We start from the raw sequence: 57671 nt of genomic DNA, 5'->3' as shown, positions 1-57671 counted from the left end.
GCACTGGAAGAGCCCCCTTTGCGACAGCGCGGGGAAAGATGCGCGCCAACGAGAGTCCTCGTGGCGAATCAGGCAATCGACGCGGCGATGGCCGGGCGAAGAGCTTCGGCCGCCGCAACCAGCGCACCGATGTCCGCGTTGAGAAGCCGCCCGGCCTCCACAACCCGTCGGCCAGCGACGAAGACGTCGGTCACGTCGCCACGCCCGGCCGAATAGACCAGGTGGGTAACGGGATCGTACAGCGGCGCTGCGTGCAAGCGACCGATATCGACGAGGATGAGGTCAGCCTCCTTGCCGACCTCTATCGACCCCAGCCGATCACCGGCGCCAAGTGCGCGAGCACCGTTGCGTGTTGCCATGGCAAGCGCCTCCTCGGTGGTGACCGCGGCGGCGTTGCCCGTTATCGCCTTGTGCAGCGTGGCAGCAAGGCGGATGGCAAGCCACATGTCGAGGTCATTGCCGGAAATGGCGCCGTCGGTGCCGAGGGTCACATTGACACCGGCGGCCAACAGGTCCGGTACCGGCGCAAAGCCCGACGCCAGCTTCAGGTTGGACATCGGATTGTGCACGACATGCGTTCCGGAGCTTGCAAGCAGGCCGATCTCCGCCGCATCGAGGTGGACGCAATGGGCCAGAACCACGTCGGGGCCGAGTAGGTCGAGCTCGGCAAGGTGGGCGACAACCCGACGCCCGTAGCGTTCGATGATCGTCGCCTGCTCGGCCGCCGTTTCCGCCGCATGGGTGCACCAGAAGCCTGCGCGCGACCGGGACAGGCGGGCAGCGCTCTGAAGATGCTGGGGGGATACGGTGTAGGTCCCATGCGGCAAACAGCCGGGAAAGACGAGGGGCTCTTCCTCCGCCGCGTCAAAGAAGGCAGTGGCGTCGGAGAGTCGCCGATCGGCGAGATGGCCGTCCATGCCCGGCGGATCGAAGAAGATGCCACCGGTGGCGACACGCATTCCGAGAGCCTTCGCGGCCCGAACCGTCTCCTCGGGAAACCAGAACATGTCCATGACGGTGGTCACGCCAGACAACAGGAGCTCGGCGAGGCCGAGTTCGGCGCCGAGCCGACAGGTGGCCGGATCGAGAATGGCGCGCTCCGCCTTCCACACCGTTTGCAACCAAGGCTCCAACGGCAGGTTCTCGACGAGCCCCCGAAACAGACTGTCACCAGCGTGGCAGTGCATGTTGACAAGGCCCGGCATCAGGATGCGCCCCTTGGCATCCAGCAGTTCGGCGCCCTCCGCCCGAATGGTCGCCGCCGGTCCGACGGCGGCGACGCGACCATCCCGGATCGCAACGGCTCCGTTTTCGATGACGGTCATGGCCTCGTCGCAAGTGACGACGTGATCGGCGCGAATGACGAGGTCGATATCGGGCATGCTCTGTCTCCGGACGCATCCATTCTTCGCGCAAGGCGGATGGCGCGTAAAGGGACGGTTGCCGGAGCAAAGGCGATGCACCAAACTTGCCCCCAGGCAATCGAGGAGACGAACATGGCCGCTCCCATCCACATCCCGAACGCGGGTCTCGGCGAGTTCCCCACCTCGGAACGCTGTTTCATCACCGAGCTTCTCAACCATCCTTCACGGCCGGAGACCTCGCTGGCGAGAGCGCGCGTCCAACCCGGCGTAACAACGCAGTTGCACGCGCTCGATGTCGAGGAGACCTATGTGATCGAGCTGGGAAGCGGGCTTATGGAGGTCGGCGACGAACGCTTTCGCGTTGGACCCGGCGACAGTGTCCGCATTCCAGCCGGCATCGCGCAACGCATCGAAAACGACGGTGCAACCGACCTCGTCTTCCTCTGCCTTTGCCAGCCGCGTTTCCGTCCAGAGAGCTATGTCAACCTTGAGGCTTCCGTCGATCGGTGACCGTGAAGACGTCAAACGAAAGGTGCAGTCGCAGCGGCATATGTAATATTGATAGATATATTCATAAATCGAACTAACGTAAGTAGTATATCGAGGCCCTAAAACAGCCAAGCCCCTTAAATATCGACTGTTTTCCAAAATCATTTACGAACGGGTAAGACGTTTGGCGCGACATAACGGACGTCGGGCGCATTCGGTGCGCCGACCCGCACCATAAAGGAACCGGCATGTCCGCTCCCTCGAATTCTGCCCCTGACATGCGTCAGCGCCTCGGTTTCCACGCCATCGACGACAGCGTCGGCGCTACCCTTCGCGAACACCACGCCTACATTGCCAAAATACTTTCCGAAGGCATCGACGCCTTCTATCGACACGTGGCCGATTTTCCCGAAACCAAGCGCTTCTTCCGCTCGCCCGACCATATGGCCCATGCCAAGGCGGCGCAGCTCAAGCATTGGGAGCGCGTGCTGGAAGGCCGCTTCGACGAGGCCTACTTCCAGTCGGTGTCGAAGATCGGCGAAACGCATCACCGGATCGGCCTGTCTCCCACCTGGTACATCGGCGGCTACGATTTCCTTCTCAATGCGCTGATCGAGCGCATCAACAAGGACTATTCCGGCGGCTTGATGAAAGGCGGCCGGGAGGAGACGCGCCTCAAGCTGCTGCGGTCCCTCAGCAAGGCGGTCATGGTCGACATGGATTTCGCCATTTCGGTCTATATCGACGCCGAGCGCAGAGCGCGGCACAGCCTGATCGACCACGTCACCAAGGAGTTCGAGTCGTCCGTCGGCGCCATCGCCGACAAGGTTCTCTCCTCGGCCAAGGACATGGCCGCGCTGACACGCGACCTCGATCATGCCACCGAGAGCGCCGCCGAACGCGCCAAGAGCGTGACGCGTGGCGCCGAGACGGCATCGGCCAATGTGGCCACCGTCGCCGCCGCCACCGAGGAACTGACCGGCTCCGTTGCCGAGATAACCCGGCAGGTCGAGGAATCGAGTCGCGTCGCCGCCGAGGCCGCCGCCGATGCCGCCCACACCTCGACGCAGATCAAGGACCTCTCGGAAGCCGCCAAGAAGATCGGCGACGTCGTCGATCTGATCGACAACATCGCGTCCCAGACCAACCTTCTGGCCCTGAACGCCACGATCGAGGCCGCGCGAGCCGGTGAAGCCGGCAAGGGTTTTGCCGTCGTCGCCGCCGAGGTCAAGCAACTCGCCGACCAGACAGCCAAGGCGACATCGACCATTGCCGACCAGATCAACGGCATCCAGTCGTCGACGGAACAGTCTGTGGCGGCGATCAACACCATTTCCGGCGTCATCAGTCGCCTTAGCGAGATCTCAGGCGTCATCGCTGCTTCCGTTGAGGAACAGGGCACGGCCACCCTCGACATCTCGCGCAATCTCAACCAGGCATCGACCAGCACCGCCGAGGTAACCGAGCACATCGACGGCGTGTCCCAGGCCAACGCGGCCGCCGTCGCCGCTAGCGAACGAATGAAATTCGGGACGAATGAGCTCGACGAAGGCTGTGCCCGCCTTCGCTCGGAGATCAAGAGCTTCCTTGCCAAGGTAAGGGCGGCCTAAGGCCGTTTTCAGGCCCTTCAAGAGGCGGCAGCGAACGCTTTGCGCCGCTGCCGCCCTTGCTTTTTCGGCAAAACGGTCCCATCCGTCAGGCAATATGCCTTACAGTGAGATGGATCGAACCCATGCCCGCTTATCGTTCCCGCACCTCCACCCATGGCCGCAACATGGCCGGCGCCCGCGGTCTGTGGCGCGCCACCGGCGTCAAGGAAAGCGATTTCGGCAAGCCGATCGTCGCCGTGGTCAACTCCTTCACCCAGTTCGTGCCCGGTCACGTGCATCTCAAGGATATTGGCCAACTGGTGGCCCGCGAGATCGAGAAGGCCGGCGGGCTCGCCAAGGAGTTCAACACCATCGCCGTCGACGATGGCATCGCCATGGGCCATGACGGAATGCTCTATTCGCTGCCGTCACGCGACCTTATCGCCGACAGCGTGGAGTACATGGTCAACGCTCATTGCGCCGACGCCATGGTTTGCATCTCGAACTGCGACAAGATCACGCCAGGCATGCTGATGGCCGCGCTGCGCCTCAACATCCCCACTGTCTTCGTCTCCGGCGGGCCGATGGAGGCCGGCAAGGTCTTGCTGACGTCGGGCGTTACCAAGTCGGTCGACCTCATCGACGCCATGGTCGCCGCCGCCGACGACAAGGTCTCGGAGGCCGACGTCCGCTCCTACGAGCGATCGGCCTGCCCGACTTGCGGCTCCTGTTCCGGCATGTTCACGGCCAACTCGATGAACTGCCTCACCGAGGCGCTGGGTCTCAGCTTGCCGGGCAACGGCTCGATGCTGGCAACGCATGCCGACCGCAAGGCGCTTTTCCTGAGGGCCGGTCAGCTGATCGTCGAGCTCTGCAAGCGCTACTACGAAGGCAACGACGAGAGCGTGCTGCCACGCTCGGTCGCCTCGTTCGCCGCTTTCGAGAATGCCATGACGCTCGACATTTCCATGGGCGGGTCGACCAACACGGTGCTTCACCTGCTGGCCGCCGCACAGGAAGCTGGCGTCGACTTCACCATGGCCGACATTGACCGTCTCAGCCGTCGGGTGCCCTGCCTGTCCAAGGTGGCTCCGGCCGTGGCCGACATCCACATGGAAGACGTGCACCGGGCCGGCGGCATCTTCGGCCTGCTGGGCGAGCTCGATCGCGCTGGCCTCCTCAACACCGACGTTCCGACAGTCCACACCCCGACACTGAAGGAAGCGATCCGCGAGTGGGACGTCGTTCAGTCGAACTCGATCGCCGTCCGCACCTTCTTCGCGGCCGCGCCCGGCGGCGTACCCTCCATCGAGGCCTTCAGCCAGGATCGGCGCTGGGACGATCTCGATATCGATCGCCGAAAGGGCGTCATCCGCTCGGCGGAGCATGCCTACTCCAAGGATGGCGGCCTCGCCGTGCTGTTCGGCAACATCGCGCTGGACGGCTGCATCGTGAAGACGGCCGGCGTCGACGAGTCCATCCTCGTCTTCGAGGGCGAGGTGAGGATCTACGAGAGCCAGGAAGCGGCGGTGAAGGGCATCCTTGGCGGTGAGGTCACCGCCGGCAACGTCGTTGTGATCCGCTACGAGGGCCCCAAGGGCGGCCCCGGCATGCAGGAAATGCTCTATCCGACGAGCTACTTGAAGTCCAAGGGCCTCGGCAAGGCCTGCGCGCTTCTGACCGATGGCCGCTTCTCCGGTGGCACGTCGGGCCTCTCGATCGGCCACGCCTCGCCGGAAGCCGCCGAAGGTGGCGCCATCGGCCTTGTCGAAGCGGGCGACCGCATCCGCATCGATATCCCGAACCGCACCATCGAACTCCTCGTATCAGACGATACGCTGGCCGCCCGCCGTGCCGCCATGGAGGCCAAGGGCAAGGCAGCCTGGAAGCCCGCAGCTCCGCGTCCGCGCAAGGTGTCGGCGGCGTTGCGCGCCTATGCCGCCATGGCCACGTCGGCGGCCAAGGGCGCCGTGCGGGACGTCAGCCAGATCGAGAACTGAGCGGAGCGGACCAACGTGTTGCTTTCCTCCTGCCACGGCCGAATTCTTCGGCGGGCGGGAAAGCGGGACTGAAACGAGACGACCCGTCGCCCGATCAGGGCGGCGGGTCGCTGCCTTTTGCCCCTCCAGGACAATAGCCGAGGCTCCCGGACCAGATCGCGTCGCAATTCCTCGCTACCTTGTTGTGGGAAGGAGAAAATTGTTTCGATTCAGTCAAAGCGCTTTTATTAATTTGTCTTCCGAAATTTCTTTTTCAAAACAGCTGCTTGCAAATAGCACGCGACCAACATGTCGCCACTTGACAACCTGCATTAAAAGCGCTTTGAATCTATGTGGAGGCAAGATTCCGCCCTTTGCGTCACGCCTTGAGGAAGGTCTGGCGGATCGGATCTTGCCGCGGAATCGGCGGTGCGAGCGACTGCGGCGCCGGGCCGCTCATCGCGGGAGGAATTCCATGAACATTCGTGCCACCGTTTTCGGTGAAAACGTCCATGAGCAGACCAGCCAGGTCGTGCGCGACCTGTATCCAAACGGCATGCACAGCGCCATCGCCGATGCCCTCAACGTCGATCCGTCCATCGAGGCGAGCTGGGTCACGCTTCAGATGCCCGAGCACGGCTTGACCGACGAGAAGCTCGCCGCCACCGACGTGCTGGTGTGGTGGGGCCATGCCGCGCACGGAGAGGTGAAGGACGAAGTCGTCGAGCGCGTCGCCAAGCGCGTCTGGGAAGGCATGGGCCTCCTGGTGCTGCACTCGGGCCATTTCTCGAAAATCTTCAAACGACTGATGGGCACCCCTTGCGCGCTCAAATGGCGCGAGGCAGGCGAGCGCGAGCGCCTCTGGGTGATCAATCGCAACCATCCGATCGCAGCCGGCCTGCCGGAGAAGATCGAGCTCGACATGGAAGAGATGTACGGCGAGCCGTTCTCGGTTCCCGAGCCCGACGAAACCGTGTTCGTCTCCTGGTTCCAGGGTGGCGAAGTCTTCCGTTCCGGCCTCTGCTACAAGCGCGGCGCCGGCAAGGTCTTCTATTTCCGCCCCGGCCACGAGGCCTACCCCACCTACCACGACGAGAACGTGCTGACGGTGCTGCGCAACGCCGTGAAATGGGCCTACAACCCCGCCCCGGCCTGGACGGCGATCACCGATGCGCCGAACGTACCCGTCGACAAGGCGCTGGAGCCGATCACGGAGCGCGGACTCACCATCCATGCGAAGGGGGCTCCCGGCCTTCGCTGAGCAGCCTGAACGGCCGGCGGCTTTCCGCCGGCCATCGTCTTTCTTGGCCCTCTTCCCATCGGATTCTCAACATGCGTCTCATCATTGTCGGCACCGGCAGCATGGCCCGCCATCACGCCGAACACTTCGCCAAGATCCGCGGCGTCAAAATCGTCGGTTGCGTGGACATTTTCACCGAGCTCGCCACCGCCTTCGCCAAGGATTTCAACATTCCCCGGACGTTCGCCACGGTGGAAGACGCCATCGCCTGGGGCAAGTTCGACTCGGCGGCCAACGTAACCACCGACCTTGCGCATTACCCTACCACCATGGCGCTCTTGACCGCCGGCAAGCACGTGCTCTGCGAGAAGCCGCTGGCCACCAACTATGCCCACGCGCTGGAGATGACCGAGGCGGCTGAAAAGGCCGGTCTGGTCGGCATGGTGAACCTCAGCTATCGAAACGTACCCGAGATCCACAAGATGCACGAGATGGTCACCTCGGGCGTCATCGGCGACGTCAAGCACGTAGAGGCCAGCTATCTTCAAAGCTGGCTCACCGGCACGCACTGGGGCGACTGGCGGACCGAGAGCCGCTGGCTTTGGAGATTGTCGGAAAATCACGGCTCCAAGGGCGTCATCGGCGATGTCGGCATCCACATTCTCGATTTCGCGTCCTATGGCGCGGGTACCGACGTGAGCCGACTGTTCGGCCGCCTCAAGACATTCCACAAGGCGCCCGACGACAAGATCGGCGAGTATACGCTCGACGCCAACGACAGCTTTGCCGGCACGCTGGAGTTCGAGAACGGCGCCATCGGCGTCATTCACGCCTCGCGCTTTGCGACCGGCTACGCCAACACCCTGCGCGTCCGCGTCTTCGGCGACAAGGGAGCCATCGAGATCCAGAACGGATCGGACGGCACCTGGCTGCGCGCCTGCAAGGGCGCAAAGGACATCAACAGCCAGACATGGCGCCCGGTGACCGCAAAACCGGTGCCGATGAACTACAAGCGCTTTGTCGACGCCGTTAGGGCCGGTCACACCATGGAACCAAGCTTCCGGCGAGCCGCCGACCTTCAGCGCATTCTCGACGCCTCCTTCGAAACGGAGAAGCTGAGAAGCGAGATGGCTGTGGCCGACTGAAGCCGCCCACAAGCTCGGATAAAGGCCGTCGGGTCACTCCCGGCGGCTTTTTGTTTGTACGCTCGGCGATCGAAGCCGATTTATATTTATCCGGCTTAATATTAGCCAATGACCGGGTTCCGGCGCATTCAAAAGGCGGGCGGGCAACGAAAAAGCCGGCGCCCCGAAGATCGCCGGCTCAACTGCTTCGCTTGTGCTATGCCCCGTTACTCGGCGGCGGCGGCCTGCGCAGGCTGTTCGCTCTGACTGACCTGAATGGCCGTCAGCGCGATGGTGTAGACGATGTCGTCGACCAGGGCGCCGCGCGACAGGTCATTCACCGGCTTGCGGAGACCCTGCAACATCGGGCCGACCGACACGACGTTGGCCGAGCGCTGCACCGCCTTGTAGGTGGTGTTGCCGGTGTTGAGGTCGGGGAACACGAAGACGTTGGCATGGCCGGCCACCGGCGAGCCCGGCGCCTTCTGCTTGCCGACGCTCTCGACCGAGGCGGCGTCGTACTGGATCGGACCATCGATCAGGAGATCGGGGCGGTTCTCCATCACTTTCAGGGTGGCTGCACGCACCTTGTCGACATCGCTGCCCGTACCGGAGGTGCCGGTCGAGTAGGAAATCATGGCGACGCGCGGATCGATGCCGAAGGAACGCGCGCTTTCGGCCGACTGGCAGGCGATTTCCGCCAGTTCGTCCGCCGACGGGTCGGGGTTGATGGCGCAGTCGCCGTAAACCAGGACCTGATCCGGCATGAGCATGAAGAACACGCTGGAGACGATGGAGTTGCCGGGGGCGGTCTTGATGAGCTGCAACGCCGGACGCACCGTCGACGCAGTGGTGTGAACCGCACCGGAGACGAGACCATCCACGTCGCCCATGGCGAGCATCATGGTGGCGAGCACCACGTTGTCCTCAAGCTGAGCCTCGGCTTGGGGTGGGGTCAGCCCCTTCGACTTGCGAAGCTCGACCATGGGGGCGACGTAGCTGCCGCGCACCTTGGCCGGATCAAGAATTTCCAGCTCCGGCGGCAGTTCGATGCCGTGGCTGACCGCGACATCGTTGATCGCCTTGGGGTCGCCGACCAGCACGCAACGAGCAATGCGCTTCTGCGTGCAGATGACGGCGGCCTTGATGGTCCGCGGCTCATCGCCTTCCGGCAGCACGATGCGGCGGTTGGCCGCGCGCGCTTCCTGGATCATCCGATGGCGGAACATCGGCGGCGTCATCAGGCCACCATTGGAGCGCGCGGTTGCAGGAGCAAGCGGGGTGAGGTCGATGTGATCGGCCACATGCTCGAGCAGCTTCTCCATGCGCTCGGCATCCTCGTGACGGACGCGACGGTCCATCGAGTTGAGGCGGACGGCGACGTCATAGGTCTGAAGCTCGGTGGTCAGCACCGGCAGGTCGCCGAAGCGAGGCGACAGGAACTCGGAAATCGACGGCGCCATCGGCTCGTCGCAGGTCAGCAGCAAGCCGGCGATCGGCATACCCGACGAACGCGCCAGCGTGGTGGTGATAATGATGTCGGAGCGATCACCGGGCGTGACCACAAGCGTGCCGGGCTTCAGGGCCTTCACGACCTTGTCCGGACTGCGGGCGCCAATGACGATTTCGCCAACGCGCGCCTTCTTGATGTCGCCGGGGCGAAGAATGCCAAAGCCGAGATCGCCGGCAACGTCGACGAGACGCGGAGCGTTGAGAGCCGGCTCATCGGAGGTAACGGCAAGCACCGGCACACCGATCTTGGCGGCCTCGAGCGCCTTGGCGAACTCTTCCGCCTTGACGTCGCCACCGCGAGCGCGACCGACGATCAGACCGGCGAACGGACGTCCCTCGGCCAGGAAGCGATGCTGGGCATCGGCGAGATCGCCGACAATGGACTTCACGGTGGCATCGAGGCCGGGCACCACCGGAATGATCTCGGCCGATAGCGACCGCCCCATGGCGATGTCGAGATCGATGGTCAGCGGGTGGGTGGTCGAGGGCAAAAGTCCCTCGACGACGACCATCGACCGATTGCCACGCGCTTCCTCGACCAGTTCCACGATCTCTTCGAGCAGCGTGAACAGGTTGCCGGTGCGGATCATTTCCTCGGCGCGCTCGGCCGGAATCGGATCGGGCGTGTTGAGGCCCAGAAGGGAACGGGCAAAGTGCACCGAGCGGTCAAGGCCGTCGGGATAGGACTCTGGGTCGGCAACCGGCTTGGCGAAGCCGACATCAAAGCCTTCGCGCTGGAAGGCACGGACGAGGCCGAGCGCCACGGAGGAGATGCCTTGCTGACTGGAGGTCGGCGCCAGGAAGAACGTGCGGTAAGAGGGTTTCGGAGTCATGATCTTCGTCCCTTTCGCATCAGGCGTTGGCAGGCAGGAGACCGGCGAGGCGGGCCGTATCCTCGGCGATCACGCGCTCTTCATCGGTCGGCACGACAATGGCCACCGGCTTCTTCGACAACGAAACGACGCCACTCTTGCCACCGTAGATCTTGGCATTGGCTTCTTCGTCGAGGTCGAGACCGAGGGCGGACAGGCGCTTCAGCGTCTTGGCCCGGATATAGGCGGAGTTTTCACCGATGCCGCCGGTGAAGGCGACAGCATCGAGACGCGGCAGAGCGGCGGTCAGGGCGCCGATGTAGCGGCACAGGCGGAAGACGAAGACGTCGAGTGTCTCTTCGGCCTGATGATTGCCGGCCTGCGCCGCCTCGGTCAGGGTGCGGCAGTCATTGGACAGTTCCGACAGGCCGAGGAGGCCGCTCTCGCGATTGACCATCTTCTCGAGCCCATCGACATCGAGGCCGGTCTTCTTGGCGATATAGGCAAGCGCACCGTAGTCGACGTCGCCGGTGCGGGTACCCATGACGAGGCCTTCCAGCGGGGTGAGGCCCATCGACGTGTCGACGCACTTGCCGTTGAGGACGGCGGTGGCTGACGAACCGTTGCCGAGATGGCAGACGATGACGCCGCTGTCGTTCGGATCGAGGCCCAGAAGGCGGATCGCCTCGCCGGAGACGTAGCGGTGCGAGGTGCCGTGGGCGCCATAACGACGCACGCCGAGATCGCGGTAATACTTGCGCGGCAGGGCGTAAAGGAAGGCCTCCGGCTTCATCGTCTGATGGAAGGCGGTGTCGAAAACGGCCACCTGCGTCAGCGACGGGAAGGCGTGGACGGCGGCGCGCATGCCGATGGCATGGGCCGGATTATGCAGCGGCGCGAAGGGGCAGGTGCCGATCTCCTCGATCATGGCGTCGTCGGTGATGATCCGGCTCTCGGTGAAGCGCTCACCGCCGTTGACGACGCGATGGCCGACCGCGGCCACGCGCTGGAACCAGCCGCGCTCCTTCAGGAAGGCCATCAGAGCGTCGACCGCGCCCTGATGATCGGTGGACGCCAGCGGCGCCTTGTTCTTCGTGCCGTCGACATCGAAGCGGATCGAGGCATCATTCTGACCGAGACGCTCGGCAAGACCGGAAGCCAGCGGCTGGCGTTCGCCGACCGGGTAGATGGCGAACTTCAACGACGAGGAGCCGCTGTTGATAACCAGGATCATGGGGGAGGATGTCGACATTGGCGATACTCTATCGATTCTCGTTGGATTGACCGAGGATACGGCGAGCGGCGACGCCCCCGTCATACCAATTCTCGTGGATTTGCGGCGAATATCCGAGATCGGGGGGATTTGGTATGCGGCCCACCCCGTACCGGAAATTCGGCCTGCAATGCCGACGAAGCATCGTCGAACCTAACGCAAGCCAATTTATATTTTCTTTTCATGGCTTTAACAAAAACTATCCCCCGCGTTCACGGAATGGCTCGGACAAGAGCAATGCGCAAGACGCAGACGAGCCGCCCGGCAGCGGCATAAGTATGCGCCGCCGAACAGCTTTTTTTAACGCGATGGATTACAAGACCGCTCTCAGCCGCGGCCGAAACGGTCCTTGAGATAGCCGTACAGGGCCCGGATGGCCTGCGCCTCTCCACCTTCCGGCTGCCCAGGCCGCGCCGCCGGCACCCAGGCGAAGATGTCCGCGTGCATCCAGGTCCTCGCCTTCTCGACGAAGCGACCGAGGAACAGCGCCGCAGTGATCGAACCGGCGAAGCCTCCGGGAGAGACGTTGTTGAGGTCGGCGATCTTCGACTTCAGGCCGTCTTCATAGGGCGCCCACAGCGGCAGGCGCCAGAGCGGGTCGCCAGCAACGAGACTTGCCGCCGAGAGGTCGGCGGCGAAAGCGTCGTCGCGGGTATAGAAAGGCGGGATATCCGGCCCCAACGCGACGCGGGCGGCCCCGGTCAGCGTAGCGAGATCGACAAGGAGATCCGGAGCCTCGTCGTCGGCGAAAGCCAGCGCGTCGGCCAGAACCAGACGCCCCTCGGCATCGGTGTCGCCGATCTGGACAGTAAGACCCTTGCGGGACGGGAAAACGTCGCCCGGCCGGTAGCTGGCGCCAGACACGGCGTTTTCCACGATCGGCAACACGACCCGCAGGCGCAGGTCGAAGCCGGCCTCCATGATCAGACGGGCCAGACCGAGCACATTGGCCGCGCCGCCCATGTCCTTCTTCATCAGCAGCATGTAGCTGCCACCCTTGATGTCGAGACCGCCGGTATCGAAGACGACGCCCTTGCCGACCAGCGACACCTTCGGAGCGTCGGGCCTCCCCCAGGTGAAGGTGATCAGGCGAGCAGGCCGGCTTGAGCCGCGCCCAACCGCCTCGACAAGCGGGAACTCGCGGGCGAGCAGATCGTCGCCGAGGTACTCCTCGAAGACCGCACCGTGGGCGGTGGCCAGGTCCCGGGCGACAGCCGCCAGTTCGGCCGGACCAAGATCGTTGGCAGGTGTGTTGACAAGGTCGCGCACCATGTAGATGGCGGCGGCGATCCGGTCGGCTTCCAGCCCCTCTTCGCCCTCCGGCAGGACGAGACGCGGCGTGTTGGTCTTCGGCTTCAGATAACGCTCGAAACGGTAGGATCCGAGTGCAAAGGCCAAGGCCGCTTCACCGACATTGCTCGGCCAGCCTTCCAGGCGATAGGTGCCGGCCGGCAATGCCGTAGCCAGCTTTCCGGCAAGGAGCGGCGGCCGAGCGCTTCCCTCGCGACCGAGGCCGAACAACACGGTTGCCAGCTCGCCTTCGGCGTTCGGCAGCAGAAGGACCGAGCCTTCATCGGCAGAAAAGGCATTGGCCTTTGCCCAGGCGGCGGCGCCGAGCTCGGCGAGCTTGGCGTCAAGGCCCTCGGCGGTGACGGCGTGGATGGAGACGGCGGGTTCATCGGCGGCGGCAAATGCGGGCAGCAAGAGAGCAAACTCCGGTTGAAATTCTTTTGAATGTAGAGAGACGGTCGGGCGGCGGCAAGGCGAACACATCAGCGCGCAAAGCAACGGATTAACCGGCCGTTAGGGTTAACAGATTACCAAAGATAGGCCCCAAGGCGGTGGAGCCGCCCCTCATCACGGTGAGATCGATGCTGTTTTCCGTCCGACGTTCCACGCTTCTCGCCCTGCTGCTGCCGCTGGCGCTCGCCTCTGCCGGGTGCTCCAGCAACAGACCGGTGCTCACGACCCGGGGCGATGTCTCGGTGACCGGTTCCGTGGATCGAATGACCGATGCGCAGATTGCCAACGCGGCGTCGGCCTGGGGCAAGCGCTACGACGCCGACCCCAAGAATCGAACCAACATCCTCAACTACGCCGCCGCCCTGCGCCTTGGGGGACGCACCGATCAGGCCGTTGCCGTCCTCGAGAAGGGCATGGTCGCCTCGCAGAACGATCCGGAAATGAGCGCCGCCTACGGCAAGGCGCTCGCCGCCAACGGCAACTTCGATCAGGCCCTCCGGGTCATCCGCCAGACCCAGAAGCCAGACCAGCCCGACTGGAAGCTCTACTCCGCCGAGGGCGCCATCCTCGATCAGCAGGGCAACCCGGCCGAGGCGCGCGCCGCCTATCAGAAAGCCCTGCAGATCGCGCCGGGCGAAGCCTCGATCTACAACAACCTTGCTCTGTCCTATCTCCTGGCCGGCGACGTCGCCAACGCCGAGAAGACATTGCGACAGGCGACGGCATTGCCGGGGGCGACAAGCCGCATCCGCCAGAACTTGGCGCTTGTACTGGGACTGCAAGGCAAGTTCAAGGAGGCCGACGCCATTGCCCGGCAGGAGCTGGACCCGGCGCAGGCTGAAACCAACGTCGCCTATCTCAAGTCGATGCTGAGCCAGACCAACACATGGCAGGAAGCCCGGAAAAAGGGCTGACGGGAGGAAACGCTGCCTGGGATCGTCAACCTCGCGGAGATCGCCTTCGACCCCGAAGACGACATCGATCGGACCGCGCCCGAGGGCTACGCGGCGCGCTTTGCCGCCATCGGTGCCCGGCTAGGCGCCAGGATGCTTGGCTGCTCGCTGATCGAGACAGCTCCGGGGTGCCGCGCCTCGCCCTTTCACAATCATCGATACAACGAGGAAATGTTCCTGATCCTGGAGGGCGAAGGGAACGTTCGCATCGGTGCCGAACGATATCCGGTTCGAGCCGGGGACATCATCTCCTGCCCCTCCGGCGGCCCGGAGACCGCCCACCAGATCGAGAATACCTCCGACACGCCGCTCCGCTACCTGGCAATTTCGACCAAGGCGGAGCCCGACATCGTCGACTACCCGGATTCGGGTAAGTTCCTGGTGACGGGCCGAATCTCGCCCGGCGACGCCACGCGCACCGAGCGCTTTCGCTTCATGGGTTGGCCGGAAGCGAGCCTCGACTATTGGGACGGCGAGAGCTGACGCAAAGGTTCACTCGCCGCGCGGTGGCGCATAGGCAGCCGGATCGACCGTGTTGGGGCGGCCGGGCAGGTCGAGCCGAGACATACGCGGCGCCGTGTCGGCGATCACCTTTCCATTCCGCACCACGCTGAGACGCGTCGGCTTCAGGCGGATCGCCTCCACCGTATCGCGCGCCTGAAGTACCACAAGGTTGGCGGCCTTCCCGACTTCAAGCCCGTAGTCCTCAAGCCCGATAGCTCTTGCCGCCCGGTCGGTGACGCAGTGGAACGCGGCGTCGATCGCATCGAGCGCCGTCATCTGGCCGACATGCACAGCCATGGACGCCACTTCCAGCATGTCGCCCGACCCCATCGAGTACCAGGGATCCATCACGCAATCATGGCCGAAGGCGACATTGACGCCGGCTTTCAGCAGTTCGGGCACCCGGGTCATGCCGCGCCGCTTCGGGTAGGTGTCGTGACGCCCTTGCAGTGTTATGTTGATCAACGGATTGGCGACGGCGTGGATACCGGCCTCCCGCATCAGCGGAATCAGCTTGGAAACATAGTAGTTGTCCATGGAGTGCATCGAGGTGAGATGGCTGCCCACCACCCTGCCCTGCAGGCCGGTGCGGATCGTCTCGGCTGCCAACGTCTCGATGTGGCGCGACAAGGGGTCGTCGCTCTCGTCACAGTGGAGATCGACCATCAGGCCTCGCTCGGCTGCGATCTCGCAAAGGCGGCGCACCGAGGCCGCGCCATCGGACATGGTCCGCTCGAAATGCGGAATGCCGCCGACGACATCGACGCCCATGTCGAGCGCCTTGAGAAGATTGCGTTCGGCCGTCGGTGACCGATAGAAGCCATCCTGCGGGAAGGCGACGAGCTGCAGATCGATATAGGGGGCGACCCGCTTCTTCACCTCAAGGAGTGCTTCGACGGCCAGAAGCCGGTCATCGCAGACGTCAACGTGGCTGCGGATGGCGAGCAGCCCCTGGCTGACGGCCAGATCGCAGTAGCGGAGAGCCCGCTCCACCACCGCCTCCTGGGTCAGGAGAGGCTTCAGTTCGCCCCACAGCGCGATGCCCTCCAACAGCGTGCCCGATCGGTTCATGCGCGGCAGACCGAGTGACAGCGTCGCGTCCATGTGGAAGTGCGGATCGACGAATGGCGGCGTCACCAGCCGCCCGGTCGCATTGACGGTCGAGCGAGCCGGTCCACCGATGGCCGGCCCGATGTCGACGATGCGACCGTCGCTGATGGCGATGTCGACACCGGTGCGGCCGTCGGCGAGATTGGCGTTTTCAATGAGTAGGTCGAGCATGGCGAGCCTCGGTCGGACGGAGTTCAGGAGGGCGCGTGGGCCGTCGGAGCCGCGTCGGTGTGATCCTTGAGATAGGTCCACAGGCGCTCGACTCGGGCGCGCACCTTGTCCATGTTGCGGTAGATGCGGATGCGCATCTCGATCACCGCCTCGGGATCGACGGCCACCAGCTTTCCCGACTCGATCTCCGCCTTGATTGTGTTCGCGGGGAGCCAGGCCACGCCGCGCCCGGTGATCGCCATGGTCTTGATCGCCTCGGCCATCGGGTTTTCGTAGATCTTGGCGAGATTCAGCGCTTCGCCGCGCTCGGCGAGAAGCACGGACACGAGCCGGCCGAGGAAGGTCTCCGGCGCGTAGGCAAGATAGGGGACCGGCTTGTCCGCCCCACCGGGGAGCGGGAACAACGGCGCCCCGGACTCATCAGGGGCCGATACCGGGATCACCCTGTCACCACCAAGGTCCAGGGAAGGGAAACGCTCGGGGTCGAGCAGCACCGGCACGCGCGGATGCTCGTAGGTGAGCAGGAAATCGCAATCGCCTTCCGCGAACATTCGAATGCTGTCGTGGAAGTTCTCGGTGATCAACCGGGCATGGATCGGCCCGAACCCCGCCTCGACATCCTTGAGCCACCACGGGAAAAAGGAAATCGACAGGGAATGCAGCGTCGAGAAGGTGAGAATGCCCTGCCCTTGCGCCCGCCCCGAACGCAACTCCGCGCGCTCGAGAAGGATGAGACGCAACACCTCCTCGGCAGTCTCGCGAAAACGACGACCTTCAGCGGTGAGCGTGGTCGGGTAGGTTGAGCGATCAACCAGCGGTACGCCGAGCCATTGCTCCAGCTGCTGGATACGGCGACTGAAAGCGGACTGCGTGACGCGGCGCTCCACTGCGGAGCGCGAGAAACTGCGCGTGTTGGCGAGGCTCACGAAATCCTCGAGCCACTTGATCTCCACGAACCGGTACTCCCCTTCGAGGCTCGCAGCCTCAACGCCCAACGGCGCGCCTGAAAAACGGTCACGCTCGTTATGTACGCAGACGGAAGGCAAAGTCGAGCCCCGTCGCCGGAGCAAATGCAGGAATGCACCGTCGGTGGATCCGACCGCGCACGGCACCTTTCGGCCTTGATGCAGCGAGACATTTCCGACCGGTCACCGGCCACCTGAAGATTTCAGCTCCGCCTTGCGAGAAAGCCTTCGATGGCCTCGACGACGAGGGCATGGTCCTCGTGCTGCGGCAGTCCCGATACTGTGGCGGTGCCGACGAGTCCGGTGCCGATCACCCTGATCGGGAAAGCGCCGCCATGGGCGGCATATTCGCGCGGATCGACGAGCATCGCCTCATGGAACGGCACGTCCTTCAAGGCCGCTCTTCTCCCCATGTAGTAAGAGGAGTGGCCGAAGCGCATGACAACGGCGTTCTTTCGGATGACCCACTCGTCGTTGTCGGCGCTGGTCCCAGGGAGCGCTACATGGAAGAGTTGCTGGCCGGCTCGCCTCACATCGATGGTGATCGGCAAGCTGCGGGAACGACCGAGCTCCACCATAAGAAGGCCGAGTTCGATGGCGGTTTCGTTATCGAAGGAGGGAAACTGCAGACGCTCTTCTTGCGCCAAGAGATCGTCGAGAAAATCCTGGGAAATAAACGTCATGGGCGCGTCCCCGCGAACTTTGCAGTGATAAGGCCGACCAGTGGCGGCAGATGCCTATAATAGACGGCGGCGAGCGCCACGGTATAGGAAAGACCGCCAATCAGCGTGGCGCCCACAAGACCAAGGGCGGTGTGCGGCCAATCTATCGCATAGACAACGCCCCCCATGATGGTCGTCGCTAGCGCGATGCGAACAGTGTCAAGCACGGGGACGCGGAAACCGCACAACCTGATGGCAATGGTGGCCGAAAGGGCCAGCGTCAGGCCTGAAGCGATCAGCGCGCCGATGACCACGCCGACGAGATAGTTCATCGAGAAGCCGACGACGGCTAGGCCCGCGGTGGCCACGACCTCGAACAGCCCGATAATGACCAGCAGTCCATATCGGCTGTCGAGCGTCAGCATCTGGCCGGTGGCGTGGGCATGATAGGCGCGGATCATGCCACCGAATGCCGCAAGCCCGAGAATCGACCGGGTCACGTCGCGATATGTCTCGGCGACAGCGAGGTCGACGAGAATGTCGGTAACAAGCCAAAGCCCCACCACCGAAGGGAGCAGCACGGCGGTGAGAAGGGCCGCGTTGACCTTGAGTTGTTCAAGCGCGGCATTGCGGTCGCCGGCATTGATCAGGCGGGAGGCGATCGGGAAAGCGGCCACGGACACCAGCATCGATGCGACGGAAGCCGAGCGTCGGCCGAGCCCCCAGCCAACCGCCATCAAGCCAAAGGCGGCCGAACCGCCGATGTAGTCGACAACATAGCGAATACCGTTCTCGCCGAACCATCCGATCCCGTTGACGGCCAACATTGGCCCACCATTCAGAATGGCCGCCTTCAAGATGGCAAGGTCGAGACGGGCCGTCTTGAGGCTCGCGCCGATCATCGGAAGTGCAATGGCGGTGCCAAGGGCCTGCATCGCCGCGTAGGCTATCAGAAGCTGGCCGGCGGAAGCACCGAAGAGCTCGATGGAGGCAATGCCCGCGACAAGGCCACCGACCGGGCCCGACGTCAACAGGAGCGTGTAGGCAAGAATCTTGTCCTGCGCTCTGGCCCGCTCGCCGAAGTGATTGTTGAGGCCGCGCGTCACGTAGTAGGCGGCGATGATCAGAAAGACGAGGAGAGGATCGCCGCGTCCGTCGAAAAAATGCATGGAGAGAGCGGCGGCGCCAAGCTCCGGAAGCGTCATCAGAACGAGAAGCGTCGTCTCGGTCTCAAGGTAGCGGCGGCGCCCGGCAACATTCTCCGACGGGGGCAGGAAGCGCAGCGTGTAGAAAGAAAACCAGGAGCGGCTCAACATGTAGGCCAGTTCCTGCGTCGAGGTGACGAGCACGAAGGTGGACATCTCGGCCGGCGACAACCACCAGGTCCAGATCATTACCGACAGGAACTGGGCGACCGGCGACAGGAACTGTGCCGGCAGATAGAGGAGCGTCTGACGGATCAGCATGATGACGACCTTTCCGGCGGCCGAAGGCGGCTGGCAAAGGCCGTGATGACGAGTGTGGTGAGCAGGCCAAGCTCGATCGACTTGGTGGAGAAGGAAGATACCGCCGTCGATATCAGGAAGTAGATGCCGAGCGGAAGGAGGACGGTTGCCCCGAAACGTCGGACCAGTTCGGCGAAAAAGGCGGCGAGCCCCATCAGAAAGAACAGTGTGACGAAGCCGCCATAATAGGCGATGAAGCCGATATAGGCGCTCTCGATGGCGATCGGCGTTCCGATCCTCGGCAGCATCGCCTTCACGGAAACAACATCCGGCGCGAAGATCACCTCCGACCAGGACATGTCGCGAAAGATCGACAACATGGCAACGCGCGCCATGGCGCTGCCGTCGTCATTGATGAAACGGCCAATCAGGCGGTCGACCATGCCGCCGTCGACGACCAGAACGGCACCGATCACCAGCAGCGTCGCGGCAAAGATGGCGGCAGCGGCCACCGGCAATGGAAAACGGCGTCCGAGCAACAGCCGAGCGCCCGAGAAGGCGGCAATGGCGAAAAGGGCAGCGGCCGACAGAACGATGGCGGTACGACCGCCAAAGAAAAACAGCGCTCCAAAGTGGAACACGACCAGAAGGAGACGCGGCACCGTTCGGAACGGCCCGACACCCAAGGCTAGCGATACCAGGCAAACCGTCGTGACCATGGCGTTCATCAAGGGATGGCCAAGCAGCGCCGTTGCCCGCCACTCCCATGTGAGCAGTTCGCCGTTGACATAGAGAGGGGTCAAACGGAAGCCGCTAAGCCCTTCGGCGTAACCGAGAGAGCTGTTGAGCACGAGGATGCCCTGCACGAGCAGTGCGACAAACCGCATCTCGCGCGGGTCCAGGCGGACGAGGGAAGCGAACAGGCAGGCCGTCATCACGAAGTTGTCGGTTACCTGGGAAATCGGCGTTTTCTGAACCCCAATGACCTGGAAAGCGAGAAGACCGATGGCGAGGAAGAGAACCACTAGGCCAGGGCTGTCCCGCCAACTGCGACCAAGAAATGGTCCGAGGCCACCGTCGACAACGATCCAGGCGACAAGCGCCAGAACGGACAGGTAGCTGGCCGGATGAATCTTGAGGAGCGGGCTGCCGCCCGCCGCGTCATAGGGGACGCCCAAGAGGTTGAGCATCGGTCCGGACAGAAGAAAGAGAGCGAGCACGGACAGAACCGTCAGCCCCACCGCGAACGGTCGGACGTCGATCGCAAAGCCGGCACTGCCGGCGCGATAGGAAACGGGAAGCTGAAAAGCCCGCAATGCCATACTGAGGTCGATCCCGTGGGTGAAACCTTCTGAAAACTTGAGTGGGATCGTCACGACTGCATGGTTAACTCGCGGTCTTCGCGAGGAGGATCGGTACCTCTATTTCGATCGACATCGTTCACGTTTCCTTAAGCGCGCCGCCCTATGGTTAACAAGCTGCAAACACGGGCGGATAAGCAAGTTGAACAGCCTCATCATATCCGATGACCAGAGCACTGTTAGGCGGGCGGCCGAGGAAACACGCCGCCCGGGCGAGGTCGACATCGGCCTGTTGCTTTCCATTCTTTTCCGTCAGTGGCGGCTGATTGCGCTGGTCACGCTGCTGTTTGTCGGCGCAGGCTTTGTCTATGCGACGTTTGCCCCCAGGGTTTGGCAGTCGACGGCCAGGGTGTTGCTCGACCCCAGCGACAAGCAGGTCGTGGCCGTGCCTGGCCTTTCGCAGCCAATGCAGGGCGTCGATGCTGCCTGGGTCGACACCCAGGCCAATGTCGTCACGTCCGCCTCGATCCTCTCGACGGTCATCGATACGTTGGGGCTCCAAAGCGACGCGGAGTTCGGGGGCAGTCGCGACGAAACACTGAGGGCGCTGGTCAAGGCCATCAAGGTTGAGCGCGCCGACCAGACCTATGTCCTCGACATTTCGGTTCGCAGCAGAGCCGCCGACCTTTCCGCTCGCATCGCCCAGGAACTGGCCGAAGCGTTCGTCGCAAACCAGGTTGAGGTGAAGCAGGCTGCGGTCCGCGAGGCGAGCAACCTCATCAACCGACAGCTCGACGACCTCAGGGCGAAGGCACGGACCGCCCAGGAAAAGCTCGAAGCCTACCGCCGGAATCATGGAATTCTCACGGCAAACGGCCGGTCCGTGGACGAGGATACGTTACGCCAGCTCAACGACGCCTATGTCGCCGCCCGCGTACGCACCCAGGATGCCAAGGCCCGTCGCGACAAGATCGCCGCCGCCCGCGCCGGTGGATCGGACGCCGCTCTGACGGGCATAGATTCCACGGTCCTGAGTCGCCTTAAAATCGAACGGGCACTCGCCGCTCGTACGGTTGGCGAGCTTGGTCAGGACCTCGGCCCGAACCATCCCCGCATGGTCGCGGCGCGTGCCGATCTCGTACGCGCCGAAGCCCAGATCGAAGGTGAGCTCAAGACCCTCTCTGTCAGCGCCGATGCCGAATACCAGGTGGCGGCGGCCTCCGAAGCAGCTGCGCGAAAGGCGCTCGACGATGCTGGCGCCGTGGTCACCGACACTAGCGAGCGGACCATTGAGCTGCGCGAACTCGAGAACGAAGCCTCTCTGCGCGCCGACATGTACAAGACCTATGTCGCGCGTACCGAGGAAATCACCTTGCAGGCCAATACGCAGGTATCGGATGCCCGCGTCATCGCACCAGCCAGCATTCCGCTGTATCCCTATGCACCACGTCAGACCCTCGTTCTGGCCCTTTGCGCCATTGCCGGTCTTGGTCTGGCTTTGACCATCGCCGTCTATCGCGGCCGCCGGTATTTGCCGGAATATCGGGAGACAAGCGATGAAGCCTTCGCGGCGCCCACGGACACCGGCTCGCTGCCTCTGCCTCCCCGCGAAGACCTGACGTCACCGCCAGAGCTGGAGACACCGCCAGAAGAGGATGCGTCCGGCACGCAGGCACCGGCAGTTCCGGTAGAGGATGAGACTCTTCCCGGCAGTGCCGCGGCAAAAGAGCCCGTAGCGCCATCAGTTCTTGCGGAGTTCACCGTCGCCACGCGCGCTTTCGAGCGCGACCTTCGCGGTCGGTCAGTCGGCCGGATGCCGCGCGACATCCTGACGAGCGCCCTTACCGACGGCGACGGCCTGCCCAGCCAGACCTCCTCCGAGGCTTTCGGAGCACTCGTTCGCAAGATCACGGCGGCGGCCGGCGCGTCGCGTCTGGTCCTCGTGCTCGGCGCCGACCACGGCCCGGCGGCGGCAACCATCGCCTTCGGTCTCGCCCACGTGCCGACCAGGGACGGCGTTCTGCTCATCGATGCATCCTGGGATGAGCTGCCGCTGCATCGTGCCTATGTCGACGAGGCGATACCCGGCGTCATCGACGTCATAGCCGGCAGGGCCGACGCGACCAGCATCGCCGTTTGCGAGGAAGGGCCCGACCTGACGCTCATCGGCGTCGGCGGCCCGGACTCGGCGGACGATATCGCCGCCGACGTCGGCCGTGTCGCCGATTTCGTTGACAAGCTGGCCGAGGATTTTGGTCGCATCATCCTGCATTGCGGGCACCGCCACTCGCCTGAACTGTTCCAGGCGCTTCTTGGCCGGGTTGACGCCGTGCTGATCGTCGCCGACGCGATCATCGAGCAGGACGACGAGGCGGCGGAAATGGTCCGCGATCTCGCCAGCATACTGCCCGCGTTCACCGGCGTGGTACTGGTGCACGAACGTACCGACACTCTCGCGGTGGCCGAGCGCGCCTGACCCTACCCGCGAGGCAGATGGGACGCCCCTTCGCCTCGATTTTGCACGCCTTTGGTGGTGGCAGAGCGACCGCAAGCACGCCTTGCGGCCCTTCCGATCGAAACAAATCGGCATTTCATTACAATTTGAAGGATCGGATAAATCCGTATTGAACCGCGGTCGATCTAGGTTGCGTCGAAGGGAAGGCCATGTCGACAGCTTGGCATTTTCCGGAAAACGCAATTCGCTGGGAGGCGAGGATGGGGCCTTGATGGTCCGTCGTGTGTCTCCGGCGTCGGGATGGCGCTTGACGCGCCGGAGAGTCGCCAATGTCAGGTCTGTTTATCGATCGTCCGGTTTCGACCGAAGCCGCAAAGTCTGCAGAATCCGGCCGCACACCCGAACCGATCGCTACGATCGACACGATACGTGTGAACATCGGGAAGCAGGCCGACCTCGTTCATCTCGTCACCTTTGACGCTTTGACAGGCAGGGGCGGCACCGTCTTCACGCTGAACCTCGACCATCTCGTCAAACTGGAGCATGATCCGGCCTTCCGCGCCGCATACGATCAGGCGACATACATCTCGGCCGATGGCGCCCCGGTTGTCGCCATGGCGCGCCGGCAAGGAGCGAGCCTCGTCCGCGTCACTGGCGCCGATCTTGTGCGCCCACTCTGCGGGGCGGCGGCTCTTGCGCGTGTTCCCGTGCATTTCTTCGGTACGAGTCCGGAGACGCTCGCCACCAGCGTGGCCGTACTCCGCTGCGAGTATCCGCGCCTTGTCGTTGCCGACTTCGAGAGCCCCCCCTACGGCTTCAGTCCTTTCGGCGTGGACGCCCGAGCCGCGGCCGAACGCATCGCATCGAGCGGCGCCCGAATCTGCTTCGTGGCGCTCGGCGCCCCCAAGCAGGAGATTTTCGCCGAGTTTGCCCGGCGGTGGGCGCCCGGCGTGACTTTCGTCTGCATCGGGGCCGCGCTCGATTTCATTGGCGGTCGCCAAAGCCGGGCACCGGAAGTGCTCCAGGCAGCCGGTCTCGAATGGCTATGGCGACTCGTTCACGATCCACGCCGCCTCGGAAAGCGCTATGCGCTGTCGGCGCTCTACCTCATGCGCTACAACGCGCGCAGCCTGGCAGGTCGGTTGTGGCGACGGCGCTCGACCCCGGTTTCCGGCAAAACGACTGGTGAGGAGTGACCATACGATGACGCATCGCATCACACTCTTCCACTCGATCGACCCGCGCGGCGGCAAGGTCGGCGGTGTCGAAACACACGTTCGGCTGATGTTGTCGCGTCACCCCGACAACGTGTCGGTCCTCCTCGTCGGCATCGACGAACGAGGCGACCTTGAAATCGGCAAGCCGGTGCAAATCGACTTCGAGGGGCGCCGCATCGACTTCCTGCCGGTGGTGCATATCCCCGGCGAGACGATGCACGCGGCGGCAAAGAGGATCACCGAGTCGGTGACGCTGCGCTTCACCCTCGGCATCATGCGTCATCTCCTGACCATTCGCCGCCTCTCCGCCGGCGAGACCGCCTCGACCGAGATCGAGCGCTTCGAGCAGGCGATTCCTGCCCGCCTGCTTGGCCACCCGGTGGTGCAACTCGTGCACAACGAGGAGACCAAGGGCGACAAGATGGACAGCCTTCTTGGCCGTCACTTCTGGCTTCACCGCCTCAGCGAGAAGATCGGCCTGGCGCTTGCCACCCGTGTCGTCGGTGTCAATCCCAACATCATCGCCCGCTACGAACGCGAGATGCCCAGGGTCGCGCGCAAATCAGAGTTCATGACCGTCTCGGTCGACACCGAGCGCTTCCCAGCCGCCCCCTTCCCCTCAAGCGACGTGTTTCGCGTGGTGTTCGCTGGCAGGCTCGACGCCTTCAAGGATCCGCCCTTGATGTTCGAGACGTTGCGGCGGCTCCATGCCAAGCTCGACGGCAAGCTGGAGTTCCATTACGTCGGCACATCCGACCCGCACCGCGACAAGGAGTTCGCCGCCATCGAGCCCTTCACCATTCGCCACGGCTTCCAGACCGGCGACGGCGTATCGGCGATCATGCGCAACTGCCACAGCGGCATTCTCACCTCCTACTTCGAGGGCATGCCCTGCTACCTTCTGGAGACGCTTTCGAGCGGCCGTCCGATGGGAGCGATCCGGCTGCCGCAATACGACCCGCTGATCGAGACGGGTGTATCTGGCTTCCTTGTCGAACGGCCAGAAGACCGCGAGGCGGCCGCCGAGGCAATGGCCAACAGCTTTGCGCGCTTGGCGGCGGATATCGCGGCCGGTCGGCTCGCCCCCAAGACGATCCGCGCCAAGGTGACGCCTTACTCGGTCGCCGTGCAGATGCCGAAGCTGTTCGAGCGGCATATCGCACTCGGCCGTGCCGGCGCTCCGCTCCGTCAGCCGGTTGCCGCCAGACCGGTGAACAGCCGCTCCCACTGATCGAGGCCGGCCTCGGCCGAGAACTCTCGCGCCCGGGAAACACCCGGGCCGGGGTCGGGCGCCGCTGCCAGCGCCCGGTCGAGTGCCATCGCCATCGCGGTGGCATCACCGACCGGAACGAGCGTGCCGTAACGTCCGGCCAGAATCTCCCGAGACCCTTCGCAGTCGGATGCCACGACCGCGAGACCTGCGGAAAGCGCCTCGACAGTGGTCATGCCGAAGGCTTCGGTGCGCGAAGGCACGGCCGCGACGCTCGACCGGCCGTAGACCTCTGCTGCCGACGAAACCCGCCCGAGAAAGCGGACCCGGTCGCCGATGCCAAGGGCTGCCACCTGTTCGGCCAGCCTCTCTCGCTCCGGTCCGTCGCCGCCGATGATGAGGGTCGCGCCAGGAGTCGTCAGGCGAGCGAAGGCGTCGACCAGCACGTCCATGCCCTTCTCTCGCGACAAGCGGCCGACGGCGCCGACGGTCGGGGGGCGAGCGGCGATCTCCTCGGGGGTGGCGGCAGCGAGCAATGGCACCGGATTGTAGATGCGCTCCGTCCGAGCCTTCGGGGCATGCCAGCGTTCGACGAGCGCCCGAACGACGCCGTCGGAGACGCCGACGAAGCGTCGCACCAAAGGTACGAGCACGGGCAAACCATAAAAGCCGAAGGCCGACAGGCGGCCCGTCTTGTACTCCTCGAACCCGTGATATGAAAAGACGAGCGGCGTCCGTGACAGGGCGAGCGCCTTGGCGACTGCCAGCTTGACGCAGGAAACAGATACGGCGCCGGCGACCACGTCGAAACGGCGGGTCCGAAGCAGCCGGGCGAGCCGCAGCACCGCGACAGGGTGGTGCTTGCCAACCTCGATTGCGTCGACAGCTGGATCCACGCCATCGTTGGCCGTGGTTTCGTCGAAAGCAAAAGTGACGCGGTGGCCGCGGGCCGCAAGACCGTTGGCGAGAATGGCCCAAACACGTTCGGCACCGCCGCCACCGGAGGCGCGGGTGTAAAGAAGGATTTCAAGCTTCCGCATCGTGTCTCCAGACCGGCAAGAGCCGGCACGAGGTTAGCCTTGGTGCACTCGCTCGGCCAAGCGGGTAAATAAGAGACGGTGCCGGGAAATTGCCCGGCCATTCTCGCCAAGGGCACGGGGATCGGCTATCGAAACTCAGCATTCGTGGATGTCTGCGGAGTTCCCGTTGTCCGTCGCGCTTCTGACCCGCCGTGCCGTCGGCTCCACCGCCGGCCTCGGTATATTCATGATGTTCTTCGGCGACTTCATGTTCGCCGTCAATGACATCATGGGCAAATGGCTGGCGGACACCTACTCGGCCGGCCAGATCGTGCTGGTGCGGTCGCTCGCCGCGCTCGTCATACTCTCCCCCATGCTCCTGAAGGGTGGCGTGCCGAGCCTCGTCAGGATCGAGAAGCCGGGGCTGCAGTTGTCCCGCGTCGGGCTGGCAACAGCCGAGCTCGTGTTCTTCTACATGGCCGTCCGCTTCCTGCCTCTCGCCGACGTCATGACGTTTTATCTGGCCGGGCCGATTTACGTCGCCGCCGTCTCCCCCTGGCTACTTGGCGAGCGGGTGAGCGGCCGCCAGTGGCTGGCGATCGCCGTCGGCTTTGTCGGCGTCGTTCTCGTGCTGCGCCCCGGCTCGGGCAGCCTGTCCTGGCCGGCGCTGGTCTCCATAGGGGGCTCCCTCTGCTACTCCATGATGGTGGTGCAAAGCCGCCAGCTCCGAGGCACGCCCGATCGGGTGCTCGTGTTCTGGCAGACGATCGGCGCTCTCCTCATCGGCGCCGTCCTGGCTCCCTTCGGCTGGGTGACGCCGGGCCCTGTCGACCTCTTGATGCTCATCGCCCTCGGCGTCATCTCGATGACGGCCCATCTTTGCATCGCCCGGTCGCTCAAGCTGGCGCCTGCTGCCGTGGTGGCTCCGATCCAGTACACGCTTTTGCTGTGGGCGGTCCTGTTCGGCTGGCTGGTGTTCGGCGACCGGCCGCACCCGTTGATGCTGGTGGGCGCGGCGGTGATCGTCGTGGCCGGGCTCATGGTGGTCGGCGGGCGCGACCGGCACAATGGCGTAACGGAAGAAGCCGACTGATACCCTGTCGATTGTCGGCGAATGCCGCTATGATCAGTTTCAACGAGTCCAGTCCTTTCAGGAGGTTGTCTTCATGCGGTCTTCGGTTCCCGTCCTTGCAGCGTTGGTTCTCGGACTGCCGACATTCGCCACGTCCGGTCTCGCCGCAAGCTGCAGCGCCAAGGGCGACGGCTTTGGAGCGTGGCTCGCGGGCTATTCGAAGACACTGGTCGAGGCCGGTCTTCCGGCCGATGCCGTACGGTCGTCTCTGTCGGGCATATCTTTCGATCCGGCGGTGATCCGGAAGGACCGTGGACAGGGCGTCTTTTCGCAGACGTTCGCCGAGTTTGCCGGCCGCATGGTCAACAAGAACCGCCTGACGGTCGGCGCCCAGAAGATCAAGGCGAACGCCGATCTTTTCGGTCGAATTCAGGCTCAGTACGGCGTGCCGCCGCAGGTGATCGTCGCCGTCTGGGGGCTAGAGAGCGACTTCGGCGCCAATACCGGCGACTTCCCGACCCTGCAATCGCTGGCGACGCTGGCCTACGACTGCCGCCGGCCGGTCATGTTCCAGAACGAGTTGCTCGATGCCGTCCAGATCGTGGCGCGGGGCGACCTTAGCCCGGCCGAGATGAAGGGAGCCTGGGCCGGCGAACTCGGCCAGACGCAGTTCCTGCCGTCCAACTATCTTCGCTACGCCGTCGATTTCGACGGCGACGGCCGCCGCAACCTCATCAAGAGCGCGCCCGACGTTCTGGCCTCCACCGCCAACTATCTGCAGTCGCTCGGTTGGGCGAAGGGGCAGCCCTGGCTCGTCGAGGTCGACATCCCCGCCCAGCTGCCGTGGGATCTGGCCGACCTGCCGATCAAGAAGCCGGTCGCCGAATGGCAAGCGATGGGCGTGCGCGCCGCCAACGGCTCGATTCCCGACGGACTTGCTGCGCTCTACCTGCCAATGGGGCGCTTCGGACCGGCCTTCCTCGCCTATCACAACTTCGACGTCTATCTCGGCTGGAACGAGTCGCTGGTCTACTCGACGACCGCCGCCTACTTCGCCACAAGGCTCGCTGGCGCTCCCCCGGTCGGTGCCGGCAACGGCAAGGTCGAGGCTTTGGGCGCTTCCGACATCGCCTTCATCCAGGGCGCGCTGACGGCAAAGGGCTTCGACGCCGGTCCCAAGGACGGAAAGCTCGGCCAGCGGACGCGCGAGGCGGTGCGAGGCTTCCAGTTGAGGGCTGGCCTGCCGGCCGATGGCTGGCCGGATTCGGCGCTGGTCCGGGCTCTCAGGTGATCTCCATTCCGGACCGTTTTTCGCCGCCGCTACCCATCGACGCGGTGCTGGACAACGTCCGCGCATCACTAGAAACCAGCCCCCGCCTCGTTCTCGTCGCCGCCCCCGGCGCCGGCAAGACGACGCGGGTGCCATTGGCGTTGCTCGGTGCACCGTGGCGTCGGGGCAAGCTGCTCGTCGTTGAACCGCGCCGCATTGCGGCCCGCGCCGCGGCGGCGCGCATGGCCGAAAACCTCGGCGAGAACGTCGGACAAACGGTCGGTTACCGGGTCCGGATGGATTCGAAGATCTCGGCAAACACGGTGATCGAAGTGATTACCGAAGGCGTGTTCACGCGCATGGTCGTCGAGGACCCGATTCTCGAGAGTGTATCGGCGGTCCTGTTCGACGAGTTTCACGAACGCTCGCTGGACGGCGACCTCGGTCTTGCGCTTGCCCTCGACGGAGCGGCGCTCAGGGATGACCTGAGGATCGTCGTCATGAGCGCCACACTCGATGGCGGGCGCGTAGCGTCTCTCCTCGGCGGCGCGCCAGTTGTCGAAAGCGCCGGTCGCACCTTCCCGGTCGAAACTCGCCACATCGACCGCGATCCTCTCCTCCGCTTCGAGGATCAAGTAGCCGAGGCGACGCTAAGAGCGATACGGGAGGAAGACGGTTCGGCTCTTGTCTTCCTGCCGGGGCAGGCGGAGATACGGCGTGTCGCCGAGCGGCTCGAGGGTCGTCTGCCGCTCGGCGTTCGCCTTGCGCCGCTCTACGGGGCACTGACCGCTGCCGAACAGGATTTCGCCATCCGCCCCTGCCGACCGCCGGACCGCAAGGTGGTGCTGGCCACGGCGATCGCCGAGACATCGCTGACGATCGACGGCGTGCGCCTCGTCATCGATGGCGGCCTCTCTCGCGTACCCAGGTACGAACCGGACACTGGCCTGACGAGACTCGAGACGGTGCGTGTCTCCCGCGCCTCGGCCGACCAGAGGCTCGGTCGCGCCGGCCGCACCGAGCCTGGCGTCTGCTGGCGGCTCTGGAACGAAGGGCAGACGGCGGCGCTGCCACCCTATTCGACGCCGGAGATTCTCGAGGCCGACCTCAGCCAACTGGCTCTCGACCTCGCCGCCGTCGGCATTCGAGACCCTGCCACGCTCGCCTTTCTCGACCCTCCGCCCAGGCCGGCCTGGAACGAGGCGCAGGAGCTGCTGCGCGGCCTCGAGGCGATCGACGACGACGGTCGCATCACTGCGGAAGGCAAGGCGCTGGCTCGTCTGCCCCTGCCACCGCGCCTCGCCCACATGATCCATCGCGCTGCCGAGCTTGGAGCGGGGCGGATGGCAGCCGACATCGCCGCGATCCTGACCGAGCAGGGTCTCGGCGGCGACGCGACCGACCTCGCCGACCGCCTCCAGCGCTTCAAAGCCGACCGAGGACGACGGGCGACGGATGCGCGCGCCATGGCCGCGAGATGGGCAAAGCTTGTCGGAGGGGACGAGGTAGCTCAAAAGATCTCGCTGTCCCCCGGCGGCATTCTCTCGTTCGCCTATCCCGACCGTGTTGCCGAAGCGCGCGGACAACGCGGTACGTTTCGCCTGGCAAGCGGTCGTGGCGGCATGCTCGAAGACTACGATCGGCTTGCGAAGGAAGACTTTCTGGTGGTCGCCGATCTCGCCGGCAAGGCCGAGCGAGCGAGGATCCGACTGGCCGCGGCCATTTCCCGCGACGAAATAGAGACGCTGTTTGCCTCCAGGATCGTCGCCGAAACCGCCTTGCAGTTCGACGCGACGGCCCGTGCCGTTCGAGCTCGGCGCATCCGTCGGCTCGGAGCGGTGAAGCTCGCCGAGGAGCCAATGGCCGCGCCGGCCGACGTGGAGACTGTCACAGCGCTTCTGTCCGGCGTTCGACGCGTTGGGGTTGACCGTCTCGGCTGGTCAAAGGACCAGCGGCGGCTGAGAGAACGCTCCAGCTTTCTCAACCGCACCGTGGGCGAGCCCTGGCCGGACCTTTCCGACGGCGCGCTCGCCGAGGAGCTCGACGACTGGCTCGCCCCGTTCGTCGACGGCTTGACCCGTTTCGACGACATCGACGCGGCTCTGCTTGGCGCGGCTCTGGACCGGCTTGTCCCCTATGGTCTTCGACAGGACATGGACCGGCTGATGCCGAGCCATTTCGAGGCGCCGACCGGCAGCCGGGTCCCCATCGACTACGCGGCAGACGGCGGACCTGCCGTTGAGATCCGTGTACAGGAGCTGTTCGGTCTCGATCGTCATCCGGCCATTGCCGGCGGGCGCGTGCCGCTGACCCTTGTGCTCACTTCGCCGGCTCACCGGCCGATCCAGACGACCAAGGACCTGCCCGGCTTCTGGCGAGGCTCGTGGAAGGACGTCGCCAAGGATCTCAAGGGGCGCTACCCCAAGCACCCCTGGCCGGAGGATCCGCTGGCCGCCGAGCCGACGCGTCGGGCCAAGCCGCGCGGCGCCTGATCAGCGGACGTTCAGCGTGACGTCATAGGTCGTGTAGGTGTAGAGCTTTTCGGACGTGTCGACGGCATAACCCAGGCTGACTTTCAGATGATCCGTGCCTCTGAACCCCTTGGCCGACGTGTAGTAGATCTTCGTGCCCACGAACTTCCGCCCCTGGCAAGGCGGTTGGGTGGCGATGAATGTCTCCCGGCGCACAACCAGCTTGCCGTGTTCCGGCTCCTTCAAGACCTTGGTCCTGAACTGGCCGGACGAAACGCAGTTGTCCGTGTAGATGTACATTTCCCTGTACTCGGTCCGCCCGGACCTGACGTCGAAGCGTAGATCTTCGGCATGAGCAACTGTGATCAGCGGCAGCATGGCCGCAACGGCAACAAGAGAACGCATGAACGAGTACCCCCGACACAATCCGATGCGCCCACGCAAAGGACGGCTCCAACCATAGCTGTTATCAGGGGTTGCGTAGCGTAGCAAATACCGCCGGTCCCACTCCATCGCTTCAGCCTGAGAACAGTCCTGCCGCGCGGATTTCCAGCGCGGCGCGGTCACCGATGCGAGGCGGCTCGCGGTCGGCGGGCGTCAACGCCTCGATCACCGCCTCGGTGCCGTCGGCACGGAAGCCGATGCGGCGCGACGACCCCGAGCGATGCAAAGAGACCACGGTTGCCCAAAGGCCATCGCCGTCGCGTCGGAAGGCAACATGCTCGGGGCGAACATAGAGTTTCGCCGGCCCGTCGAAGAGGAGCGGCGGCAGCTTTGGAATCGAAACCTCCTGCTGTCCAACGAAGGGACGCCCCCTGTCGACCCGGACGTCGAGGCGGACCGACTCGCCGATGAAGTCGAACACGAAGGGGGTCGCCGGTCGGTCGTAGACATCCTCGGGCGTACCTTCCTGTTCGATCTTGCCGTTGCTCATGACGACGACGCGATCGGCGAGATCCAGAGCCTCTTCCTGATCGTGCGTCACGAACAGGGTGGTATGACCGGTCCGGTCGTGGAACTCCCTCAACCACAGACGCAACTCCCTGCGAACCTTGGCATCGAGGGCGCCGAAGGGTTCGTCGAGCAGCAGCACGCGCGGTTCGACGGCAAGGGCCCTGGCGAGCGCCACCCGCTGGCGCTGTCCGCCGGAGAGCTGGCTCGGGTAGCGGCCGCCGTAGCCGGACAGCTGGATCAGGGCGAGCAGTTCTTCAACCTTGTCGGAAATGGCAGCCGCCGACGGTCGCGTCCGGCGAGGGCGCACCCTCAGGCCATAGGAGATGTTGTCCGCAATGGTGAGATGCTTGAAGAGGGCATAGTGCTGGAAGACGAAGCCGATCTGTCGTTCCTGCACGCTCTTGAAGCTGGCGTCCTCGCCACCGAACAGGATCTGCCCACCTGAGGGAATTTCGAGACCGGCAACGCAGCGCAGAAGCGTCGTCTTGCCCGAGCCGGACGGTCCCAGCAACGCCAGGAGTTCGCCCGAGGCGACCTTGAGGTCGACGCCATGAAGAGCCGCCGTACTGCCGAACGTCTTCGTGAGATTGCGAATGTCGAGTTCCATCGAGGACTCCGTCAGTGGCGATGGCCGGCGGCGAGATCGCCGGCATAGCGGTGTTCCAGCCAGGATTTGACGCCGAGCGTCACCAGCGCCAGGGCGGCGAGCAGCGAGGCGACAGCGAAGGCGGCGACGAATTGGTACTCGTTGTAAAGGATCTCGATGTGCAGCGGCATGGTGTTGGTGTAGCCGCGGATATGCCCCGAAACCACCGACACCGCGCCGAACTCGCCCATGGCGCGGGCATTGCAAAGTAGCACGCCGTAGAGAAGCGCCCATTTGACGTTGGGCAAGGTCACCGTCCAGAACATGCGCCATCCGGAGGCGCCGAGCGTCAACGCCGCCTCTTCATCGGTGTCGCCGAGTTCCTCCATCAGCGGGATCAACTCCCGGGCGATGAAGGGGAAGGTGACGAAGATCGTCGCCATGATGATCCCCGGCAGGGCGAAGATGACCTGAATGCCAGCCGACTGAACCAGCCCCCCCAGGAGGCCGTGACTGGCGTAGAGCAGGACATAGACGAGACCGGCAACCACCGGGGATACCGAGAATGGCAGGTCGATCAGCGTGACGAGGAAGGCCTTGCCGCGAAAATCGAACTTGGCGATCGCCCAGGCTGCCGAAATGCCGAAGACGAGGTTGGCCGGCACGGCAATGGCTGCCACCATCAAGGTGAGGAGAATGGCGTCGATGGCCGCCGGATCTGCGAAAGCGGCAAGGAAGGCGCCTCCTCCCTTGCGGAAGGCCTCCATGAAGACCGTAATCAGCGGCAGCAGCAGGAACAGTCCGAGAAAACCCACCGCCAGACCGATGAGCAGGCGCCTGACCCACGGAGCCTCCTCCGTTGGCAGACGTCGCTGCGACAGGCGAGCGGCAACGCCCCCGGTGGATGTCGCCTCCTTGAGCGACACGGCGGCAGCGATGGAACCGTCAGACATGACCATACCTCGCGCGCGCCCGGGCCTGGATGAGATTGATGAGAAGAAGCGTTCCGAAGCTGATCGTCAGCATGATGGCAGCCACGGCCGTGGCGCCGGCATAGTCAAACTCTTCCAGCTTTATCACGATGAGCAGCGGGGCGATTTCCGACACGTAGGGGATGTTGCCGGCGATGAAGATGACCGAGCCGTATTCGCCGACCGCTCGGGCGAAGGCCAGGGCGAAGCCGGTCAGGATGGCCGGGCTGAGCACGGGCAGAACCACCGATGCAACAGTTCTGAGCCGTCCGGCGCCGAGAGTCGCGGCTGCCTCCTCGAGTTCGCGGTCGACCTCGGCAAGCACCGGCTGCACCGTGCGGACGATGAAAGGCAGACCGACGAAGACCAGCGCCAGGAAAACACCCAACGGCGTGAAGGCGATCTTGAAGCCGAAGACGGCGGCCACGGATCCGATCCAGCCTTTCGGTGCATAAAGAGCGGTCAGCGCAATGCCGGCCACCGCTGTCGGCAGCGCGAAGGGCAGGTCGATGATGGCGTCGAAGAAGCGACGCCCCGGGAAGTCGTAGCGCACCAAAACCCAGGCAATCAGCAGACCGAAAGGCACGTTGAAGGCGGCGGCGGCGAAGCTGGTGAGGAAGGAAAGCTCGAGCGCCGACAGCGTACGGCTGTCGAACGCCAAAGCAAACAACTCACTCACTCCCAGCGAAGATGCCCGGAAGAGCAAGGCGCCAAGCGGCAGGAGCACGATCGCCGTGAGGTAGAGGAGCGTGAAGATGATCGTCAGGCGAAAGCCCGGCAGGACGCTCGGCTTGACAAAGGGCGCGGTGAGGGTCATCGGCCTCGCTTTCAGGGGAAGCTGGCGGGCCGGATCTCCCGGCTCGCCAGGGGCAAGGTCTTGTTCGGACAGTGGAGAGAGAAACCCGGGAAGCGTCATCGCAATCCACAAGGGCATCCCTTCATTTGGCACTGTGGGCACGCATGCCGTCAGCGATTTCCTTCACCGCCCCGGCCGATAGATCTGATCGAACACGCCGCCGTCGCCGAAATGATAGGGCTGTACCTTTGCCCAGCCGCCGAAAATCGGATCATCGATGCTGACCAGCTTGAGCTCGGGGAACACTTTCAGGAGCTCCGGATCGACCAGCTTCGGCTCGGATGGGCGATAGTGAAACTTGGCCGCGAGCGTCTGCCCTTCGGCCGAGTAGAGGTACTCGAGATAGGCACGGGCTTCCTTCTCGGCGCCATTGGCCTTGGCGTTTCCGTCAACGACAGCGACTGGAGGCTCGGCGAGGATCGACTGCGGCGGCACCACGATATCGAACTTGTCGGAACCGAACTCGTCGAGCGCCAGAAAGGCTTCATTCTCCCAGGCGAGCAGCACGTCGCCGAGTTCGCGTTGGGCAAAGGTGACGGTCGAGCCGCGAGCACCGGTATCGAGCACGGGCACGTGCTTGTAGAGCGTGGCAACGAACTCACGGATTCTCGCCTCGTCGCCGCCATACTGACCGGCCGCCCAGGCCCAGGCCGCAAGATAGTTCCAGCGGGCGCCGCCCGACGTCTTCGGATTGGGAGTGATCACCTCGATGCCATCCTTGACGAGATCGCCCCAGTCATGGATGCCCTCGGGGTTGCCCTTGCGAACCATGAAGACGATGGTCGAGGTGTAGGGTGAGGAGTTGTGAGGCAGCTTGCCGCGCCAGTCGGCCGGGATCTTGCCCGTTCTCTCGGCAATGGCGTTGATGTCGCTTTCAAGCGCCAGCGTCACCACATCGGCCGGCAGGCCATCGATGACGGCACGCGCCTGCTTGCCGGACCCGCCGTGGGAAACGCGAATGGCGATATCCTCGCCGGTTTCCGCCTTCCAGTGGGCGGCGAAGGCAGCATTGTAGGCCTCGTAGAACTCGCGGGTCGGATCATAGGAGACGTTGGTCAGCGTTGCCGCCGAGACGGGACCGGCGAGGGCCATGGGTGCCGCGACAATGGCGGCGAGTAATCCCAGACGTTTCGAGCCTCTCATGCTTCCAGTCTCCAGCCCTTGGCGAAGCCGCGCATCGCACCTGTTCAGAATCTTCGGTCGCCTCTCCGGCGCCTCCGTATCTCCCGACAGGTTGAAATCCTAAAAGGACGAGTGCAATTGGCAAGAGATACCATTCCCTAGGGAATGGTCAGTTTGGAAAATTTCATTCCCCGAATGTCACCCTATACGCGCTTCGAGGCAACATGCTTCCCGGAAGCGACTGGTTTTCGGTGATATTTTCCTCCGGTGTTCAGCCGCGAACCATGCCGCGAACGCGCTGGATGGCCTCGGGCAGCAAGGCTGCGAGCGCCCCCTCCGGCACCTGCCTCAACAACGACAGCGAGGGATAGACGGGTGTCTTGCTTCCTTCGATCCGCCATATCCAGTTAGCCACCGCCGGCAAGAGCGCAACACCGGGGCGCCCGAGCAAGCCTGCCAAACGAAGCGGCATCCCCTCGATGGCAATCACCGCATCCAACCGGCTGATGAGCGAAGCGCAATCTACCCGGGCATCGATACCGGCTTCGAAATCGGGGCCGGGATGCTCGATGCGGACCGATGCGCCGGCGACCTCCCATCCCGACGGAGACGACGAACGGGCAAGCATGGCCGAGGGCAGGCGTTCGAGGGCTATGAAGCGCAGATCGCCGATGCCGGCAAGCGGCGTGAAGTCGGCAAGCCCGATGCCGCTGCCCCAGACAAGGCCGACGGCGGGCCGCCCGCGCCCGAGATCGAGCCGGGCACTCCAGCGATCGGCGAGCATGGGCTCGACAGCAAGCAGCGGACCGGTCGAGGCAAAGCTTCCGGCCGTCAGGCCGAGCCGATGCGGCAAGCCGACAAGCGACGCCGCCGCGCCCGCTTCGTCGATCACCTCGCCGATATCTCCGTTGTCGGCAACGACGCGACTGACCCCGGCCAGCGCGGAGGCCAGGCGAACGAAGGGCTTTGGCACTACCAGCACGAGATCGGCCACCAGCGACCGGGCCAGCGGCAAGGCCGGCGCGAAGGCGGCAAGATCAAGCGGATCGGAGCCGGCCCAGACCAGAAGCGGACGGTCGAGCGGGAAGCCATCCCACGCCTGGAGCCTTGTCGCCCAAACCGGACGGCCGGCGAGGGCATCGAGATCGGCAAAGCCTCCGGCCATGTCGCCGAGGGCCAGCAGCGCCGCCGCCCGATCGGCGCGCGGGCGAGGCTCTCCCACCCGACGGAATGCCTCGATCGCCGCCAGAGGACGACCGGCCGCGGCAAGCGCCGAACCGAGACCTCCAAGGGCACGGGGCTCGGCAGGATCGAGCCGCAACGCCGCTTCGAAGGCCGAGACCGCCCCGGCGGCATCGCCCGCCGCGAGACGGGCGGCACCAAGGCGAGCGGCGAGACCGGCATCAAGTGGCTTGGCGGCGCGGGCCCGTTCGAAAGCCACGGCCGCTTCCGGCAGGCGCGAGGTCGCTGTGAGCGCTTCGCCAAGGGCCGAGGAAATGTCGGCACGACCGGGCGCGGTGCGGTCGGCGCGCGTCAGGAACACGACGGCCCGGGCGTGATCGCCGTTGGCGCGCGCGGCGGCGGCGGCGCCCAGCATCGCCGGAACATGGTCCGGCGACCGAACGAGCGCCACCTCGTAGAGAGCCACCGCCTCGATCCACTTGTGGGCTTCCTCGGCGGCAGCAGCACGAGCCAGCAGTTGATCGATGACCGTTTCGGTCATGTCGCCGCCCTTTCGAGAACGAGACTACCGAGAAGACCGGCGAGATCGCCATCCCGGCGCATCAGACGGACGTCGGGATACCAGGGCATACTGCCCTCTCCCACCCAAAGCCAGTCGGTCGCCGCCGGAGCGACCACGATCGTCGGTCGGCCGAGCGAGGCGGCGAGATGGACGGTGGCGGAAACCGGGGCGATCACCGCGTCGAGCGCCGTCATGGCTGCTGCCATTTCGACGAAGCCACCAAGCCGATCGCCAAGCGGTTCGATGTCCAGCCCGTTCGGCAGCAGGGCGAGCGAAGCCCTGCCGGCACGCCGGTCGAGAGCAAACAGGCGAACGTCGCGAACGTCGGCAAGCGACGCCAGCAGCGCGGCATCTTCGGCGTTTCGCCAATAAACGCCGACGGCGGGCCGTCCGTCATTGCCGGCGAAATGCCGGCGCCAGGCCTCGACCCGCAAGGGATCGGGCCGGAAACAAGCGGGTGGCGGCAAACCATCCCTGTCGAAACCGAACACGTTCGGCAGGCTCCGAAGCGGGATTTCCAGATCGTGGGGAGGCAGACGGCGCCCCTGTTCGACCACCGTCACGTCTCCATCGAGATCGAGCCGTCTGAACAAGTCGGTGAGGGCGGGGCGAACTTCCACGACCAAACGGGGGCCGCGCGCCGCAAGCTGCGGCAAGAAGCGCGCGAAGGCGATATCGAGCCCCAGACTGCGCTCGCCATGAACAAGAAGAGTCCGCCCAGCTATGTCCTCGCCCGTCCAGCGTGGCGCCGAGAAGCGACGAGGCAGCAGTTCGGCCGCTTGCCAGCGGATTTCCGCGCGAGCAAAGCCCTTCCGGTAATCGCCGGCAATCAGCAGCGCCTCCGCTTCGTCCATCAAGAGCTCGGGATCGGCCGGGGTCAGCGCCAGGGCGCGACCGTAGGCGGCAAGCGCCTCCTCGGCGCGACCAAGCACCACCTGGGCTTTGCCAACGGCTCGATGCCCCCCTGCGAGATCGGGGCGCAGTTCGACAGCCCGCTCGGCATGAGCGAGCGCTTCCTCGAGCCGACCGGTCAGACGATCGATTTCCGACAGTTCGACGAGCCGATCGGCCGTGGGGGCCTCGGCAACCAGCGCGGCGAGAAGGCGTCCAGCCCGTTCACGTTCGCCGATCCGCAGAAACGCGGCGGCCAGCGTCTCGCGCAGTTCCGGCTCGGGAGCCCCGGCAGCAATGGCGTCGCCAAGCAACAGCGCAGCCCGGTAGTCGTCGCGACCTCGTGACGCTGCAAGGCCCGCTTGCGCGAGCATGCTGCTGGGACGAGGTAAAGTTTCGCTTTCGGGAGAGGTCGTGACGACGGGCGCCGGATCGGCACGAAACGGAGTGGCTCGGTCGCCGGAAGCGAAAGAAGTCAGTGCGTCGGCCAGTCGGCAAAGCGAAGCGCCCTTTTCGTCGCCGGGGCGCCGACGAAAGAGACGAGTGGCCGCGAACCAGGGCGTCCGCCCGTCCTTCTCCAACCAGAGCCAATCATCGCGGTCCGGCCCGATGACGAAGGTGGGCCGTCCCATGGCGCCAGCCAAAGCGGCAATCGGGCTCGATGACATGGCCACCACCACGTCGAGATTGGGCAGTGCGGCGGCAACTCTGTCGAGGCCGACCTGATCGGCGGCAAGCGGCCATGCCGTGTGGAAGCGCGCCGCCGCTCCCGCGTCGAGGGCAACGAACGCGGCACCGGAGATGGTGGCCAGGGTCGCGGCATCGGCGCCCCCCAGGCCGTCAAGCGCGAAACCGACACGAAAGCCGTCGAGATGGGCGAATGCGCGGGCCGCATTCGTGACGGCCACCGGGTCGACCGTAACATACGCGTGCGAAACCGACAGGTCGTCGACGGTGAGACCAAGCAGAGCCGGTACACTCATCATCGGCAGGATCAGGTCGCCCTCTTCCGGCTCTCCCACTCCATCCAGGCCACCGACAGCAGCCATCACCGGCGCCAACTCGGCCGCTCCGGCAATGCGAACACTGGCCGCGCCGCACGCCTTGAGCATCGGGACGAACCGCAGAAAGCGAAGCAACACCCCGACGTCGCCTTCGGCAACGAGAACGACGCTCCTGTCGACGAGATCGGTCGCCTCCGGAAGGGTGTGGGCCTCGCCGTTGCGCCATTCGAACTCGGCAAGACCGGCAGCAAAGTCTCCCGACGCCAGGAGCAACTCTCCAAGGAAGGCGCGAGCTGGAGGCGACGATCGACGAACGATGAGGCGACGCAGAACACCGATGGCCTCGCCAACACGACCGGCGGCGGCAAGAATGCGCGCAAACTCCATTGCCGCCTCGGTATGGCTGTCATCGCGAGCCAAGGCAGACCCCAGGAAGTGCAGGGCCAGCCCGGTTTCCCCGGCGGCGTCCGCGAGCCGCCCGAGACCGAGACGGGCGTCGGCGTCATCACCAAGGATGACGGCCCGTTCAAACGCCCTGGAAGCGCCGCGAACGTCTCCTAGTTTTCTCAGCATTTCCCCCCAGGCAACCAGAAGGCTGGCCCGGCGTGGTGCCGTCTGCACTGCCTGGCGAAACGCGAACTCCGCCTTGGCGAGCTCGCCAAGCTCCACGAAGGCGGCAGCGCGGGTCGTCAACGCATCCGTCGAGGTGGGGCCGACGCCCAATGCCAGCTCGGCCCGCTGGAGAGCCGCGGTGGGTTTGCCCCGCTCCAGATCGCGACGCGCGGCAAACAGCAGCAGGGGCGCATGGCGCGGTCCGGCGGACAGGCCGGCGCCCAACACCCGATCGACGTCGTCCATGTCGCCAAGGCGGAGCAACAGTCCGACAAGCCGCGCCCATGAGACAGGGGCTGTGGGCTCGAGCGCGGCCAAACGGGCGGCAAACGGCAGGGCGGCGCGAGCCGCCGATTCCCCCTCGACGCCTTCTGCCGCGGCGGCTAGACGATCAAGGGAAGCGATGCTGGAAAGACCAGGACCGGCAAGCGCTCTGGCTTCCCCCGCGAGCTGATCGGCCACGCCCCGCCACCCCGGACCATCGGCGCGAAAGAGGCGCGCGGTCGGATACCACCGACTGAAGAGCCCGTGACGCCCCCACATCCAGTGGGGAGCGTCATCGAGCAGCAGCCAGAGTGGTGCGCCGACGACGCCGGCGACGTGGGCTACAGGACCGTCGGTGGCAACAACGAGCTCAAGGTCGGCAAGCCTGTCGGGATCGGCTACGACAGCGTTGTCGCCCAACTGCAAGGCGGCTTTAGGATCGAGCGCCACCAATCGTTTGTCCGGGAAAGCCTGACGAAGCGCCGCGACGATGCCCTCCGGAACTGCCCCGGCGCTAGAGCCCCAGGGCGAAGATGCCAAAGCCAGGCCAATCGCCCCTCCATTCCGTCGCGTCCGCCCAGCAAGACGAGGCGGCGGCACCTCATCCGGTGACAGACCAAGCACCATCGGCGCGGACGCCAGCGGCAGAACGAAATCGTGGGGCGGCAACTTGGTCTGATCGACGAACGGTACCCCGCCAAAGGCACCGGCGAAGGGCATGAGCCGCTCCACCTGTTCGGCGGACACGGCAAGCGCCAGAGACAGCACGCGAGCGGCGAGTTCGGGCAGAAAGCGGGCAAAGGCAAGCGTGTCGCATTCGTCGTTCTCGGCGAGCACGATCAGACGGGCCGCCGGCAAGCGTGCGCCGTTCCAGAGTGGCCGATCGGAGGGGGACGCAAAGGCCCTGCGCCCAAAATCGACAAAGCCTTCAACCCAGTCCCCCTGCGCAAGCAGCAGGCGCGCAGCATCGAGGCGGGAGGACGCGACGGCATCCGGCACCTGGGAATGGAGGTCCTCTTCGATCGTCAGGTCTTCGTCCAGTTTAAGCTCCAGCTGCCGCCGTCGGTTCAAGCGCCTTTCCATGAAGCGAACGGATTGATTCGGGAATGATTATATCCCCTAGCACCGGTCCCCACGCGGACGGCAGTTTTCCCTAGACGCCTTCGTGCCACAGTGCGGCCGTGTTTCAGCGTTCCTTAAGATGCCGATCCCTATCCTCCCAATTGCCGCTTCTGGCCGGAAATCCTGGACTGACCTCATGACCGACATTGCCGACAACACCGCCCAGAAGACCTCCAAGGCCTTCGTCCTGCCAGCTATCGACGACGAATTCCTTCTTTCGGACTCGATGCGCGGCGTCCGTTTCATGCTCGAATACTCGAAAGCCGAGCAGACGCTGAAGGCCTGGGGCATCCGTTCGACGCTCGTGGTTTTCGGCTCGGCCCGCGTCCATGAAAACGGCAATCCCCTGCATAATCGCTGGTACAACACCTCGCGCGAGTTCGGTCGCATTGCCTCCGAACGCGGCGGCGCGGTCAACCGCACCGACGGCTTCTTTGACAACGTCATCGCCACCGGTGGAGGCCCCGGCATCATGGAGGCGGCAAATCGCGGCGCCCGCGACGCCGGAGCACCGACCATCGGCTTCAACATCACCCTGCCCCACGAGCAGGAGCCCAATGCCTATACGACGCCGCAGCTCACTTTCCGGTTCCACTACTTCGCCATGCGCAAGATGCATTTGGCCATGCGTGCCAACGCGTTGGTGGTTTTCCCTGGCGGCTTCGGCACCTTTGACGAGTTGTTCGAACTCTTGACGCTGACCCAGACCCACAAGGGCACCCGCATTCCCGTCGTGCTGGTGGATGGCGAGTACTGGCACAAGGTCATCAACTTCGACGCGCTGGCCGACTACGGCATGATCAATCGGGAGGACATCGGGCTGGTCCATTTCGCCGAGACGGCGGAGGATATCTGGACATATCTCGATTCGGAGGGCCTCGGCTCCCATCGCAACCGCGACAAGGCCAACTACGGCGAGGGTGTGCTGACGCGGCCGTCGCCCGTGCCGGAATGACGGGCTGGATAACCTGAACCGTCGGTCATTTGCCGGGTGAAAAGCGTCGCGGGCTTTGTTAGCTTCCGCCCCCATGACCGACGTTCAAGCCCTTCCAGACGACCGAACCGCCGATGGTGCGACGCCCGCCATGGCGCAGTTCATCGAGATCAAGGCGGCCAATCCCGACTGCATTCTGTTCTATCGGATGGGCGACTTCTACGAGATGTTCTTCGAGGATGCCGAAGTCGCATCCCGGGCTCTCGGCATCACGCTGACCAAGCGCGGCAAGTATCGCGGCGAGGACATTCCGCTTTGCGGCGTGCCGGTGCATGCCGCCGACGACTATCTCCAGCGCCTCATCGCCCTCGGGCACCGCGTTGCCGTCTGCGAGCAGATGGAGGACCCGGCGGAAGCCAAGAAGCGCGGATCGAAGTCCGTCGTCCGGCGTGACGTCGTCCGGCTCGTCACGCCCGGCACCCTCACCGAGGACAACCTTCTCGACGCGCGCCGGTCCAACTATCTCGCCGCCGTCGCCCGCCAGAAGGGAACCGAGAGCCTGGCAGACGGTTTCGCCGTCGCCTGGGCCGACATGTCGACGGGTATCTTCCGCCTTGCCGAGACAAGCGCCGCCGCCCTTCCGGCCCTGCTTGCCCGCATCGAACCGCGCGAGCTTCTGGCTGCCGACGGTCTTTTCGACGATGACGACCTACGCCAGACCTTCAAGGCTGCAAGCCACGCCGTGGTGCCGCTGCCGCGCGCCTTCTTCGACGCGGCGACCGCGGAACACAGGCTCGCCGACTTCTTCTCCGTCGCCTCGCTCGATGCGTTCGGCAGCTTCTCCCGATTGGAGCTGACCGCCGCCGCCGCCATCGTCGCCTATGTCGACAAGACGCAGGTCAGCAGCCGGCCGCTGCTTGATCCGCCCACCCGCGAAAGCCTGGGCGGCGCCCTGGCCATCGATGCCGCCAGCCGAGCCAATCTCGAACTGTCGCGCACGCTATCCGGCGAACGACGCGGTTCGCTGCTTCACGCCATCGACCGCACGGTGTCGGGCGCCGGCGCCCGCCTCCTCGCCGATCGTCTCGCCGCGCCGCTCGCCGATCCCGACGCCATCCGCGACCGCCTCGACGCGGTCGATTTCTTTCTCTCGGAGACGACACTCCGGGCCAGGCTTCGCCGGGATCTGGCCGGCGTGCCGGACATGGCGCGCGCCCTTACCCGCATCAGTCTCGACCGTGGCGGTCCCCGCGATCTCGCCGCCATTGCCGGCGGGCTGGCCGCCGCCGCCCAGCTGGCTGGCGACCTTCGCAACGCCGGCCGCGCCGGACCGGAAATCGACCACATCGCCAACGGCCTCGAAGCTGCACCGAGCGACCTCGCGGAACGACTGAACCAGGCACTCGACGATGAACTGCCTCTCCTCAAACGTGACGGCGGCTTCGTGCGACCGGGCTTCCGTGCCGACCTCGACGAGGCCCGCGCCCTGCGCGACGAAAGCCGGCAGGTGATCGCCGCCCTGCAGCAGACCTACGCCGAGACAAGCGGCATCAAGTCATTGAAGGTGCGTCACAACGGCGTGCTCGGCTATTTCATCGAGGTGGCGCCGAGTTACGCCCAGACGATGACGAGCGAGCCGCTCAACCGGCTGTTCATTCACCGGCAGACCTTGGCCGGCGCGATGCGCTTCTCGACCACCGAGCTGTCCGAGCTCGAGGGACGCATCGCCTCCGCGGCGGAGAGAGCCTTGGCCGTCGAGCTCTCCGTCTTCGGCGAACTCGCCCGGATGACCATCGAAGCCGGGACTGCCATCAAGCGAGCCGCCGACATGCTGGCCGCGCTCGACGTCGCCACGGCGCTCGCCGAGCTCGCTGCCGCCGAGGGCTATGTCAGGCCCCGTGTCGACGACAGCCTCACTTTCCGCATCGATGGCGGCCGCCATCCGGTGGTCGAGCAGATGCTGCGCGAGGACGGCGGCTCGTTCGTCGCCAACGGCTGCGACGTCGGCGGCGAGGCCGCCGGCAAGCTCTGGCTGGTCACCGGCCCCAACATGGCCGGTAAGTCGACCTTCCTCAGGCAGAACGCGCTGATCGCGGTGCTGGCCCAGATCGGTTCCTTCGTGCCGGCCCGATCGGCGCATATCGGCGCCGTAGATCGGCTGTTCTCGCGTGTTGGCGCTGCCGACGATCTGGCGCGCGGCCGTTCCACGTTCATGGTGGAGATGATCGAGACGGCGGCCATTCTCAATCAGGCAGGGCCGCGCTCCTTCGTCATTCTCGACGAGATCGGCCGCGGCACCGCCACCTATGACGGCCTTTCCATCGCCTGGGCGACCATCGAGCATCTGCACGAAGCCAATCGCTGCCGGACGCTGTTCGCGACGCACTACCACGAGCTGACAGCGCTTTCGGAGCGCCTGCCGCGCGTCGTCAACGCTACCGTCAAGGTGAAGGAATGGCGCGGCGACGTGGTGTTCCTGCACGAGATCGTGCCTGGCTCGGCAGACCGTTCCTATGGCATTCAGGTCGCCAAGCTTGCCGGTTTGCCTCGTCCGGTGATCGAGCGGGCACGCTCGGTGCTTGCCGAGCTAGAGAAATCCGGCGGAAACAACGCCGCGTCGATGCTGGACGACTTGCCGCTGTTCTCCCTCGCCCGTCATCCCGCTCCGTCGGCACAGGCCGAGGTCGCGCCCGACCCGGCGGAAGCGGAACTGCTCGCGGCGATCGACGCGTTGGCGCCCGACGAACTCAGCCCGCGAGAGGCGCTCGAGGCCATTTACCGGTTGAAGGCCCTCAGAGCGGGAATCGGACACGCACATGGTTGATTGTTCGGTATCCGCCGACTATTCGATCTTGTTGCCGGCTGCGTATTCACACCAAGCTGCCGCGCGCCCCTCGTCTGAAGGTGATTGCCGCCGATGACCAAGCTTCCGGAAACCGCCATCTTGATCGACGAGACGGCGCTCGGCGCGGAAATGGACGTCATCGCCGATCGGGCGGCAGACGCCGGCACCGATCCGCGCCCTGAGCTGCTCGCCGCGCTGAAGCGCGCCAATCAGGATGGACGGGCGGCGGCCCGCGACATTCTCAGCCGCGATCGCGATGGCGTTGCCTGCGCCCGTCGACTTTCTGCCTTGGTGGATTCGCTGATCAACGTGATCTACGAGCACACGGTGACCCGCGTTTTCCCTGGGGGGCGTGACGAGAAGATCGTCATCGTGGCCGTCGGCGGCTACGGTCGCGCCACGCTGGCGCCCTCGTCGGATGTCGACCTTCTGTTTCTGCTGCCGCCGAAGTCGCAGCCTCTCGCCGACAAGATTCTCGAACACATCCTCTATTTTCTCTGGGACATCGGCTTCAAGGTCGGTCACTCGACCCGCCGTGTCGAAGACTGCATCAAGCTCGGCCGCGCCGACATGACCATCCGCACGGCGCTGCTCGAGGCGCGCTGGATTCTCGGCGACAAGGACCTCTATGCCGAGATGATCACCCGCTTCGACAACGAGGTGATCAAGGGGAGCGGGCCCGAGTTCATTCAGGCCAAACTGGCCGAGCGCGACGAGCGGCACCGGCGGGCCGGCACCTCGCGCTATCTCGTCGAGCCCAACGTCAAGGACGGCAAGGGCGGCCTTCGCGACCTCCATACGCTGTTCTGGATCGCCAAATACTTCTACCGCGCGTCGACGGCCGACGAACTCGTCAAGCACGGCGTGTTCTCGCGCAAGGAACTCAATCGCTTCCACAAGTGCGAGGAGTTCCTTTGGGCGGTGCGCTGCAATCTTCACTTCGTCACCAACAGGGCAGACGACCGGCTCGGCTTCGAGAACCAGCGAGAGATCGCCGAGCTTCTGGGGTATCAGCTCCATCCCGGCCTCGAGCCGGTCGAGCGCTTCATGAAGCACTACTTTCTTGTGGCCAAGGATGTCGGCGATCTCACGCGCATCTTCTGCGCGGCCCTGGAGGAGATGCACGCCAAGCCGAAGCCGATGCTCGATCGGGTGCTGCGCCACACCTTCCGGCGACGCAAGAAGTCGCTGCCGGGCACCCCCCAGTTCATCATCGACAACGATCGTCTGTCGGTGATCGACAACGGCGTGTTCGAGCGCGATCCGGTCAACCTTCTCCGCATCTTCGCGGTAGCCGCCCGGAAGGATCTCGACTTTCACCCGGATGCGCTGAAGCTGATCACCCGCTCGTTGCGCCTCATCGATAGCGATTTGCGCGAGAATGAGGAGGCCAATCGCATCTTCCTCGACGTGCTGGCGTCGAAGCGGCATGCCGAGGCTGTGCTCAGGGCGATGAACGAGACCGGCGTGCTCGGCCGCTTCATCAACGAGTTCGGCCGCGTGGTGGCGATGATGCAGTTCAACATGTATCATCACTACACCGTGGACGAGCACACGCTCCGGGCCATCGGCCTTCTTGCCCAGATCGAGCGCGGCGAAGAACAGGGCGACCATCCGCTCGCAACGGAGCTGTTTCCGGCCGTCGCCAACCGCAACGTGCTTTATCTCGCCCTGTTCCTGCACGATATCGCCAAGGGGCGGGTCGAGGATCATTCGATCGCCGGCGCCAAGATCGCCCGCCGCCTCGGGCCGCGCTTCGGCTTCTCGCCGGCAGAGACCGACCAACTCGCCTGGCTGGTGGAAAACCATCTGGTGATGTCTATCATCGCCCAGTCGCGCGACCTGTCCGATCGCCAGACCATTCGCGACTTCGCGGCAGTGGTGCAAACAGTGGAGCGGCTTCGCATGCTGCTCATGCTGACGATTGCCGACATCAAGGCCGTGGGTCCGGGCGTATGGAACGGCTGGAAAGGGCAACTTCTCAGGACGCTCTACTACGAGACAGAGCCCTATCTCCTCGGCGGCCATTCCAAACTGTCGCGCGACCAGCGCGTCGCCGCCGCCAAGGCGGAACTTGCCGCCGAACTGACCGACTGGAACGACGCGGAGCTTTCCGATTATGGCCGGCGTCATTTCGCGCCCTACTGGCTGCGCGTCGATCTGCCAGAGAAGGTGATGCATGCCCGCCTTCTGAAGTCGATGGAGGGCACCGGTCGGCGGCTTGCCACCGCCTATTCCACCAAGAAGTTCGAGGCGATCACCGAGCTGGTGGTGGTGGCGCCCGATCATCCGCGCCTTCTGTCGACCATCACCGGCGCCTGCGCGGCGGCCGGCGTCAACATCGCCGATGCCCAGATCTACACCACCACCGACGGTCTCGCCCTCGATACTATCCTGATCAACCGCGAGTTCCCCGACGACGCCGACGAGTTCCGCCGCGCCGACCGCGTGCTGAAGATGATCGAAGCAACGCTCGAGGGGCGCGAAAGACTGCCCGAGATCGTTGCCCGCCGCGTCGGGCAGCGCAAGACGACCAAGGCGTTCCGTGTGCCGACCGAAATCAAGTTCGACAACGCGCTCTCGGAACACCTGTCGGTCCTCGAGGTATCCTGCCTCGACCGGCCGGGCCTTCTCTACGACGTCACGACGGCTATGAGCGACCTCAATCTCAACATCGCCTCGGCGCACATCGCCACATTCGGCGAACGGGTGGTCGACGTGTTCTACGTCACCGACCTCACCAAGCTGAAAATCCAGTCCGGCGCCAAACAGGCTGCGATTCGCCGGCGTATCCTGGCAGCCGTGACCGGCGACGAGCCGCATCCGCCCAAAAAGGCGGCCTGAGGAAGGCGACCGGCCATGAGTCTCGTCAAAAACTTCGTGACCGTGGGCGGCGCCACGCTGTCCTCGCGGGTGCTCGGCTTCGTCCGCGACGTGTTCATGGCGAACATGCTGGGCTCTGGCCCGATCGCCGACGCCTTCTTCGTGGCCTTCCGCCTGCCCAATCTGTTCCGCCGCCTGTTCGCCGAAGGCGCCTTCTCCTCCGCCTTCGTGCCGCTGTTCGCCCGTGCGCTCACCGAGGGTGGCAAAACGTCGGCGCGCGCGCTGGCCGAAGACATCCTTGCCGTCTTCCTGCTGGCCCTGGTCGTTGTCACGGCACTGGCCGAAATCGGAGCGCCATGGCTCGTCGGCATACTGGCGCCGGGCTTCATCGATGACCCACAGAAGTTCTCCGCCGCCGAGTTCATGACTCGGGTCATGTTCCCCTATCTTGCCTGCATGTCGCTGACTGCCATGGCGGCCGGCATGTTGCAATCCTTCGGGCGCTTCGCGGTCGCCGCTTTCGCACCATCGCTGCTCAATGTCGTTCTGGTCGCCGCCCTCGTTCTCATCTGGTGGGAGAACTGGGCTGGCACGCCGGAGGCCGCCTACGCGCTCTCCTGGGCCGTCTGCATCTCCGGTTTCGCCCAACTGATCGCTGTCGGCGGTTCGCTATGGTGGATCGGCTTTCCGGTGTCGCTCAAGCGTCCGCGCTACAATGACAATGTCCGCCGCTTCGTGAAGCTCGGAATTCCTGGTGTGATCTCCGGCGGCATCACCCAGATCAACATCGTGGTCGGCACCATCATCGCCTCGATGCAGGCGAGCGCGGTATCCTGGCTCTATTTCGCCGACCGCATCTATCAACTGCCGCTCGGGGTGATCGGGGTCGCCATCGGCGTCGTGCTCCTGCCGGACCTCACCCGCCGCGTTCGAACGGAAAACGCCGAAAGCATCTTCCATACCCAGAACCGGGCGCTGGAGTTCGCGATGGCGCTGACGTTGCCGGCCACCGTCGCGCTCTGCGCCATTCCCTACTCCATCATGCGCGTACTGTTCGAGCGCGGCGCCTTTACCGCCGCCGATACCGTTGCGACCGCCGACGCGCTGATCGCCTTCGCCGCCGGCCTTCCGGCCTTCGTCGCCATCAAGGTGTTCCAACCGTCCTTCTACGCCCGCGAGGACACCCGCACGCCGACAATCCAGGGCGGGATTTCCGTGGCGGTCAATGTGGCGGCCTCGCTGGCGCTGTTCCCGTTCATCGGCCACGTCGGGATTGCCGCGGCGACCTCCCTCGCCGCCTGGGTCAATGCGCTGATGCTGGTCATCGAGCTCCACCGGCGAGGTCACTTCCGGGCCGATGCCCTGCTCTTCCGTCGTCTCGCGCTACTCGCCGCCGCCAGCCTGGTGATGGGGGCGGCATTGCTTCTTGGCGAAGGCCTTGTCGACACGCATCTCCACAGCGGTCGCGGGCTGATCCAGATCCTGTGGCTTCTCGGCCTCTGCCTCTTCGGGATGGTCGTCTACGGGTTGGCGACCGTTCTGACCGGCGCCGTCGATGTCCGCCGCTACGCCAGGGCGATTACCTCTCGCGGCAAGACCGGCTGAGCGCATCGCCGTTCAGGGTGCTTCCGGCCGCATCCGGACATGACGCCGCATTTGTCCGTCCGGCGCCTTCTGTCACCTTGCGGTCGTCGCTTTGCGGGTTCATAAGTCCGCTCCGCCCGGTCTCATCACCGGCGCGCGTATCACTCTATCCTCGGGTCCAAACCGATGCCTTTCAAGCCTCTCGTCTTCTCCGGCGTGCAACCGACCGGAAATCTTCATCTCGGCAACTATCTCGGCGCCGTCAAACGCTTCGTTGAAATGCAAGCGACCCACGACTGCATCTATTGCGTCGTCGACGAGCATGCCATCACCGTCTGGCAGGACCCCTTCGAGCTCCGCCGCCAGATCCGCGAGGTGACCGCCGCCTTCCTCGCCGCCGGCATCGATCCGAAGACGCATATCGTCTTCAATCAGAGCCAGGTGCCCGAGCATGCCGAGCTCGCCTGGGTGTTCAACTGCGTTGCCCGCATGGGATGGCTCAACCGCATGACGCAGTTCAAGGAGAAGGCCGGCAAGGACCGCGAGAACGTGTCGGCGGGGCTGTTCGCCTATCCGAGCCTGATGGCGGCCGATATCCTCGTCTATCGCGCGACGCATGTTCCGGTCGGCGAAGACCAGAAGCAGCATCTGGAGCTGACGCGCGACATCGCCACGAAGTTCAACAACGACTTCTCGGCCTCGATCGTCGCCAATGGCCACAACGCGGAAGAGGGCTATTTTCCGCTGCCCGAACCCCTGACGCAGGGGCCGGCGCCGCGCGTCATGTCGCTGCGCGACGGCACGAAGAAGATGTCGAAATCCGACCCGTCGGACTATTCCCGCATCAACCTGACCGACGACAGCGATGCCATTGCGCAGAAGATTCGCAAGGCCCGCACCGACCCGGAACCGCTGCCGTCGGAGGTCGAAGGCCTCAAGGAACGGCCGGACGCCGACAATCTCGTCACCATCTACGCGGCACTGGCCGGGACGACGAGGGAAGCGGTGCTGAAGGACCATGGCGGATCGCAGTTCTCGGCCTTCAAGCCGGCGCTGGCCGATCTCGCCGTTTCCGTCCTGTCGCCGATCAACGACAAGATGAAGGCGCTGATGGCCGAGCCCGACCACATCGATGCGGTCCTCGCCGATGGTTCCGAGCGAGCCGGGGCGATTGCCGGCAAGGTGATGGACGACGTGCGGGACATCGTCGGCTTCATCCAGAGCCGTAAAAAGCGCTGAAGCGCACAATGATCGAAAACGTGAAGGCCGGCGCGGCTTGTCCGCCGCCGGCCTTCTGCTAATTTGTCGTCATGGTTTCACGCCGCCTTGCCCGTGAAGAGGGCCACCGCCGCAAGTTCCTGTGCGTCATCGACGACACGCCCGAGTGCGACCGGGCGCTCGTCTACGCGGCAACACGAGCACGACATACGGCCGGGGGCCTCGTGCTGCTCTACGTCATTCCGCCGGGCGACTTCCAGCACTGGCGCGGCGTCGAGGAGATGATGCGGGCCGAGGCGATGGACGAGGCACGCCAGCGCCTTGCCGCCACCGCCGAACGTGTGCACGCCTTCGCCGCCGACATCGAGGCCGAGCTCGTCATTCGTGAGGGGTTGGCGGCCGAGGCGATTCATCGCCTCATCGAAGAGGATCGCGACATCGCAATCCTGGTTCTGGCGTCCGGGATCGGCAGCGAGGGGCCGGGACCGCTGGTCACCTCGATCGGCGCTCGCTCGGGACCACCGTTTCCCATTCCGGTGACCATTGTGCCCGGAGACATGAGCGATGACGATATCGCCGCCGTCGCCTGACCTGTCTGATCGTTTTATGTCCGCAGGTTCACCGATTGTTCATTTGCAAAGTCGGAACTATCCTCTAAAGATCAAGTTTAGATTTGTTCCAATCAGGCGAGCCTGAGGAGCCCCAAAAGATGTTCATTCAGACCGAGTCCACACCCAATCCGGCGACGCTCAAGTTCCTGCCCGGGCGGGTCGTCCTCGAAGGCAGCCCACGAGAGTTCCTGACCCCGGAGGAGGCGGCGGTCTCTCCGCTCGCCTCTGCCCTTTATGAAATCGCCGGCGTGACCGGTGTCTTCTTCGGCGCGGACTTCATTACGGTGACGAGTCGCGATGAGGACTGGGCGCACCTGAAGCCGGCAGTGCTCGGCGTCATCATGGAACACTTCATGTCGGGCGCGCCGATCCTGACAACCACAGAGACGACGGCCGGCGCCGAGGATTTCGATCCGGCCGACGCCGAGACGGTCTCGTCGATCAAGGAGCTGCTCGACACGCGCGTGCGGCCGGCCGTGGCGGCGGACGGTGGCGACATCACCTTCCGCGCCTACAAGGACGGTATCGTCTATCTCAACATGCGTGGCGCCTGCGCCGGCTGCCCGTCGTCGACGGCGACGCTCAGGAACGGCATTCAGAACCTCCTGCGTCACTTCCTGCCGGATGTGCGCGAGGTTCGCGCCGTCGCCTGACCGCTCAACGTGTTTCAGAATACAACCGCCGCCGGCAGTGCCGGCGGCGTCTTCATTTCAGTGGGCATCCGATCCGAAAGATGATCAAGATGCCGTGATCCGGTCGTGATCACGATGCAGTCACCAGCGGAATCGCCCGATCGGTCACTCTTATCGAACAATTAGTCAGCCGATCGCTGACTATTCAGGGCAACTGGACGAACCTAAATCGGGAGCAACTTCGTTTCTCCCTCCCGAAAGGTTTTCCAATGTCCGCTCTCCTTGCCGACGACACTCTCGATCGTCTTTTCCGTGACGGCCGCTCCTACAACGGCTTCCTCGACAAGCCGGTTGCCGACGAAACGCTGAAGACGCTGGCCGAACTCACAAGCCTCGGCCCCACCGAGGCCAACACTCTGCCCGGCCGCTTCGTCTTCGTGAAGTCGCCCGAGGCCAAGGAAAAGTTGCTGGCCGCCATGGCGCCCGGCAACCAAGCCAAGACGAAGACCGCGCCGGTGTCCGTCATCGCTGGCTACGATCTCGACTTTTACGAAAACCTGCCCAAGACCTTCCCTCACGCCGATGCCCGCTCGTGGTACGCCGGCTCGCCGGACGAGCGACTGCAGTTCTCGGCGCTGCGCTCGGCCTCGTTGCAGGTCGGCTACCTGACCACGGCCGCGCGGGCACTGGGTCTCGACGTCGGCCCGATGGCCGGCTTCGACGCCGCCGCCATTGACGCCGCCTTCTTCCCCAACAGCCGCGTCAAGACCTTCCTGGTCGTCAATCTTGGCTATGGCGACAAGTCGTCGTTGTTCCCGCGCCTGCCACGCTTGGCATTCGACGAATACGCCCGCATCGTCTGACCACTTTCGGATCGGTCAAGACTCAGCCCCGCCGGCAACGGCGGGGCTTTGCATTTCGAACGTCCGGAGAGGTCACATCATCGGCAGGCGCTTCTCCGGGCTCCGACAGAGATCGGCGACAATGCATCGTTCGCATTCGGGTCGCCGGGCCTTGCAAACGTAGCGACCATGCAGGATCAGCCAATGATGGGCGTGCAGGAGATAGGCTTCCGGCACGGCCTTCTCGAGGCCGAGCTCGACCTCGATCGGCGTCCGCCCCGGCGCAAGACCCAGCCGATTCGAAACGCGGAAGACATGCGTATCCACGGCGATGGTGGGCGCGCCGAAGGCAATGTTGAGGACGACATTGGCCGTCTTGCGCCCCACGCCCGGCAGAGCCTCGAGCGCGGCGCGGTCGCGCGGTACTTCGCCGCCATGCTCCCGCACCAGAATCTCCGACAACGCAATGACATTCTTCGCCTTGTTGCGGTAAAGACCAATGGTCTTGATGGCCTCCCGAAGACGATCCTCGCCGAGCTCCAGCATCTTCGCGGGCGTGTCGACCGTCTCGAACAGAGGACGCGTCGCCTTGTTGACGCCGGCATCGGTGGTCTGGGCGGACAGCGTCACCGCGACCAGGAGCGTATAGGGATTGACGGCATGGAGCTCGCCACGCGGTTCGGGATTGGCCGACTGGAAGGTGGCGAACAGCTCCTCGATTTCCGCCGAGCTCATAGGCTGGGTCGGCGGAATGGGCTTGTCGGTTTCCTTTGACGCGAGGGTAGGCTTTCTCGGCACGGGCTACACTCCGGACAAGGCACGAATGCCGCCTTCTATAGCCGGACTTGCTGCAAGACGGCGTCAGCAGCATCGTTTTTCGGCGGCCATTCTCGCTTTTTTGCTCTTTTTCTTCTCGTGTGCGAAAATCGGGTGGTTGGACCGCCCGGCCTTCCCTAACTTTGCATCGCACCCTTGATGGAGGACGCGATGGACGCCATTACGCTGACCGATAACCTCACTCGCCCGCCGATGTCGGCGAGCTGGCTGCACGAGGGGCTGCGCATGGCGGGCGAGGTATCCCTTGATCGCGAGCACAGCGATTATGTTCTCGTGCGCGACACCATTCGCTTCATTTCCGAGCGCTGGCGCGACCAGCCGGAACTTGAGACGATCGCCGCTGCCGTCGGCACGGATGCCGGCCATCTGCATCGCCTGTTCACCCGTTGGGCGGGCCTGACGCCGAAGGCCTTCGTCCAGGCGCTGACGCTCGACGAGGCGCGACGGATGCTCGACCAGTCATCGTCGATCCTCGACACCGCCTATGAGGTCGGCCTGTCCGGCCCGGGGCGACTGCATGACCTCTTCGTCACGCATGAGGCGATGAGCCCAGGAGCCTACAAGGCACGCGGAGCCGGCGTTACCATCGCCTACGGCTTCCACTCCTCGCCTTTCGGTACCGCGCTGGTGATGGCCACCGACCGGGGGCTCGCCGGCATCGCCTTCGCCGACCCCGGCGAGGAACAGAAAGCCTTCCGCGACATGTCGGCCCGCTGGCCGGCCGCCAGCTACGTTCAGGACGAGGTGGTGACCGCGCCCTACGCCCGGCAGGTGTTCGATCCGACGGTGTGGTCGCAGGACCGGCCGATTCGGCTGGTGTTCATCGGCTCCGATTTCGAAGTTCGCGTGTGGGAGACGCTTCTGCGAATCCCGCTCGGCAAGGCGACGACCTATTCCGACATCGCCCGGCACATCGGCAACCCAAAAGCGGCGCGCGCCGTCGGCTCGGCCGTCGGGCGAAACCCCCTGTCCTTCGTCGTCCCCTGCCACCGCGTGCTTGGTCGCGAAGGCGACCTCTGCGGCTACCACTGGGGCCTGACACGCAAGAAGGCCATTCTCGGCTGGGAAACCGGCCTCGCCCGCCGGCTCGGCGGCGCCGAGGTCGAGAGAGGCTGAGCGCCCCACCGTCCGTCAGAAACAGAAAGCGCCGCGATGGAAGCCATCGCGGCGCTTGGTTTTTCTCAGAGGGGCGACAATCAGGCCGCCAACACCTTCTTGGACTTGATCGAGCCGTCTTCGTTGAGCTCGTAGACGATCGGCTCTCCGGTGTTCAGCTCGCGAGCGACGATCTCGTCGCCGGAGAGCTTCTCAAGGTCCATGATGATCGAGCGCAGCGAGTTGCCGTGGGCGGCGACCAGAACGTTCTCGCCCTTCAACACGCGCGGCAGGATCTCGGCGTTGAAATAGGGCAGCGTACGCTCGGCGGTGTTCTTGAGGCTCTCGCCGCCCGGAGGCGGAACGTCGAACGAACGGCGCCAAATGTGGACCTGCTCCTCGCCCCACTTCTTGCGAGCGTCGTCCTTGTTGAGGCCGGTCAGCTCACCGTAGTCGCGCTCGTTGAGAGCCTGATCGCGAATGGTCTCGAGGTCGGACTGGCCGACTTCACCGAGGATCAGGCGCAGCGTGTGCTGGGCGCGCGTCAGGGCCGACGTATAGGCGATGTCATACTTGTAGCCGAGCGCCTTGAGGCGAGTGCCGGCGGCGGTCGCTTCCTTGACGCCCTGGGCGGTGAGGTCGGGATCCTTCCAGCCGGTGAACAGGTTGAGCAGGTTCCACTCGGACTGGCCGTGGCGGACGAGGACCAGAATGCGGCTCATGGGCTTTTCTCCAGTTGATCGCTTCGTTAGTGGCCGGAACCGACCGTCGGTCCCGGATCTTTCTGCAGCCGGCCACGCCTCCCCAAGGACGCGAGGACGGGATTGGTCAATCCTTCAGGCCGAGCACGTCGGCCATGTCGTAGCGGCCCGGCTTTCGGCCACGTGCCCAGAGCGCGGCTCGAACCGCCCCCTTGGCAAACTGCGCCCGATCCTCGGCGACGTGCCTCAGTTCCAACCGCTCGCCGGCGCCGGCGAGATAGACCGTATGCTCTCCGACGACCGAACCGCCGCGTAGCGTGGCAAAGCCGATGGCGCCTTGCGGACGCGGACCGGTGTAGCCATCGCGGGAGCGAACGGCGTAATCGTCGAGCTTGATGTCGCGGCCGCGAGCGGCCGCCTCGCCGAGCAGAAGAGCGGTGCCAGAGGGAGCATCCACCTTGTGGCGATGATGCATCTCGAGGATCTCGATATCGAAGTCCGGCCCGAGAGTCCGGGCGGCCCGCTCGACCAGTAGGGCCAGCAGGTTGACGCCGACGCTCATGTTGCCGGACTTGACCACCGTCGCATGGCGGGCGGCGGCGTCGATCTTCGCTTCGTCATCGGCCGAGCAGCCGGTGGTGCCGATGATATGGACGATGCGCGCCTGGGCGGCCAGTTCGGCAAACTCGATGGTCGAGGCCGGGATCGTGAAATCGATAATGCCTTCGGCTCCGACCACCGCGGCAAGCGCGTCCGTCGTGATGGGAACGCCAATCTCGCCGATGCCAGCCAGCGTACCGGCATCCTCGCCAACCAGCGGACTACCCTCCCGCTCGATGGCCGCGTGCACCGCAACACCCGCCGTCTCGGAGATGATACGCACCAACGTACGCCCCATGCGTCCGCCAGCGCCAACCACAACGAGCTTCATGTCCGACATGTTCGACCTCGCGGTTCAGGGGAGAACACCGTTGCCATGGCGGCCTTCTATCACGCGAGAGCCGCGTGGTAATCCTTTAGTCGCAAAAAACCCTCGGGATCACGCTGGAAAAAACGCGTATTGGCGCGGATTTCCGCGTCACTCTTCGGTGACGCGGCCAACGGCATCGAGGAGGAGCGCGATGTCGGACGGTCGCGACAGTCGATGGTCGCCATCTTTCACCAGCGTCAGAACCACATCGTCATCGACGAGCCGGTCGACGATGCGTCGCGCGTGGGTGTGCGGCACCGAGGTGTCGGCCATACCTTGGATGATGATGACAGGCACGCCGAGGCGAAGCGGCCCATCGAGAAGGTTGTGCTTGGCGCCATCTCGGAAGAAATCGGCGGTGAGCCTATAAGCCGGGCTACCGTACTCACCTGGAATCTCGATGGTTTCGCCAGAGTCGATGCGCGCGCGCGCCTCTTGAGGCAACGCCGGATAGAACAGCTTCTCGGTAAAATCGGGAGCCGGCGCGACGAGGACGACACCCTTCAGTCCGGAGGGATGCTCCCGGGCGAGCAGCAGCGCCATCCAGCCCCCCATGGACGAGCCGACGAGAATGAACTCCGGACCTGCCTCGGCAGCGATCACCGCCTTGGCTTCTTGGAACCAACGACCGATACGACCGTCCTCGAAGGCGCCATCCGAACCGCCGTGGCCCGAATAGTCGAAGCGAACCACCTTGCGGCCGTGGTCCTTCCCCCAGGCCGCGATCGCCTCGGCCTTGGCGCCAGTCATGTCGGACCGGAAACCACCAAGCCAAACGATCGTCGGCCCGGCGCCCTCACTGACAAGACCGCGAATGATCCGGCCGTCGTCCGGCATGGTGACACTGATCGGCCGGTCCGCCATCTCTCTTCGCTCCTTGCGTCTGTCGTCCTGTCTTTGCCGCCGTTCAAGACAATATGCCGCTTCTTTAGCCCATTTCCCCGCCGATTGGCGTGTGCGACCTTGACTTTTTCGCACTCTCCAACGATTTTCAGGCCGTTGTCCAGTTTGCGAGTCCGTGTTTCGAAGCAAGAAGCGGGTCGCCGTGAGGACAGCCGGTCATCCGTGGGTGGCGCCCCTGTTTCAAAGGTGCGATCGGTTCGACGATCAAGGTCCTTGACATGGTCGGGCGTCGACATATCCCGAAGGATGACTGGTTCCATGAACTTCAGAGGAGTTGACAGCCATTCGTCGCCCGTTCCGAGCCACCGCCCCCGTCAAGGAAGGTCCGCGCATCAATCGCGAAATCCGGGTCCCTCAGGTCCAGCTGATCGGCGAGGACGGTGACAACCTCGGCGTTGTCGCGATCGCCGATGCCTTGACCGCCGCCGTCGAGGCCGGTCTCGACCTCGTCGAGATTTCCCCGAATTCGACGCCTCCCGTCTGCAAGATCCTGGATTTCGGCAAATACAAGTTCGAAGCCCAGAAGAAGGCGTCGGAAGCCCGTAAGAATCAGAAGATCGTCGAGATCAAGGAAGTCAAGCTCAGGCCCAACATCGACAC

Annotated in this window: 44 protein-coding genes (1 of these 44 only partly in view); 23 read left to right on the top strand and 21 right to left on the bottom strand. The window is 64.6% G+C overall.

The genetic code is table 11. From position 1 onward, the window contains the following. Positions 1 to 68: 68 nt before the first annotated feature. Positions 69 to 1382, bottom strand: coding sequence for an amidohydrolase family protein (locus M4J40_RS10255; RefSeq protein ID WP_251753985.1), 1314 nt, complete (start codon positions 1380 to 1382; stop codon positions 69 to 71). Positions 1383 to 1496: 114 nt separating this feature from the next. Here M4J40_RS10255 and M4J40_RS10250 point away from each other — a divergent pair, with 114 nt between their 5' ends. The 5 genes from M4J40_RS10250 (at position 1497) to M4J40_RS10230 (ending at position 7806) form a co-directional block, all read left to right on the top strand. Then, complete coding sequence (locus tag M4J40_RS10250; protein ID WP_251753984.1) at positions 1497 to 1874, top strand: cupin domain-containing protein; 378 nt, start codon at positions 1497 to 1499, stop codon at positions 1872 to 1874. A gap of 227 nt (positions 1875 to 2101) precedes the next feature. After that, positions 2102 to 3463, top strand: coding sequence for a globin-coupled sensor protein (locus tag M4J40_RS10245; protein WP_251753983.1), 1362 nt, complete (start codon positions 2102 to 2104; stop codon positions 3461 to 3463). Between the two features lie 122 nt (positions 3464 to 3585). Further along, positions 3586 to 5442, top strand: coding sequence for a dihydroxy-acid dehydratase (gene ilvD / locus M4J40_RS10240; protein WP_251753981.1), 1857 nt, complete (start codon positions 3586 to 3588; stop codon positions 5440 to 5442). A 454-nt stretch (positions 5443 to 5896) separates the two neighbouring features. Beyond that, positions 5897 to 6682, top strand: a complete 786-nt coding sequence (locus M4J40_RS10235) for a ThuA domain-containing protein (RefSeq protein ID WP_251753980.1) — start codon at positions 5897 to 5899, stop codon at positions 6680 to 6682. Positions 6683 to 6753: 71 nt separating this feature from the next. Then, the gene (locus M4J40_RS10230) at positions 6754 to 7806 is read left to right on the top strand and encodes a Gfo/Idh/MocA family protein (protein ID WP_251753979.1); all 1053 of its coding nucleotides are present in this window, start codon (positions 6754 to 6756) and stop codon (positions 7804 to 7806) included. Positions 7807 to 8012: 206 nt separating this feature from the next. On the opposite strand, the gene pta is transcribed toward M4J40_RS10230, so the two are convergent. The 3 genes from pta to M4J40_RS10215 form a co-directional block, all read right to left on the bottom strand. Next, positions 8013 to 10130, bottom strand: coding sequence for a phosphate acetyltransferase (gene pta, locus M4J40_RS10225; RefSeq protein ID WP_251753978.1), 2118 nt, complete (start codon positions 10128 to 10130; stop codon positions 8013 to 8015). A gap of 19 nt (positions 10131 to 10149) precedes the next feature. Then, the gene (locus tag M4J40_RS10220) at positions 10150 to 11361 is read right to left on the bottom strand and encodes an acetate/propionate family kinase (RefSeq protein ID WP_251753977.1); all 1212 of its coding nucleotides are present in this window, start codon (positions 11359 to 11361) and stop codon (positions 10150 to 10152) included. 348 nt (positions 11362 to 11709) lie between these two features. Further along, positions 11710 to 13083, bottom strand: a complete 1374-nt coding sequence (locus tag M4J40_RS10215; RefSeq protein ID WP_405030742.1) for a leucyl aminopeptidase family protein — start codon at positions 13081 to 13083, stop codon at positions 11710 to 11712. Positions 13084 to 13253: 170 nt separating this feature from the next. On the opposite strand from M4J40_RS10215, the gene M4J40_RS10210 reads away from it, so the two are divergent. Then, positions 13254 to 14039 carry a tetratricopeptide repeat protein gene (locus tag M4J40_RS10210; protein WP_251753976.1) on the top strand — a complete coding sequence of 262 codons (786 nt, stop codon included), beginning with the start codon at positions 13254 to 13256 and terminating at the stop codon, positions 14037 to 14039. A 132-nt stretch (positions 14040 to 14171) separates the two neighbouring features. Then, the gene (locus M4J40_RS10205) at positions 14172 to 14561 is read left to right on the top strand and encodes a cupin domain-containing protein (protein WP_251753975.1); all 390 of its coding nucleotides are present in this window, start codon (positions 14172 to 14174) and stop codon (positions 14559 to 14561) included. Between the two features lie 9 nt (positions 14562 to 14570). On the opposite strand, the gene M4J40_RS10200 is transcribed toward M4J40_RS10205, so the two are convergent. From M4J40_RS10200 to M4J40_RS10180, 5 genes are all read right to left on the bottom strand, one after another. Beyond that, on the bottom strand, positions 14571 to 15863 hold the full coding sequence (locus tag M4J40_RS10200; protein WP_251753974.1) for an amidohydrolase family protein: 1293 nt from the start codon (positions 15861 to 15863) through the stop codon (positions 14571 to 14573). 23 nt (positions 15864 to 15886) lie between these two features. Beyond that, positions 15887 to 16816, bottom strand: coding sequence for a LysR substrate-binding domain-containing protein (locus M4J40_RS10195; RefSeq protein WP_251753973.1), 930 nt, complete (start codon positions 16814 to 16816; stop codon positions 15887 to 15889). Between the two features lie 215 nt (positions 16817 to 17031). Beyond that, entirely contained in the window at positions 17032 to 17511 is a 480-nt protein-coding gene (locus M4J40_RS10190) for a heme-degrading domain-containing protein (RefSeq protein WP_251753972.1), read from the bottom strand. Continuing rightward, positions 17508 to 18956, bottom strand: a complete 1449-nt coding sequence (locus M4J40_RS10185) for a lipopolysaccharide biosynthesis protein (RefSeq protein ID WP_251753971.1) — start codon at positions 18954 to 18956, stop codon at positions 17508 to 17510. The genes M4J40_RS10190 and M4J40_RS10185 overlap by 4 nt, the downstream gene beginning before the upstream one ends. Then, on the bottom strand, positions 18950 to 20257 hold the full coding sequence (locus M4J40_RS10180; RefSeq protein WP_251753970.1) for a VpsF family polysaccharide biosynthesis protein: 1308 nt from the start codon (positions 20255 to 20257) through the stop codon (positions 18950 to 18952). Before M4J40_RS10180 ends, M4J40_RS10185 begins: the two co-directional genes overlap by 7 nt. 181 nt (positions 20258 to 20438) lie before the next feature. Between M4J40_RS10180 and M4J40_RS10175 the strand changes: the two genes are divergently transcribed. The 3 genes from M4J40_RS10175 (at position 20439) to M4J40_RS10165 (ending at position 25139) form a co-directional block, all read left to right on the top strand. Continuing rightward, the gene (locus tag M4J40_RS10175; protein WP_251753969.1) at positions 20439 to 22712 is read left to right on the top strand and encodes an exopolysaccharide transport family protein; all 2274 of its coding nucleotides are present in this window, start codon (positions 20439 to 20441) and stop codon (positions 22710 to 22712) included. Between the two features lie 308 nt (positions 22713 to 23020). Next, on the top strand, positions 23021 to 23887 hold the full coding sequence (locus M4J40_RS10170) for a WecB/TagA/CpsF family glycosyltransferase (RefSeq protein ID WP_251753968.1): 867 nt from the start codon (positions 23021 to 23023) through the stop codon (positions 23885 to 23887). A 7-nt stretch (positions 23888 to 23894) separates the two neighbouring features. Continuing rightward, positions 23895 to 25139, top strand: coding sequence for a glycosyltransferase (locus M4J40_RS10165; protein WP_251753967.1), 1245 nt, complete (start codon positions 23895 to 23897; stop codon positions 25137 to 25139). On the opposite strand, the gene M4J40_RS10160 is transcribed toward M4J40_RS10165, so the two are convergent. Next, the gene (locus M4J40_RS10160; protein WP_251753966.1) at positions 25097 to 26158 is read right to left on the bottom strand and encodes a glycosyltransferase; all 1062 of its coding nucleotides are present in this window, start codon (positions 26156 to 26158) and stop codon (positions 25097 to 25099) included. The genes M4J40_RS10165 and M4J40_RS10160 overlap by 43 nt on opposite strands. Positions 26159 to 26324: 166 nt before the next feature. Here M4J40_RS10160 and M4J40_RS10155 point away from each other — a divergent pair, with 166 nt between their 5' ends. The 3 genes from M4J40_RS10155 to hrpB all read left to right on the top strand — a co-directional run bounded on the left by M4J40_RS10155 (position 26325) and on the right by hrpB (position 30971). After that, on the top strand, positions 26325 to 27230 hold the full coding sequence (locus tag M4J40_RS10155) for a DMT family transporter (protein WP_251753964.1): 906 nt from the start codon (positions 26325 to 26327) through the stop codon (positions 27228 to 27230). A gap of 73 nt (positions 27231 to 27303) precedes the next feature. Next, complete coding sequence (locus M4J40_RS10150) at positions 27304 to 28500, top strand: lytic murein transglycosylase (RefSeq protein ID WP_251753963.1); 1197 nt, start codon at positions 27304 to 27306, stop codon at positions 28498 to 28500. After that, positions 28497 to 30971, top strand: coding sequence for an ATP-dependent helicase HrpB (hrpB, locus tag M4J40_RS10145; protein WP_251753962.1), 2475 nt, complete (start codon positions 28497 to 28499; stop codon positions 30969 to 30971). Before M4J40_RS10150 ends, hrpB begins: the two co-directional genes overlap by 4 nt. On the opposite strand, the gene M4J40_RS10140 is transcribed toward hrpB, so the two are convergent. From M4J40_RS10140 to M4J40_RS10110, 7 genes are all read right to left on the bottom strand, one after another. Beyond that, complete coding sequence (locus M4J40_RS10140; protein ID WP_251753961.1) at positions 30972 to 31355, bottom strand: hypothetical protein; 384 nt, start codon at positions 31353 to 31355, stop codon at positions 30972 to 30974. It abuts the gene before it with no gap. 112 nt (positions 31356 to 31467) lie between these two features. Further along, positions 31468 to 32511, bottom strand: a complete 1044-nt coding sequence (locus tag M4J40_RS10135) for a sulfate/molybdate ABC transporter ATP-binding protein (RefSeq protein WP_251753960.1) — start codon at positions 32509 to 32511, stop codon at positions 31468 to 31470. 11 nt (positions 32512 to 32522) lie between these two features. Then, positions 32523 to 33443, bottom strand: coding sequence for a sulfate ABC transporter permease subunit CysW (cysW, locus tag M4J40_RS10130; protein WP_405030734.1), 921 nt, complete (start codon positions 33441 to 33443; stop codon positions 32523 to 32525). Beyond that, the gene (gene cysT / locus M4J40_RS10125; protein WP_251753958.1) at positions 33436 to 34278 is read right to left on the bottom strand and encodes a sulfate ABC transporter permease subunit CysT; all 843 of its coding nucleotides are present in this window, start codon (positions 34276 to 34278) and stop codon (positions 33436 to 33438) included. Before cysT ends, cysW begins: the two co-directional genes overlap by 8 nt. A gap of 162 nt (positions 34279 to 34440) precedes the next feature. Next, positions 34441 to 35460 (bottom strand): sulfate ABC transporter substrate-binding protein, encoded by a 1020-nt coding sequence (locus M4J40_RS10120; RefSeq protein ID WP_251753957.1) that lies wholly within the window; start codon positions 35458 to 35460, stop codon positions 34441 to 34443. Positions 35461 to 35710: 250 nt separating this feature from the next. Next, positions 35711 to 37162, bottom strand: coding sequence for a tetratricopeptide repeat protein (locus M4J40_RS10115; protein WP_251753956.1), 1452 nt, complete (start codon positions 37160 to 37162; stop codon positions 35711 to 35713). Then, on the bottom strand, positions 37159 to 41025 hold the full coding sequence (locus tag M4J40_RS10110) for a tetratricopeptide repeat protein (RefSeq protein ID WP_251753955.1): 3867 nt from the start codon (positions 41023 to 41025) through the stop codon (positions 37159 to 37161). Before M4J40_RS10110 ends, M4J40_RS10115 begins: the two co-directional genes overlap by 4 nt. A gap of 187 nt (positions 41026 to 41212) precedes the next feature. Here M4J40_RS10110 and M4J40_RS10105 point away from each other — a divergent pair, with 187 nt between their 5' ends. The 8 genes from M4J40_RS10105 to M4J40_RS10070 all read left to right on the top strand — a co-directional run bounded on the left by M4J40_RS10105 (position 41213) and on the right by M4J40_RS10070 (position 52586). Continuing rightward, positions 41213 to 42031, top strand: coding sequence for an LOG family protein (locus M4J40_RS10105; RefSeq protein WP_251753954.1), 819 nt, complete (start codon positions 41213 to 41215; stop codon positions 42029 to 42031). Between the two features lie 73 nt (positions 42032 to 42104). Beyond that, positions 42105 to 44834 (top strand): DNA mismatch repair protein MutS, encoded by a 2730-nt coding sequence (mutS, locus tag M4J40_RS10100; RefSeq protein WP_251753953.1) that lies wholly within the window; start codon positions 42105 to 42107, stop codon positions 44832 to 44834. Between the two features lie 93 nt (positions 44835 to 44927). After that, positions 44928 to 47699: a [protein-PII] uridylyltransferase gene (locus M4J40_RS10095; protein WP_251753952.1), complete on the top strand. Its 2772-nt coding sequence runs from the start codon at positions 44928 to 44930 to the stop codon at positions 47697 to 47699. A gap of 15 nt (positions 47700 to 47714) precedes the next feature. After that, entirely contained in the window at positions 47715 to 49283 is a 1569-nt protein-coding gene (gene murJ / locus M4J40_RS10090) for a murein biosynthesis integral membrane protein MurJ (protein ID WP_251753951.1), read from the top strand. Between the two features lie 165 nt (positions 49284 to 49448). Continuing rightward, complete coding sequence (trpS, locus tag M4J40_RS10085) at positions 49449 to 50501, top strand: tryptophan--tRNA ligase (protein ID WP_251753950.1); 1053 nt, start codon at positions 49449 to 49451, stop codon at positions 50499 to 50501. Between the two features lie 71 nt (positions 50502 to 50572). Beyond that, positions 50573 to 51070: a universal stress protein gene (locus M4J40_RS10080; RefSeq protein ID WP_251753949.1), complete on the top strand. Its 498-nt coding sequence runs from the start codon at positions 50573 to 50575 to the stop codon at positions 51068 to 51070. A gap of 119 nt (positions 51071 to 51189) precedes the next feature. Then, positions 51190 to 51744, top strand: a complete 555-nt coding sequence (locus tag M4J40_RS10075; protein WP_251753948.1) for a NifU family protein — start codon at positions 51190 to 51192, stop codon at positions 51742 to 51744. 248 nt (positions 51745 to 51992) lie between these two features. After that, positions 51993 to 52586, top strand: coding sequence for a malonic semialdehyde reductase (locus M4J40_RS10070; protein WP_251753947.1), 594 nt, complete (start codon positions 51993 to 51995; stop codon positions 52584 to 52586). Positions 52587 to 52658: 72 nt separating this feature from the next. On the opposite strand, the gene nth is transcribed toward M4J40_RS10070, so the two are convergent. Next, complete coding sequence (nth, locus tag M4J40_RS10065; protein ID WP_251753946.1) at positions 52659 to 53363, bottom strand: endonuclease III; 705 nt, start codon at positions 53361 to 53363, stop codon at positions 52659 to 52661. Between the two features lie 264 nt (positions 53364 to 53627). Between nth and M4J40_RS10060 the strand changes: the two genes are divergently transcribed. Further along, positions 53628 to 54518, top strand: coding sequence for a methylated-DNA--[protein]-cysteine S-methyltransferase (locus tag M4J40_RS10060; protein WP_251754268.1), 891 nt, complete (start codon positions 53628 to 53630; stop codon positions 54516 to 54518). A gap of 80 nt (positions 54519 to 54598) precedes the next feature. On the opposite strand, the gene M4J40_RS10055 is transcribed toward M4J40_RS10060, so the two are convergent. The 3 genes from M4J40_RS10055 to M4J40_RS10045 form a co-directional block, all read right to left on the bottom strand. After that, a complete protein-coding gene (locus M4J40_RS10055) occupies positions 54599 to 55219 on the bottom strand; it encodes a 2,3-bisphosphoglycerate-dependent phosphoglycerate mutase (RefSeq protein ID WP_251753945.1) in 621 nt (206 codons plus the stop codon). A 106-nt stretch (positions 55220 to 55325) separates the two neighbouring features. Next, complete coding sequence (gene dapB / locus M4J40_RS10050) at positions 55326 to 56138, bottom strand: 4-hydroxy-tetrahydrodipicolinate reductase (RefSeq protein ID WP_251753944.1); 813 nt, start codon at positions 56136 to 56138, stop codon at positions 55326 to 55328. 138 nt (positions 56139 to 56276) lie between these two features. Next, positions 56277 to 57032, bottom strand: coding sequence for a carboxylesterase (locus tag M4J40_RS10045; protein WP_251753943.1), 756 nt, complete (start codon positions 57030 to 57032; stop codon positions 56277 to 56279). A 322-nt stretch (positions 57033 to 57354) separates the two neighbouring features. On the opposite strand from M4J40_RS10045, the gene infC reads away from it, so the two are divergent. Beyond that, positions 57355 to 57671, top strand: partial view of a translation initiation factor IF-3 gene (gene infC, locus M4J40_RS10040; RefSeq protein WP_251754267.1) — the 5' portion only. The gene runs 220 nt beyond the window's last position; 317 of the gene's 537 nt are visible here — the first part of the coding sequence; it begins with the start codon at positions 57355 to 57357; its stop codon lies beyond the right edge, outside the window.

It is taken from the genome of Pleomorphomonas sp. JP5, from assembly GCF_023721815.1.
In the GTDB taxonomy this organism is placed as follows: domain Bacteria; phylum Pseudomonadota; class Alphaproteobacteria; order Rhizobiales; family Pleomorphomonadaceae; genus Pleomorphomonas.
Note: the sequence above shows the minus strand (reverse complement) of the source record. Positions and strands in the feature narration are given on the sequence as shown.

Excerpts from the sequence above, each read along its gene's own strand:
- M4J40_RS10255 (WP_251753985.1), bottom strand. The coding sequence starts at position 1,382 with ATGCCCGATATCGACCTCGTCATTCGCGCCGATCACGTCGTCACTTGC.
- M4J40_RS10250 (WP_251753984.1), top strand. The coding sequence starts at position 1,497 with ATGGCCGCTCCCATCCACATCCCGAACGCGGGTCTCGGCGAGTTCCCC.
- M4J40_RS10245 (WP_251753983.1), top strand. The coding sequence starts at position 2,102 with ATGTCCGCTCCCTCGAATTCTGCCCCTGACATGCGTCAGCGCCTCGGT.
- ilvD (WP_251753981.1), top strand. The coding sequence starts at position 3,586 with ATGCCCGCTTATCGTTCCCGCACCTCCACCCATGGCCGCAACATGGCC.
- M4J40_RS10235 (WP_251753980.1), top strand. The coding sequence starts at position 5,897 with ATGAACATTCGTGCCACCGTTTTCGGTGAAAACGTCCATGAGCAGACC.
- M4J40_RS10230 (WP_251753979.1), top strand. The coding sequence starts at position 6,754 with ATGCGTCTCATCATTGTCGGCACCGGCAGCATGGCCCGCCATCACGCC.
- pta (WP_251753978.1), bottom strand. The coding sequence starts at position 10,130 with ATGACTCCGAAACCCTCTTACCGCACGTTCTTCCTGGCGCCGACCTCC.
- M4J40_RS10220 (WP_251753977.1), bottom strand. The coding sequence starts at position 11,361 with ATGTCGACATCCTCCCCCATGATCCTGGTTATCAACAGCGGCTCCTCG.
- M4J40_RS10210 (WP_251753976.1), top strand. The coding sequence starts at position 13,254 with ATGCTGTTTTCCGTCCGACGTTCCACGCTTCTCGCCCTGCTGCTGCCG.
- M4J40_RS10205 (WP_251753975.1), top strand. The coding sequence starts at position 14,172 with ATGCTTGGCTGCTCGCTGATCGAGACAGCTCCGGGGTGCCGCGCCTCG.
- M4J40_RS10200 (WP_251753974.1), bottom strand. The coding sequence starts at position 15,863 with ATGCTCGACCTACTCATTGAAAACGCCAATCTCGCCGACGGCCGCACC.
- M4J40_RS10190 (WP_251753972.1), bottom strand. The coding sequence starts at position 17,511 with ATGACGTTTATTTCCCAGGATTTTCTCGACGATCTCTTGGCGCAAGAA.
- M4J40_RS10185 (WP_251753971.1), bottom strand. The coding sequence starts at position 18,956 with ATGCTGATCCGTCAGACGCTCCTCTATCTGCCGGCACAGTTCCTGTCG.
- M4J40_RS10180 (WP_251753970.1), bottom strand. The coding sequence starts at position 20,257 with ATGGCATTGCGGGCTTTTCAGCTTCCCGTTTCCTATCGCGCCGGCAGT.
- M4J40_RS10170 (WP_251753968.1), top strand. The coding sequence starts at position 23,021 with ATGTCAGGTCTGTTTATCGATCGTCCGGTTTCGACCGAAGCCGCAAAG.
- M4J40_RS10165 (WP_251753967.1), top strand. The coding sequence starts at position 23,895 with ATGACGCATCGCATCACACTCTTCCACTCGATCGACCCGCGCGGCGGC.
- M4J40_RS10160 (WP_251753966.1), bottom strand. The coding sequence starts at position 26,158 with ATGCGGAAGCTTGAAATCCTTCTTTACACCCGCGCCTCCGGTGGCGGC.
- M4J40_RS10150 (WP_251753963.1), top strand. The coding sequence starts at position 27,304 with ATGCGGTCTTCGGTTCCCGTCCTTGCAGCGTTGGTTCTCGGACTGCCG.
- M4J40_RS10140 (WP_251753961.1), bottom strand. The coding sequence starts at position 31,355 with ATGCGTTCTCTTGTTGCCGTTGCGGCCATGCTGCCGCTGATCACAGTT.
- M4J40_RS10135 (WP_251753960.1), bottom strand. The coding sequence starts at position 32,511 with ATGGAACTCGACATTCGCAATCTCACGAAGACGTTCGGCAGTACGGCG.
- cysW (WP_405030734.1), bottom strand. The coding sequence starts at position 33,443 with ATGTCTGACGGTTCCATCGCTGCCGCCGTGTCGCTCAAGGAGGCGACA.
- cysT (WP_251753958.1), bottom strand. The coding sequence starts at position 34,278 with ATGACCCTCACCGCGCCCTTTGTCAAGCCGAGCGTCCTGCCGGGCTTT.
- M4J40_RS10120 (WP_251753957.1), bottom strand. The coding sequence starts at position 35,460 with ATGAGAGGCTCGAAACGTCTGGGATTACTCGCCGCCATTGTCGCGGCA.
- M4J40_RS10115 (WP_251753956.1), bottom strand. The coding sequence starts at position 37,162 with ATGACCGAAACGGTCATCGATCAACTGCTGGCTCGTGCTGCTGCCGCC.
- M4J40_RS10105 (WP_251753954.1), top strand. The coding sequence starts at position 41,213 with ATGACCGACATTGCCGACAACACCGCCCAGAAGACCTCCAAGGCCTTC.
- mutS (WP_251753953.1), top strand. The coding sequence starts at position 42,105 with ATGACCGACGTTCAAGCCCTTCCAGACGACCGAACCGCCGATGGTGCG.
- M4J40_RS10095 (WP_251753952.1), top strand. The coding sequence starts at position 44,928 with ATGACCAAGCTTCCGGAAACCGCCATCTTGATCGACGAGACGGCGCTC.
- murJ (WP_251753951.1), top strand. The coding sequence starts at position 47,715 with ATGAGTCTCGTCAAAAACTTCGTGACCGTGGGCGGCGCCACGCTGTCC.
- trpS (WP_251753950.1), top strand. The coding sequence starts at position 49,449 with ATGCCTTTCAAGCCTCTCGTCTTCTCCGGCGTGCAACCGACCGGAAAT.
- M4J40_RS10080 (WP_251753949.1), top strand. The coding sequence starts at position 50,573 with ATGGTTTCACGCCGCCTTGCCCGTGAAGAGGGCCACCGCCGCAAGTTC.
- M4J40_RS10075 (WP_251753948.1), top strand. The coding sequence starts at position 51,190 with ATGTTCATTCAGACCGAGTCCACACCCAATCCGGCGACGCTCAAGTTC.
- M4J40_RS10070 (WP_251753947.1), top strand. The coding sequence starts at position 51,993 with ATGTCCGCTCTCCTTGCCGACGACACTCTCGATCGTCTTTTCCGTGAC.
- M4J40_RS10060 (WP_251754268.1), top strand. The coding sequence starts at position 53,628 with ATGGCGGGCGAGGTATCCCTTGATCGCGAGCACAGCGATTATGTTCTC.
- M4J40_RS10055 (WP_251753945.1), bottom strand. The coding sequence starts at position 55,219 with ATGAGCCGCATTCTGGTCCTCGTCCGCCACGGCCAGTCCGAGTGGAAC.
- dapB (WP_251753944.1), bottom strand. The coding sequence starts at position 56,138 with ATGTCGGACATGAAGCTCGTTGTGGTTGGCGCTGGCGGACGCATGGGG.
- M4J40_RS10045 (WP_251753943.1), bottom strand. The coding sequence starts at position 57,032 with ATGGCGGACCGGCCGATCAGTGTCACCATGCCGGACGACGGCCGGATC.